Source organism: Pseudomonas syringae group sp. J254-4 (assembly GCF_032586855.1).
Lineage (GTDB): Bacteria > Pseudomonadota > Gammaproteobacteria > Pseudomonadales > Pseudomonadaceae > Aquipseudomonas > Aquipseudomonas amygdali.
Map to the genome: position 1 here is coordinate 1 of NZ_JAWHOO010000028.1, position 57,671 is coordinate 57,671.

47 protein-coding genes and 1 pseudogene (1 of these 48 running past the window's edge) are annotated in these 57,671 nt (G+C 58.9%); 25 read left to right on the top strand and 23 right to left on the bottom strand.

The window, feature by feature from the left end:
- Positions 1-179: 179 nt before the first annotated feature.
- From RYB09_RS24050 to RYB09_RS24085, 8 genes are all read left to right on the top strand, one after another.
- Positions 180-1,688, top strand: coding sequence for a sigma-54-dependent transcriptional regulator (locus tag RYB09_RS24050; RefSeq protein ID WP_058402081.1), 1,509 nt, complete (start codon positions 180-182; stop codon positions 1,686-1,688).
- A 171-nt stretch (positions 1,689-1,859) separates the two neighbouring features.
- A complete protein-coding gene (locus RYB09_RS24055) occupies positions 1,860-3,590 on the top strand; it encodes a PAS domain-containing sensor histidine kinase (protein ID WP_230017665.1) in 1,731 nt (576 codons plus the stop codon).
- Entirely contained in the window at positions 3,575-3,964 is a 390-nt protein-coding gene (locus RYB09_RS24060) for a response regulator (protein ID WP_316890557.1), read from the top strand. The genes RYB09_RS24055 and RYB09_RS24060 overlap by 16 nt, the downstream gene beginning before the upstream one ends.
- 9 nt (positions 3,965-3,973) lie before the next feature.
- A complete protein-coding gene (locus RYB09_RS24065; RefSeq protein ID WP_316890559.1) occupies positions 3,974-6,091 on the top strand; it encodes a putative bifunctional diguanylate cyclase/phosphodiesterase in 2,118 nt (705 codons plus the stop codon).
- Between the two features lie 87 nt (positions 6,092-6,178).
- Entirely contained in the window at positions 6,179-6,928 is a 750-nt protein-coding gene (locus RYB09_RS24070; RefSeq protein ID WP_080395032.1) for an efflux RND transporter periplasmic adaptor subunit, read from the top strand.
- Complete coding sequence (locus RYB09_RS24075) at positions 6,925-8,247, top strand: efflux RND transporter periplasmic adaptor subunit (protein WP_316890561.1); 1,323 nt, start codon at positions 6,925-6,927, stop codon at positions 8,245-8,247. Before RYB09_RS24070 ends, RYB09_RS24075 begins: the two co-directional genes overlap by 4 nt.
- A complete protein-coding gene (locus RYB09_RS24080; protein ID WP_058402075.1) occupies positions 8,247-10,343 on the top strand; it encodes an HlyD family efflux transporter periplasmic adaptor subunit in 2,097 nt (698 codons plus the stop codon). The genes RYB09_RS24075 and RYB09_RS24080 overlap by 1 nt, the downstream gene beginning before the upstream one ends.
- 29 nt (positions 10,344-10,372) lie before the next feature.
- Positions 10,373-10,882, top strand: coding sequence for a GNAT family N-acetyltransferase (locus RYB09_RS24085; protein ID WP_044318610.1), 510 nt, complete (start codon positions 10,373-10,375; stop codon positions 10,880-10,882).
- Here RYB09_RS24085 and RYB09_RS24090 read toward each other — a convergent pair whose 3' ends face one another.
- On the bottom strand, positions 10,883-11,194 hold the full coding sequence (locus RYB09_RS24090; protein ID WP_058402074.1) for a DUF6916 family protein: 312 nt from the start codon (positions 11,192-11,194) through the stop codon (positions 10,883-10,885).
- Positions 11,195-11,248: 54 nt separating this feature from the next.
- The gene (locus RYB09_RS24095) at positions 11,249-11,842 is read right to left on the bottom strand and encodes a phage tail protein (protein ID WP_058402073.1); all 594 of its coding nucleotides are present in this window, start codon (positions 11,840-11,842) and stop codon (positions 11,249-11,251) included.
- Positions 11,843-12,204: 362 nt separating this feature from the next.
- On the opposite strand from RYB09_RS24095, the gene RYB09_RS24100 reads away from it, so the two are divergent.
- From RYB09_RS24100 to RYB09_RS24130, 7 genes are all read left to right on the top strand, one after another.
- Complete coding sequence (locus RYB09_RS24100) at positions 12,205-13,041, top strand: sulfotransferase family protein (protein ID WP_002552296.1); 837 nt, start codon at positions 12,205-12,207, stop codon at positions 13,039-13,041.
- Between the two features lie 139 nt (positions 13,042-13,180).
- Positions 13,181-19,432 (top strand): Ig-like domain-containing protein, encoded by a 6,252-nt coding sequence (locus RYB09_RS24105; RefSeq protein WP_316890588.1) that lies wholly within the window; start codon positions 13,181-13,183, stop codon positions 19,430-19,432.
- 98 nt (positions 19,433-19,530) lie between these two features.
- Positions 19,531-21,024 carry a TolC family protein gene (locus RYB09_RS24110; protein WP_316890590.1) on the top strand — a complete coding sequence of 498 codons (1,494 nt, stop codon included), beginning with the start codon at positions 19,531-19,533 and terminating at the stop codon, positions 21,022-21,024.
- 322 nt (positions 21,025-21,346) lie between these two features.
- The gene (gene gcvH / locus RYB09_RS24115) at positions 21,347-21,730 is read left to right on the top strand and encodes a glycine cleavage system protein GcvH (RefSeq protein WP_002552291.1); all 384 of its coding nucleotides are present in this window, start codon (positions 21,347-21,349) and stop codon (positions 21,728-21,730) included.
- Between the two features lie 10 nt (positions 21,731-21,740).
- Positions 21,741-24,605 (top strand): aminomethyl-transferring glycine dehydrogenase, encoded by a 2,865-nt coding sequence (gene gcvP, locus RYB09_RS24120; RefSeq protein ID WP_058402072.1) that lies wholly within the window; start codon positions 21,741-21,743, stop codon positions 24,603-24,605.
- A 92-nt stretch (positions 24,606-24,697) separates the two neighbouring features.
- The gene (gcvT, locus tag RYB09_RS24125) at positions 24,698-25,822 is read left to right on the top strand and encodes a glycine cleavage system aminomethyltransferase GcvT (protein WP_316890567.1); all 1,125 of its coding nucleotides are present in this window, start codon (positions 24,698-24,700) and stop codon (positions 25,820-25,822) included.
- A gap of 412 nt (positions 25,823-26,234) precedes the next feature.
- A complete protein-coding gene (locus RYB09_RS24130) occupies positions 26,235-26,447 on the top strand; it encodes a cold-shock protein (RefSeq protein ID WP_002552288.1) in 213 nt (70 codons plus the stop codon).
- Between the two features lie 143 nt (positions 26,448-26,590).
- Here RYB09_RS24130 and lptG read toward each other — a convergent pair whose 3' ends face one another.
- Both lptG and lptF read right to left on the bottom strand, forming a co-directional pair.
- Positions 26,591-27,652 (bottom strand): LPS export ABC transporter permease LptG, encoded by a 1,062-nt coding sequence (gene lptG, locus RYB09_RS24135; RefSeq protein ID WP_002552287.1) that lies wholly within the window; start codon positions 27,650-27,652, stop codon positions 26,591-26,593.
- On the bottom strand, positions 27,639-28,766 hold the full coding sequence (gene lptF, locus RYB09_RS24140; protein ID WP_002552286.1) for an LPS export ABC transporter permease LptF: 1,128 nt from the start codon (positions 28,764-28,766) through the stop codon (positions 27,639-27,641). The genes lptG and lptF overlap by 14 nt, the downstream gene beginning before the upstream one ends.
- 319 nt (positions 28,767-29,085) lie before the next feature.
- On the opposite strand from lptF, the gene RYB09_RS24145 reads away from it, so the two are divergent.
- The 3 genes from RYB09_RS24145 to RYB09_RS24155 are packed head-to-tail and all read left to right on the top strand — an operon-like array spanning position 29,086 to position 31,510.
- Entirely contained in the window at positions 29,086-30,576 is a 1,491-nt protein-coding gene (locus tag RYB09_RS24145) for a leucyl aminopeptidase (RefSeq protein WP_002552285.1), read from the top strand.
- 57 nt (positions 30,577-30,633) lie between these two features.
- Positions 30,634-31,062, top strand: coding sequence for a DNA polymerase III subunit chi (locus RYB09_RS24150; RefSeq protein WP_005756882.1), 429 nt, complete (start codon positions 30,634-30,636; stop codon positions 31,060-31,062).
- A 7-nt stretch (positions 31,063-31,069) separates the two neighbouring features.
- Positions 31,070-31,510 (top strand): DNA polymerase III subunit chi, encoded by a 441-nt coding sequence (locus RYB09_RS24155; protein ID WP_122258181.1) that lies wholly within the window; start codon positions 31,070-31,072, stop codon positions 31,508-31,510.
- A gap of 43 nt (positions 31,511-31,553) precedes the next feature.
- Here the strand turns inward: RYB09_RS24155 and RYB09_RS24160 are convergent, their stop codons facing one another.
- Positions 31,554-32,648, bottom strand: a complete 1,095-nt coding sequence (locus RYB09_RS24160; RefSeq protein ID WP_058409396.1) for an RHS repeat-associated core domain-containing protein — start codon at positions 32,646-32,648, stop codon at positions 31,554-31,556.
- Between the two features lie 273 nt (positions 32,649-32,921).
- Between RYB09_RS24160 and RYB09_RS24165 the strand changes: the two are divergent.
- Positions 32,922-33,092: pseudogene (locus RYB09_RS24165) on the top strand (DNA polymerase III subunit chi); the annotation flags it as partial.
- A 44-nt stretch (positions 33,093-33,136) separates the two neighbouring features.
- Here RYB09_RS24165 and RYB09_RS24170 read toward each other — a convergent pair.
- Positions 33,137-34,222, bottom strand: coding sequence for an RHS repeat-associated core domain-containing protein (locus RYB09_RS24170; protein ID WP_058409400.1), 1,086 nt, complete (start codon positions 34,220-34,222; stop codon positions 33,137-33,139).
- Between the two features lie 168 nt (positions 34,223-34,390).
- Here RYB09_RS24170 and RYB09_RS24175 point away from each other — a divergent pair, with 168 nt between their 5' ends.
- The gene (locus tag RYB09_RS24175; protein ID WP_058409397.1) at positions 34,391-37,237 is read left to right on the top strand and encodes a valine--tRNA ligase; all 2,847 of its coding nucleotides are present in this window, start codon (positions 34,391-34,393) and stop codon (positions 37,235-37,237) included.
- An 86-nt stretch (positions 37,238-37,323) separates the two neighbouring features.
- Entirely contained in the window at positions 37,324-38,310 is a 987-nt protein-coding gene (rlmF, locus tag RYB09_RS24180; protein WP_058409398.1) for a 23S rRNA (adenine(1618)-N(6))-methyltransferase RlmF, read from the top strand.
- A 723-nt stretch (positions 38,311-39,033) separates the two neighbouring features.
- Here the strand turns inward: rlmF and RYB09_RS24185 are convergent.
- Complete coding sequence (locus RYB09_RS24185; RefSeq protein WP_002552279.1) at positions 39,034-39,315, bottom strand: HU family DNA-binding protein; 282 nt, start codon at positions 39,313-39,315, stop codon at positions 39,034-39,036.
- Positions 39,316-39,708: 393 nt separating this feature from the next.
- Here RYB09_RS24185 and yejK point away from each other — a divergent pair, with 393 nt between their 5' ends.
- Together yejK and RYB09_RS24195 are read left to right on the top strand one after the other, a co-directional pair.
- A complete protein-coding gene (yejK, locus tag RYB09_RS24190; protein ID WP_122258175.1) occupies positions 39,709-40,710 on the top strand; it encodes a nucleoid-associated protein YejK in 1,002 nt (333 codons plus the stop codon).
- Positions 40,711-40,715: 5 nt separating this feature from the next.
- Complete coding sequence (locus tag RYB09_RS24195; protein ID WP_002552277.1) at positions 40,716-41,066, top strand: glutaredoxin family protein; 351 nt, start codon at positions 40,716-40,718, stop codon at positions 41,064-41,066.
- A gap of 500 nt (positions 41,067-41,566) precedes the next feature.
- Here the strand turns inward: RYB09_RS24195 and RYB09_RS24200 are convergent, their stop codons facing one another.
- The 8 genes from RYB09_RS24200 to RYB09_RS24235 form a co-directional block, all read right to left on the bottom strand.
- Positions 41,567-42,499, bottom strand: a complete 933-nt coding sequence (locus RYB09_RS24200) for a glutathione S-transferase family protein (protein ID WP_058409297.1) — start codon at positions 42,497-42,499, stop codon at positions 41,567-41,569.
- Between the two features lie 103 nt (positions 42,500-42,602).
- Positions 42,603-42,905: a GIY-YIG nuclease family protein gene (locus RYB09_RS24205; RefSeq protein WP_058409298.1), complete on the bottom strand. Its 303-nt coding sequence runs from the start codon at positions 42,903-42,905 to the stop codon at positions 42,603-42,605.
- A complete protein-coding gene (locus RYB09_RS24210) occupies positions 42,898-43,389 on the bottom strand; it encodes a nuclear transport factor 2 family protein (RefSeq protein WP_058409299.1) in 492 nt (163 codons plus the stop codon). Before RYB09_RS24210 ends, RYB09_RS24205 begins: the two co-directional genes overlap by 8 nt.
- Before the next feature lie 73 nt (positions 43,390-43,462).
- A complete protein-coding gene (locus RYB09_RS24215) occupies positions 43,463-44,692 on the bottom strand; it encodes a CynX/NimT family MFS transporter (RefSeq protein ID WP_058409300.1) in 1,230 nt (409 codons plus the stop codon).
- Between the two features lie 167 nt (positions 44,693-44,859).
- Positions 44,860-45,624 (bottom strand): amino acid ABC transporter ATP-binding protein, encoded by a 765-nt coding sequence (locus tag RYB09_RS24220; RefSeq protein WP_003365366.1) that lies wholly within the window; start codon positions 45,622-45,624, stop codon positions 44,860-44,862.
- 10 nt (positions 45,625-45,634) lie between these two features.
- Positions 45,635-46,732, bottom strand: coding sequence for an amino acid ABC transporter permease (locus tag RYB09_RS24225; protein ID WP_058400626.1), 1,098 nt, complete (start codon positions 46,730-46,732; stop codon positions 45,635-45,637).
- Between the two features lie 10 nt (positions 46,733-46,742).
- Positions 46,743-47,924: an amino acid ABC transporter permease gene (locus tag RYB09_RS24230; protein WP_002552269.1), complete on the bottom strand. Its 1,182-nt coding sequence runs from the start codon at positions 47,922-47,924 to the stop codon at positions 46,743-46,745.
- 70 nt (positions 47,925-47,994) lie between these two features.
- Complete coding sequence (locus RYB09_RS24235) at positions 47,995-49,023, bottom strand: amino acid ABC transporter substrate-binding protein (RefSeq protein WP_002552268.1); 1,029 nt, start codon at positions 49,021-49,023, stop codon at positions 47,995-47,997.
- 485 nt (positions 49,024-49,508) lie between these two features.
- Here RYB09_RS24235 and RYB09_RS24240 point away from each other — a divergent pair, with 485 nt between their 5' ends.
- Both RYB09_RS24240 and rhlB read left to right on the top strand, forming a co-directional pair.
- Positions 49,509-50,168 carry an alpha/beta hydrolase gene (locus RYB09_RS24240; protein ID WP_058409301.1) on the top strand — a complete coding sequence of 220 codons (660 nt, stop codon included), beginning with the start codon at positions 49,509-49,511 and terminating at the stop codon, positions 50,166-50,168.
- Between the two features lie 116 nt (positions 50,169-50,284).
- Entirely contained in the window at positions 50,285-51,739 is a 1,455-nt protein-coding gene (gene rhlB / locus RYB09_RS24245) for an ATP-dependent RNA helicase RhlB (RefSeq protein ID WP_316890574.1), read from the top strand.
- A gap of 79 nt (positions 51,740-51,818) precedes the next feature.
- Here the strand turns inward: rhlB and RYB09_RS24250 are convergent, their stop codons facing one another.
- The 8 genes from RYB09_RS24250 to RYB09_RS24285 all read right to left on the bottom strand — a co-directional run.
- Positions 51,819-52,478, bottom strand: coding sequence for a DUF799 domain-containing protein (locus RYB09_RS24250; protein WP_058400623.1), 660 nt, complete (start codon positions 52,476-52,478; stop codon positions 51,819-51,821).
- Positions 52,475-52,846, bottom strand: coding sequence for a DUF4810 domain-containing protein (locus RYB09_RS24255; RefSeq protein ID WP_058409308.1), 372 nt, complete (start codon positions 52,844-52,846; stop codon positions 52,475-52,477). The genes RYB09_RS24250 and RYB09_RS24255 overlap by 4 nt, the downstream gene beginning before the upstream one ends.
- A 27-nt stretch (positions 52,847-52,873) precedes the next feature.
- Entirely contained in the window at positions 52,874-53,524 is a 651-nt protein-coding gene (locus tag RYB09_RS24260; RefSeq protein ID WP_044423792.1) for a CsgG/HfaB family protein, read from the bottom strand.
- 260 nt (positions 53,525-53,784) lie between these two features.
- On the bottom strand, positions 53,785-54,231 hold the full coding sequence (gene moaE, locus RYB09_RS24265) for a molybdopterin synthase catalytic subunit MoaE (RefSeq protein ID WP_044323196.1): 447 nt from the start codon (positions 54,229-54,231) through the stop codon (positions 53,785-53,787).
- Between the two features lie 2 nt (positions 54,232-54,233).
- Complete coding sequence (gene moaD / locus RYB09_RS24270) at positions 54,234-54,479, bottom strand: molybdopterin converting factor subunit 1 (RefSeq protein WP_004658311.1); 246 nt, start codon at positions 54,477-54,479, stop codon at positions 54,234-54,236.
- Complete coding sequence (gene moaC / locus RYB09_RS24275; RefSeq protein ID WP_044320541.1) at positions 54,476-54,961, bottom strand: cyclic pyranopterin monophosphate synthase MoaC; 486 nt, start codon at positions 54,959-54,961, stop codon at positions 54,476-54,478. The genes moaD and moaC overlap by 4 nt, the downstream gene beginning before the upstream one ends.
- 115 nt (positions 54,962-55,076) lie before the next feature.
- Positions 55,077-56,471 (bottom strand): PhoH family protein, encoded by a 1,395-nt coding sequence (locus tag RYB09_RS24280; RefSeq protein WP_002552259.1) that lies wholly within the window; start codon positions 56,469-56,471, stop codon positions 55,077-55,079.
- A gap of 294 nt (positions 56,472-56,765) precedes the next feature.
- Positions 56,766-57,671: the 3' portion of a polysaccharide deacetylase family protein gene (locus tag RYB09_RS24285; RefSeq protein WP_316890579.1), read on the bottom strand. It continues 273 nt past the right edge of the window; the window shows 906 of its 1,179 coding nt (coding positions 274-1,179); its start codon lies beyond the right edge, outside the window; the stop codon is at positions 56,766-56,768.

Here is a 57,671-nt window from a genome sequence, read left to right on the forward strand (position 1 = left end):
AGCGGCGTAGCGTAAATCCATGACGCAGAGCGTCAAGAAGGGCATTCCCACGCTGGAGCGTGCGGAACGATAGGTGTGCGGCAGAACACTATCGTGCTCATGCCCACCGCCGGATTTCACCAAACCTGCCGCTACAAGGCATACTTGCCGCCTTCTCATTCGCGAACCGTCAACGCCTCATGCGCATCCATGTCAGCTTCATCGACCGCGTCGGTATCACCCAGGAAGTGCTGGCGATCCTGGGTGGGCGCAATCTGAACCTGGATGCCGTGGAGATGGTACCGCCCAACGTCTACATCGACGCGCCCACCCTCAGCCACCAGATGCTCGAAGAGCTCAAGGACGCGCTGTTTCGGGTTCGTGGGGTAGAAGCAATCACTGTGGTCGACATCCTGCCGGGTCAGCGCCGCCATCTGCAACTGGACGCGCTGCTCGCCGCCATGACCGACCCAGTACTGGCACTGGACAGCGCCGGGCATGTGCTGCTGGCCAATCCTGCGCTGATCGCACTGATCGGCCGGGAACCTGCGGGCGAACCCATTGCTGAACTGTTCGCCGACCCCGGTTTGCAAGCAGCATTGCTGGAAAACAGCTTTCGACTGCCACTGCGCGAAATCACCCTCAACGGTGAAGCGCTGTTGCTGGATGCCACCCCGATCACCGAGGCGGGTGCGCTGATTACCCTGTACCTGCCCAGCCGTATCGGTGAGCGCCTGTCGGCGCTGCATCACGATCACGCCGAAGGTTTCGATGCGCTGCTCGGCGAGTCAGCCGCAATCCGCACCCTCAAGGCGCGTGCGCAACGTGTGGCGGCGCTGGATGCACCGTTGCTGATTCAAGGTGAGACCGGCACCGGTAAAGAACTGGTGGCCCGGGCTTGCCACGCCAGCAGTGCCCGCCACGGCGAACCATTCCTGGCGCTGAACTGCGCGGCGCTGCCGGAAAATCTCGCTGAAAGCGAACTCTTCGGTTATGCCCCGGGCGCCTTTACCGGCGCCCAGCGCGGCGGCAAGCCAGGGCTGATGGAGTTGGCCAATCAGGGCACCGTGTTTCTCGATGAAATCGGCGAAATGTCGCCTTATCTGCAAGCCAAACTGCTGCGTTTTCTCAACGATGGCAGCTTTCGCCGTGTCGGTGGAGACCGGGAGGTCAGGGTCAATGTGCGTATCCTCAGCGCTACCCACCGCGATCTGGAAAAAATGGTCAGCGAAGGCACTTTCCGTGAAGACCTTTTCTACCGCCTCAACGTTCTCAATCTTGAGGTGCCACCGCTGCGCGAACGTGGGCAGGACATTCTGTTGCTGGCCCGCTACTTCATGGAACAGGCCTGCGCGCAGATTCAGCGTCCGGTGTGCAGGCTTGCGCACAGCACCTACCCTGCCCTGCTGGGCAATCGCTGGCCGGGCAATGTTCGTCAATTGCAGAACGTGATTTTCCGTGCTGCCGCCATCTGCGAACACACTCAAGTGGATATAGGCGATCTGGATATCGCAGGCACCGCAGTTGCGCATCCGCACGACAGTCCCGTGGACAGCCTCGAGCATGCCGTCGAGGCATTTGAGAGAAATCTGCTGGAAAAACTCTACGCAGACTACCCATCTACCCGTCAGTTGGCCGCGCGCCTGCATACTTCGCACACCGCCATCGCTCATCGGCTGCGAAAATATGGAATATCGGGCAAGCGCTAATCTATTGACGCCATTTATCGAAAATATATTCCGAAAAGATTCATTTAATAACTAATCTGCCGATACTGATCTGGTATGGTCCACAAACCTCTTATCATCCATTTGAGTGGATGTCCGTAAGTGTAATTACGGCCGTAATGGCAGAAAGGTCAGGTAGTACCGGGAAGTGATATGTCAACCCCGCCAGCAGACCGCCCGCTTGCCGATCCTCAGTCTCGTGCTGAAAAAATCGTCGAATCTCGCCGTCAGAAAATCCTGCTCAAAACCGGCGCGCTGCAGGACGCGATTTTCAACAGCGCCTACTTCTCCAGCATCGCGACCGACGAACACGGCGTCATCCAGATATTCAACGTGGGTGCCGAACGCATGCTCGGTTACCACTCTGAAGATGTGGTCGACAAAATCACGCCGGCAGATATCTCCGACCCCGCCGAGCTGATCATCCGCGCGGCAGCGCTCAGCCATGAACTGAACACGCCCATCACGCCGGGCTTTGAGGCACTGGTATTCAAGGCTTCGCGTGGCATCGAAGACATCTACGAATTGACCTACATCCGCAAGGACGGCAGCCGCCTGTCGGCCATGGTGTCGGTCACTTCACTGCGAGACAGCGCCGAAACCATCATTGGTTATCTACTGATCGGCACCGACAACACCGCGCGCAAGCAGGAAGAGGAAGCCCAGGCCCTGCTGGATCAGCGGTTGCGCGACCAGCAGTTCTACACCCGCTCGCTGATCGAATCGAACATCGACGCGCTGATGATGACCGACCCGCAAGGCATCATTTCCGACGTCAACAAGCAGATGATGGCGCTGACCGGACGCACTCGCGATGAGTTGATCGGCGCGCCCTGCAAAAACTTCTTCACAGACCCGGCGAGTGCCGATGCCGCGATCAAACGCGTGCTCAGCGAACATAAGGTCAGCGACTACGAACTCACCGTGCGGGCCTACGACGGCACCGAAACCGTGGTGTCCTACAACGCTGCGACTTTTCATGACCGGGACCGCAAGCTCAAGGGTGTCTTCGCTGCCGCCCGGGACGTGACCGAGCGCAAGCGCTTCGAACGCACGCTGGAAGAAAAAAACGTCGAGCTGGAACACGCCAGCCACATGAAGTCCGAGTTCCTTGCCACCATGTCCCACGAGTTGCGCACACCGCTGAACGCCGTCATCGGTTTTTCCGAGGCGCTCAAGGACGGTATGGTCGGCGACATGACCGATGCCCAGCGGCGGTACATCGGCGATATCTTCAACAGCGGCCAGCATCTGCTCTCGCTGATTAACGACATTCTCGATCTGTCCAAGGTCGAAGCCGGAATGATGACGCTGGAGCTTGAACCGGTCGATCTGGAAGAATTGCTGAGCAACAGCCTGCTGATCGTTCGCGAGCAAGCCGCCCTGCAACGCATTCAGTTGAAACTGGAAACAGATGCCGACTTCGGCCTGCTTGAGCTGGATCGGCGCAAGACCAAGCAGATTGTCTACAACTTGCTGGCCAACGCAGTGAAATTCAGCGAACCCGGCGGCTGGGTGACCCTGGCGGTGCGCCAAGTGTCATTTGCTCAGGCAGGCGTCATCGAGGGTGACTGGCCAGCACATACGTTTCCATTACCTTCCAGTGACTACGAGCAGTTTCTGGAACTGAGCGTCAGCGACACAGGAATCGGTATCGCCCAAAGCGATATGAACAAACTGTTCAAAGCCTTCAGTCAGATCGACAGTGGTCTGGCACGTAAATTCGAGGGCACCGGGCTGGGTCTGGCGATGGTCAAGCAGTTGACCGAACTGCATGGCGGCTGCGTTGCGGTCGCAAGCGTCAAGGACCTCGGGGCACGCTTTGTGGTCTGGCTGCCGATTCGCCCGCCTGAATTCGAGGAGGCACGATGGCCCAGATCCTGATCATTGAAGACAATGCGGCGAATATGCGCCTGGCGGAGCTGTTACTGACCAGCGCCGGTCACAGCGTACTGTCGGCAGTCGATGCCGAAAGCGGCCTGAAACTGGCTCGCGAGCGCCAGCCCGACCTGATCCTGATGGACATCCATCTGCCGGAAATGGACGGCCTTACCGCCACGTCGCTATTGAAGAAAGACGCCGGCACAGCCGCGATCCCTGTGATCGCACTGACCGCGATGGCCATGAAGGAAGACAAGGAGAAAATCCGCCTGGCGGGCTGCAACGCTTATGTCATCAAGCCGTTGCGCTACAAGGAGCTGTACCGGGTCATCGACACCCTGCTGGAAAAAAATCTGCCTCAACAGTCCATTACCTGAGCATTCGATATGACCCAGAGCGCCGCGACCATCCTGATTATCGATGACGACGTCCATGTCCGGGACCTGCTGGAGGTGCTCTTGCAGAACCAGGGTTATCGGACACTGACGGCGGAATCAGGCGAGCTGGCGCTGGCCATGGTCAAACAACAGGCACCCGACCTGATCCTGCTCGATATCATGATGCCGGGCATGGACGGCTATGAAGTCGCCACCCAGCTCAAGGCCGAAAAGGGCACCGCCAATATACCGATCATCATGCTCTCGGCACTCGACGAGCAGAGTGCGCGTTTGTCAGGGCTGGAAGCAGGGGCCGAGGAATACCTCAACAAGCCAGTGGACAGCGCCGAACTATGGCTGCGTGTGCGTAACCTGCTGCGCCTCAAGGCGTTTGGCGACTACCTGAAAAGCCACAGCCTGATCCTCGAAGACCAATTGCAGCAGCGCACCATTGATCTCGAGCGCTTTCGCACGGTGATGGACGCTTCCGAAGACGCGATTTTCCTGATCAACCGCAACACCATGAGCCTGATCGAATTCAACCGCCGCGCCTGCCAATTGCTCGGCTACACCGCCGAGGAGCTTTCACACAAGACGCCTGCCGAACTGGGCGAAACGTCCATGGAGCAGCTTGAGGTCGTGTACGACCAGATCATCGCCGGCAAAGGTCCCAGCGAACCACTGGAAACCCAGATTCGCGACAAGAGCGGACGCGATGTCGAGGTCGAAATCCATCGCCAGGCCTACCGTACCGGCGAGGACTGGGTCATCGTCGGCATCGTCCGCGACATCACCCGGCGCAAGGAAAGCGATCAGCGCCTGCTGACCATGGCCCACTACGACACACTCACCGGCCTGCCCAACCGGGACCTGTTTTTTACCAGCCTGCAAATGGGCATGACCCAGGCGGCCATCAGTCGCTGGAAGCTGGCGGCCCTGACGGTCAATATCGACGGTTTCAAGAATATCAACGAAACCTGGGGGCATGTGCTGGGCGACGAGGTGCTGCTGGAGGTCAGCCGCCGACTGTCGAACTGCCTGAATGCCAGCGACACCCTTGGCCGCGTGGACGGCGATCAGTTCGCCCTGATTCTGATGCTTCGTCCCGGCCAGGCGGATACCCGGCAAACGCTCGAGCGCATCCGCAACGCATTGCGAGCGCCCTTCCACATAGAAGGCCAGAGCCTGGTCATGACCGCCAGCATCGGTATTGCGCTGTACCCGGAGGACGGGGAAGACTCACGCGAGCTGATCAGACACGCCTACACCGCCATGAACAGCGCCCGAAAAATCGGCCCGGACAACTACCGGTTCTATACGCCGCAGATGAACGCTGACGTCTCGGCGCGTCTGGACCTCGAAGCGGCATTACGTGAGGCCGTGCAAAAACAGGCGTTCGAGATTGTCTACCAGCCCAAACTGAACCTGGCTGACAACCAGGTATGCGGGCTTGAAGCCTTGCTGCGCTGGCCGCGCCCTGGCCAGGCAGGCATTTCGCCTGCCGTATTCGTTCCGGTGCTGGAAAGCCTGGGGTTGATCGGTGAAGTCGGCAACTGGGTCGTCGACAGCGTTTGCGCGCAGATTGCGCGCTGGCAACGTTCCGGGCTGGGCTCGTTTCAGGTGGCAGTCAACATCTCCGGGCAGCAGATTTCCAGCAGCAGTCTGGTGGCCGACATTCGTCAGGCACTTGAGAAACACAAGGTTGCGCCGCAGTGGCTGGAGGTCGAACTGACGGAAAGCTCGTTGATGGAAAACACCTCTCACACCATCGCTACCCTGGGTGCGCTACGCGCCAATGGCGTGAGTATTTCCATCGACGATTTCGGCACCGGCTATTCAAGTCTGGCTTACTTGCGCCGATTCCCTATCGACAAGCTTAAAATCGATATCGCATTCATTCGCGAAGTGACCAGCAACCCACAGGACGCGGCCATTGCCAGAGCCATCATTGAACTGGCTCACAGCCTCGACCTGAAGGTTATCGCCGAAGGTGTGGAAACACCCGAGCAACTGGCGTTTCTGCGTGAAAACCATTGCGATCAAATCCAGGGTTACCTGATCAGCAAGCCGCTACCGCTTGGAGAGCTCGAAGTCTTTCTTCGATCACCGGCAAGCCGCGTCGGGTAATACAGCATGATCGGCACAGGAGCTGCCGATCATGTCTTTTTTGAAGGAGTTCGCTGCATGCGGTGTTTGCCAGCTGTACTTTTAGGGATGCTAAGTGTGGCGGGACTGGCTCAGGCGCAAACGCCGACCGATGCCGGGCTGATCGAGGACAACGCAGCAGCCAGTACACCCGCCTCGTCCAGCGAGGCCCGGGGCGTATTGCGCGCGACCAATCAGGCGGTCCTCGCCAGCGAGTTGTCCGGCCGTATTACTGACCTGCCTTTCCAGGAAGGCGAGTCGTTCAACAAAGGCGATACCCTCGCCCGCTTCGACTGTTCGGCCTATCAGGCTCAGCTCAATGCCGCACAGGCAGCCAGCCGTGGTGCCAGCGAGGAACTGGCGCACAACCGGCAACTGGCCGCGCTCAACTCAGTGGGCCGCTTCGAGGTGGCACGTGCCGAAGCAAAGCTTTCCGAAACCCAGGCGCAGTCTGGCGTCTATCAGGTGCAGATCAAGCGCTGCAGCGTGGTTGCGCCCTACGACGGGCAAGTCGTCGAGCGCAAGGTGAAGCGTTACGAGAGTGTCGCAGCCGGTACGCCGATGCTCGAAATCGTCGACAACCGCACGCTGGAAATTCACCTGCTGGTGCCCTCGCGCTGGATGAGCAGACTCAAGCCCGGACAAACCTTCAGCTTCGTGCCCGACGAGACCGGTCAGCCACTGACCGCCACCGTCAAGCGCCTCGGTGCGCGTATCGATGAAGGCAGCCAGACATTGCTGCTGATCGCCAGCCTGCCCAAAGCGGAGGGCCTGCTGGGAGGCATGAGCGGTACTGCACATTTTGCGGAGTTCAAGTGAACGCCCCCGCATCCGGCGCGGTTGAACGGGTTTTCGCGCAGTTTCTCGACCTTGAACGATTGACCCGCGCCGCACCTGCGATAGATCAACTGGCCTACAGCCTGGTCAACGACAGCCAGGGGTTGTTCGGCTATCGCCACGCAGCGCTGGTGATCGCCGGCAAGGTGCGCTCAGTGACGGGTGTCAGCGTCATCGAACCCAATGCGCCGTTCGTGGCCTTTGTCGAACATGCCGTCGGCCAGTTGCTGAAACTGGAGCAGGTCAAACCGGCGCGCGTCGTGCACATGGATTCACTCAGTGCATCGGTACGCGATGACTGGAACAGCCTGTCGGCACCGCATGTTTTCTGGCTGCCGCTGCAAGACCGTAAAGGTGAGGTGTTTGGCGGCCTGTGGCTGGCCCGCGACACGCCGTGGACACCCGCAGAGCAAATCCTGCTGGCACAACTGGGCGATACCTGCAGCCATGCCTGGCTCGCCTTGCAGCCCGGAAAACCGTGGCGCTTGCGCTTCAACCGCAAGCGTCAGGCTTTGCTGGTGATGCTGGCACTGCTGTGCCTGATGATTCCGGTACGTCAGTCGGTACTGGCACCCGCCGAAGTCGTACCGCTGGGCGGACGCGTGGTCGCTGCGCCGCTGGATGGCGTGGTGGCCGAGTTTCTGGTCAAGCCCAATCAGGTCGTCAAGACCGGGGACCTGCTGCTGCGTTTCGAGAACACTACCCTCAAGGCTCAGGCTGATGTAGCCGAACGAGCACTGGGCGTTGCCGAAGCGGAACTGAAAGCCAACTCGCAGCGTTCTTTCGCCGATGCCGAATCCAGTTCACGAATCGACCTGCTGGCTGCCCGCGTCGAGCAGAAGCGTGCCGAGCGCGATTATGCCCGTGAACTGCTTAAACGCAGCGAAGTACGCGCCGAACGCGACGGTATCGCGGTATTTGCCGACGCCCAGCGCTGGCTTGGCAAGCCGGTACAGACGGGCGAACGACTGCTGGAAATTGCCGACCCGACCCAGGCCGAACTGCGTATCGAGCTGGCAGTTGGCGACGCCATCGCCCTGCAACCGGATGCCGAAATCGCATTGTTTCTGGACAGCGACCCGCTGCAACGGCACGCCGCCCGCCTTGAGCGAGCAGCCTATGAGGCCCAGCCCACGCCGGGCGGGCAACTGGCCTATCGTCTGGATGCGAGCTTTCTCGATTCTCCGCCACCCAGGATCGGGCTGCGTGGCACAGCCAAGGTATTCGGCGACCGTGCTCCGCTGGCGCTGTACCTGCTGCGTCGTCCTCTTGCCGGCCTGCGTCAAAGTGTAGGCCTGTAATGAACCTGCCCAACCTGCGTGCGGACTTGCAGCTAACACCTGCCGCACCGGCCCTTGACGGTTCGCCACGCTGGACCCTGGCCGACCCGGTGCGCGGTCGCTATTTCAAGCTTGGCAGCCAGGCCATTCGCCTGTTGCGTCATTGGGCGCTGGGTGACGCTTCACAGGTGCTGCAAGCGGCCAATCGCGAGCCGGGCCTGCCGTTGGGCAACACCGAGATTGACGAACTGCTGCGTTTTTTACGCGGCCATGACCTGATCGCAGCGCGCGACCCGGAGCAGCGTGCCAGTTACGCCTACAAGGCATCGGCGGCACGTCATGGGCTGTGGCAGATGCTCTTGCATCAATACCTGTTTTTTCGCATCCCGCTCTGGCGTCCGGATGCATTTCTCAACAAGGCCTGGCCGTGGCTGGCGCGCTACGGTTCAAGGCTGCTGCGCTACGGGCTGCCGCTCACGCTGGGGCTGGGAATTTTTCTGGTAGCCCGGGACTGGCAACGCTTCATCGGGACCTTTCCCCACCTGTTCAGCCTGGGTGGCGCGCTGGCATTCGGTATAGCGCTGTTTTTCGCCAAACTCTGCCATGAGTTTGGCCACGCATTCATGGCCAAGCGTGCCGGATGCCGGGTACAGAGCATGGGCGTGGCGTTCATGGTCCTGTTGCCGTTGTTCTATACCGATGTCAGCGATGCCTGGCGGGTCAATGATCGACGTGCCCGCCTGCTGATCGGCGCAGGCGGCGTGCTGGCGGAAATGCTGCTGGCCTGTATCGCCTTGCTGGCCTGGTCACTGCTGCCCGACGGGCCGGCGCGCACCGCAGCATTCATGCTCGCCAGCGCGACGTGGCTGACCACTGTGGTCGTCAACCTCAACCCGTTCATGCGCTTTGATGGTTACTTTCTGATCAGCGATTTTTGGGAAGTCGACAATCTTCAGGGCCGGGCTTTCGCCCTGTGTCGCTGGCGACTGCGCGAGGCGCTGTTCGGCTACGGCCTTCCCGCACCGGAGCCGTGGTCAGTGGCCATGCAGCGTCGTCTGCTGTGGTGGGGGTATCTGTCCTGGTTGTGGCGTGCAGCACTGTTTTTCGGTATCGCGCTGGCGGTCTACCATCTGTTTTTCAAGTTGCTGGGGATTTTCCTGATGCTGGTGGAGCTGGGCTGGTTCATTTTCCTGCCGATTTTCAAGGAATGTCGCCACTGGTGGTCACACCGCGAACAGGCGTACGCACCCCGTGTGCTGCTCAGTGCGACAGGCTTGCTGGCACTGCTCTTGTTGCTCATCGTGCCGTGGCACAGCAGTGTCGAGTTGCCGGTGATGCTGGAAGCCGAAAGTGTGACGGCCATACATGCCCCGGCCGCTGCCAGAGTCAGGCAGGTCAATGTGCACGACGGCCAGAAGGTCGAACAAGGCGCCGTGCTGATGGAACTGGAATCCCCGGATATCGACTCGCGGCAAAGTATCGTGCGCCGTGAGATCAACATTTTGCAGTTGCAGATGCGTCGTCAGGCGGGCCGCAGCGAGACCGCCGCCGATGCCGGGATTCTCGAACAGCGTCTGGCCGAAGCCGTTGCCGAGTATCGCGGCCTGGCTGCACGACGCGAACGTCTGCTGTTACGCGCTCCCAAGGCCGGGCAGGTGCGCGACCTGCTGCCCCAGTTGAGCGAAGGTCGCTGGGTTTCAACCAGAGACCCGCTGTTGAGGATTGTCGAGGAAGGCACGCGAATTCGCGGTTACGTGGCCGAGAACGCGCTGTGGCGTATCGCACCTGGTGATCGCGGACGCTTTATTGCCGATGATCCGATGCGTGAGTCGCTGCTCGTGGAGCTTCAGGAAGTCGATGCCAACGGCGTGGCGTGGCTGGATCAAGAGGCGTTGAGTTCCGATCACCACGGACCGATTGCCGTGCGGCGTGACGAAAATCAGCGCGCCGAACCGGTACAGGGCCAGTATGGTGTACGCCTGAAACTGGTCGACAACAGCGCTGCACCGTCCCAGCCGTTGCGTGGCGTAGCGGTGCTGGATGGCCGCAGTGAATCCCTGTTGGGCGCAACCTGGCGCAGGCTTGCCGCCCTGGGAGTAAGAGAAAGCGGGTTCTGAAGCTGACACATGGACAGAGGACAGCAGACATGACAAAAAAACCTTTCACCAATATCGATGGGCTGGTGGTGCGGCCATCGAGAGAAACCGACAGCGCCTTTCTGCAGATGCTCTACCACTCGGCGCGTCCCGATCTGCAATTGATCGACGGCGAACGCGATCAGGTTGAAGACGTTATCGCCCAGCAGTTTCGTGTGCAGGATCTGGGACAGGGAGAAAACTTCCCCAACGCCATGCGCTACGTGGTTGAAAAGCTCGGCACGCCCATCGGCGCGCTGGTCACCGATTTCGGCCACAACGAGATACGCGTGCTGTATCTGGCGTTCATTCCGGCAGCGCGCGGCAAGGGCTACGGGCGCAAGGTTTTGCAGGGTGTGCAGCAAGCCGCCGAACAGATCCGCTGTCCGGTGGCAACAGTGGTCTGGGCCAACAACCCGCATGCTCGCCAGCAATATCTGGCGCTGGGGTTTCAGGTTGAAGAGCAGGATGTGGCAGCGGCGAGACTGATCTGGTATCCAGGCCAGACCGCTGCCTTTTGATCAGTTGAAGCTTATGCAGTAGTAGGCCAGGTTGTCGTCGCGGCCCATGGCGGGAACACGAGAGACGAACACATTCTGTAGCAGGCCCAGCTCCGGCAGTTCGATAGCACAGGCCCCATCGACAAACTCGCTGGGCTCAAGTGACTCAAGTGACACGTTGAACGGCATACGCTGTTGCCGGGCGGCTCGTGCCAGTGGTTTTTCGGCCACTGAGGCGACATTCACAGGCAACTGGCTGCCGTCGCTCATTTGCAACTGGCAGGTATTACCCAGCAGGCTCTGGAAGTGTTCAACGGTAACGTCTTGCAACATGACGCATCTCCAGTGAAATGAGTGGGAAGAGCCCGTCCCTGGACTCGTGTCAGATCAGTCCCTGGTAGGGAAAAGACCCTGCAGGGCGATACTGAAGTTCACCACCAGGAACGGGTTCATGCTGTCGATAGGCAGGCTGCCTCCGACGGGCTGCATGGTTCCGGTGATGGCGGTACTGACGCCCTTCTGCACGACAGGTGCGGTGCCTGCATTGGGCGAAAAGATATTGGCGGAGGTCGGTCCGCTAGTGGAAGCGCCTATGAACGCATTGTCTGTGGTGGGCGCGATGGTCGCCCCGCTCACTGCCGGGTTGGCCAATGTGATAGTGGTGTTTGCGGTCAGCGTGCTCATCTGGTGCACGTGTGCAGGCATGTTGGCGATGGCCACAGTGACCTTCTCAACACCCGATACAGAGCCGATCACCCGGTTGGTGAGGTTGACCCCGGTCCCCTGATTTATCGGCACCCGGCCCTGAAGATTGGGCAGCATGAAGTTCTGCTGCGAGGGATTACCTCCATAAATGACGCCCAATAGTGCGTACAAGGCGTTGTACTGACTGATGTTCAATGTTTGTCCATTGCATTGCATCCAGCCAGCAGGCGCAAATGGAAAGCCAAACGTCATGATCGAACCCATAAAAACTTCCATACACCCTCATCCTTCTATGTCATGGGAAACTTCGATCCACCGGGGCACGGTCCACAGGTGGCAGGATAGAAGCGTAGACGCAGTTTTCAGGGTGTAAATGTTTTTGCAAATGACCGTTATCCGTTGTACATCCAGTGACACTCAACAGTCATTGCCGGAAAGTTCACTACCGTTCATCTGATACTCATCATTCTTTCACCGGAAAAACCCTAATAAAACCGGGAGGGAGAACGCCACATCAGTTTTTTTAACGTTCCCATCCCTCAAGACATGCTGACTCCTGTCGAACTACTGGCATATGAATGCACTTTGTTACGTAGTTCACACACTCGTATAAACAGTTGTTTTTCCGGGGCGCATGGATGCAAAAATTCCACTTCATTGCAGGTTTGCCACGATCGGGCTCCACCCTGCTATCAGCCATTCTCCTGCAAAACCCGCGCTTTCATGCGGGTATGAGCAGCCCGGTTGGCTCTCTTTTCTCCAGTATTCTTGGCCAGTGCAGCGCTGGCAGTGAATTCTCCTCAGTGATCAACACCGATGTACGTCGTCGCCTGTTGCGCGGGGTTTTCGAGTCCTACTACGCCGACAAGGCCGCTAAAGACGTGGTATTCGATACAAACCGTGGCTGGTGTTCACGCCTGCCCGCGCTCATGGACCTGTTCCCGCAAAGCAAAGTGATTGCCTGCGTGCGTAACGTCGCCTGGGTCATGGACAGTATCGAACGTTTGTACCGCGCCAACCCTTTTGAAAACACCAAGCTGTTCAACGATGACGTGGAACGCAATACGGTCTACAGCCGGGTCGAGACGCTGGCGCAGCGCAATCGTCTGGTGGGCTTTGCCTGGGCATCGCTCAAGGAAGCCTATTACGGCGAGCATGCCGACTCGATTCTGTTGATCGATTACGAACTGCTGTCCCAGGCCCCGGAACGGGTCATACGGCTGGTCTACGACTTCATCGAAGAACCGTGGTTTGAACACGACTTCAACAACCTCGCCTATGACGCCCCGCAGTTCGACGATGCGCTGGGCGTATCAGGCCTGCACAAGGTCAAGCCGCGCGTTGCGCTGGAGCAAAGGCCCACCATCCTGCCGCCCGACCTGTTCGAGCAGTATTCAAAGTTGTCGTTCTGGAATGACGGGTCTGCCAGCGCAGCCAATGTCATCCGCATGAAATCAGACGCCGCCGTTAACTGACTGCGGTTTTATCACTCGTAACGTTCGATCTCTGGTGAGCAACATGTGGTGGAATAAACAAAAATCGCGGACTGCAAAGCGGGCACCTTCGAGTGCAACCTCACCCGTTTCCCCCATGATCATGTCTCTCGAACCGCGCATGCTGTTCGACGGTGCGGTCGCAGCCACCGTTGCTGAAGCGGCCCAGCCGGACAGCCAGCCCACGCCCGACGCATCGGCCAAAAGCGCCGAGCAGGCCAACAGCGCCAGCAACGACCATCATGCACAAGCGCCAGCCTCTTCGGACGTTGCCGCAACGCCTGCCGCCTTACCCGGCACCACCGTCGTATTTGTCGATTCACGGGTGAAGGATTCGGCCAGCCTGCTGGCGGGCGTTGCGCCCGGTGCGCAAGTGGTCGAACTGGACGCCACCAAGGATGGCCTGCAACAGATTGCCGATTACCTGGAGTCTCATCAGGGCGTCAGCTCAGTGCAGATCATTGCGCACGGCAACTCCGGCGACCTTTGGCTGGGCAACAGCTATGTTTCCGCGGACAACATCGCGCAACGCAGCGCCCTGCTGGCCGAAATCGGCAACGACATGAATGTCGGTGGCGATATTCTGATCTACGCCTGCAACACCGCCGAGGGCGACACCGGCCTGAGCTTTGTCGACTCGCTGGCAACCCTGACTGGCCGCGATGTTGCTGCGTCCACTAACCGCACCGGCGTGGGTGGCGACTGGGATCTGGAGATTGCCACCGGCAGCATTGAAAGCGTCAGCGCCCTTTCGCGACAGTCGATGGACGCTTACCAGTGGGGGCTGGCAACGTTTACGGTCACCTCCACCAGCAACACCGGCGCAGGCAGCTTGCGTGACGCGCTGACCAATGCCCAGAACGGCGATATCGTAACCTTTTCGACCGGCATGACCGTCGCGCTGCAAAGCCAGCTGGTGGTCAGCAAGAACATCACCATCGACGGCGACCTGAACAACGACGGCGTCGCGGACGTCACCCTCGATGGGCAGAACAGAACCAGCGTGATCCGGGTCAATTCCGGGGTCACAGCCACACTTGATGGCGTGATCATTACCCGAGGCGTGGCCAGCACGGCGGGCGCCAGCAGTGGTGCGACCATTGCGGCCTCTGATGCACTGGGCGGCGGAATCAACAACGCCGGCAACCTCACGCTGCGCAATGTCACCGTCACTGCCAACTCGGCAGCGGGTGGTGGCGGTGGCGGTGGCGTCAACTCGCCAAACGTGGGTGGTGGTGGTGGTGGTGGCGGCGGCATCGGCGGGCAGAACGGTGCTGCGGGTGGCAGTGCCGGCACCTATACATCCACCGCCCCGTCAGCCAATACCGGCGGCAACGGGGCATCGTTCAGCACTGCTTACCTGGCCGGCCAAGGCGGTAACTCCTCAGGAGGCGGCGCAGGAGGGTATGGCACGCCTGTCGGTTACACCAACGGCGGCGCAGGCGGCACCGCGACCAGCGGAGGTCGGACCATCGGTGGGGGTGGCGGCGGCTCTGGGTTTGACGCCAATGGGGGCAGAGGCGGCTCGGCAGTTGGCGGCATTTACAACGCCTCGACCGGCACTCTGGCGATCATCGGCACGTCGACCATCAGCAACAACATCGGTGCAGGCGGTGGTGGTGGTGGCGGCGGCACGGTTGGTGGCAACGGTGGCCGTGGCATCGGCGCGATCTGGAACAAAGGCACGGTCAACATCACTTCCAGCAATAACTCGGCGATGACTGGCAACGTGGGTGGCAGCGGATCTGGCGGACAAGCGACCAGCGGCGGCACCAATGGCTCCTCGCCTACCGCCGTCACTAATATCTTCAACGATGGCGGCACGCTCAACGCCACCTACGCCTCAGACACGACGGCACCAACGGGCATCAGCATCGTGATTGCCAATTCGTCGCTGAGCTCGGGTGGCACATCGGCGGTCACCTTCACGTTCAGTGAGCCGGTATTCGGCCTGGAAATCTCCGAAATCACCGTGCCCAACGGTACGTTGAGCAACCTGGTGACCACCAACAACATTACCTGGACAGCCACTCTTACGGCCTCCAGCAATACTTCCGCCAATTCCAATGCAATCAGCCTGCCGTTATCGGCGGTGCAGGACTCAGCCGGCAATATCGGTACCGGGACAGTGACCTCCAACAATTACGCAGTGTCCGATACAGTTCCGCCGACAGTGACTGTCGTGGTAGCAGACACCGCACTGGCGGCAGGTGAAACATCACTGGTCACCTTTACGTTCAGTGAAGCGGTCACCGGCTTCGACAACACCGACATCTCGGTCGCCAATGGCACATTGACCGCTGTGAGCAGCAGTGACGGCGGCAAAACCTGGACCGCGACCCTGACTCCGACCGCCAACCTGACCAGCACCACCAACCAGATCAGCCTCAACCGCGCAGGCGTGCAGGATCTATCCGGAAACGCCGGTTCAGGCACTGCCACGTCCAACAACTACGCCATCGACACGTCGCGCCCGACCGCAACCATCGTGCTGGCCGACAACTCCCTGAGCATTGGTGAAACCTCGCAGGTGACCATCACCTTCAGTGAGGCGGTGTCCGGTTTCACCAACGCGGACCTGACCGTCGTCAACGGCACCCTGAGTGCCGTGACCACCAGCAACAATATTGTCTGGACCGCGACATTCACGCCGGCCAACAACATTACCGACAGCACCAACGTGATCACCCTGGACAACACAGGGGTCACCGATGCGGCGGGCAACACGGGTTCGGGAACCACAACCTCGAACAATTACGCCATCGATACCCAGCGCCCGACTGCAAGCATTCTGGTGGCAGACGCCAGTCTCACGGCCGGTGAAACCTCACTGGTGACGATTACCTTCAGCGAGGCCGTCAGCGGGTTCACCAATGCCGACCTGTCCGTGCCCAACGGCACCTTGAGCACCGTCACCAGCAGCGACGGCGGCATCACCTGGACGGCGACCTACACGCCGAACAACAACGTCAACGACACCACCAACGTGATCACTCTGAGCAACGCAGGTGTAACGGATCTGGCTGGCAATGCCGGGTCCGGCACCAGCAACTCGGGCAACTTCACCATCGACACCGTGCGCCCGAGTGCCACAGTGGTTGTGGCCGACAGCGCCCTTTCCGCGGGTGAAACCTCGCTGGTGACGATTACCTTCAGCGAGGCCGTAACCGGGTTCACCAATGCCGACCTGACCGTCGCCAATGGCACCTTGAGCACAGTGAGCAGCAGCGACGGCGGCGTCACCTGGACCGCGACCCTCACGCCAGCCGCCAACGTGACCGATACCACCAACCTGATCACGCTGGATGCGAGCGGCGTTGCCAATGCTTCCGGCAACGCAGGCACCGGCTCAATCAGTTCCAACAATTACGCCATCGACACCCAGCGCCCGACGGCCAGCATCGTAGTGGCCGACAACGCGCTGGCCATCGGTGAAACTTCGCTGGTGACTATCACCTTCAGCGAGGCGGTGACTGGCTTTACCAACGCCGACCTGAGCATCAGCAATGGCACCCTGAGCACGGTGAGCAGCAGCGATGGCGGTGTTACCTGGACGGCAACCCTGACGCCGACAGCAGGTATCACCAGCAACATCAATTCGGTGACGCTGAACAACGCTGGCGTGGCCGATCAGGCGGGCAACGCCGGCAGCGGGCTGAGCACGTCGAACAATTACGCCATCGACACGGTACGCCCGACTGCGAGTATCACAATGTCGGACAACGCCTTGACCGCGGGTGAAACCTCACTGGTTACCATCACCTTCAGCGAGGCAGTGAGCGGCTTTACCAACGCTGACCTGAGCGTACCGAATGGCACGCTGAGCGCGGTCAGCAGCAGCGACGGCGGTATCACCTGGACGGCGACCTACACGCCGAATGCCAATGTCGCCGATACCACGAACGTGATCACGCTGAACAACACGGGCGTGACCGATCTGGCAGGCAATATCGGCAGCGGCACGACCGATTCCGGCAATTTCACCATTGCCACTCAGCAGCCGACCGCCACCGTCGTGGTCGCCGACAGTGCGTTGTCTGTGGGCGAAACCTCGCTGGTCACCATCACCTTCAGCGAAGCGGTCATCGGCTTCAACAATGCCGACCTGACGGTCGAGAACGGTACGTTGAGCACCATCAGCAGCAGTGACGGCGGTATCACCTGGACCGCGACCTTCACGCCGACCGCAAACGTGACCGACGCAAGCAACCTGATCACTCTGGACAACACCGGCTTCACAAACGGCTCGGGCGTGACCGGCAGTGGCGTCACCTCCTCGAACAACTACGCCATCGACACCCTGCGCCCGACCGCGACCATTGTGGTGGCCGACAATGCGCTGGCGGTCGGTGAAACCTCTCTGGTAACGATTACGTTCAGCGAAGCGGTCAGCGGTTTCACCAATGCGGACCTGAACATTGCCAACGGCACCCTGAGCGCGGTCACCAGCAGCGATGGCGGTATTACCTGGACGGCAACGCTAACCCCAACCTCAGGCATTAGCAGCGCAAGCAACTCGGTGACGCTGAACAATGGCGGCGTGACTGACCTGGCCGGTAACGCTGGCAGCGGCTTGACGCTCTCCAATAACTACGCCATCGACCAGACGCGACCGACCGCCAGCATCGTAATAGCTGACAACGCCCTTTCGGCGGGTGAAACCTCGCTGGTCACTATCACCTTCAGTGAGGCAGTCAGTGGTTTCGATAACAGCGACCTGAACGTACCGAACGGTACGCTGAGCAATGTCAGCAGCAATGACGGCGGCATCACCTGGACTGCCACCTTCACACCAAACGCAAACGTGAATGCCAGCACCGGGCAGATCAGCCTGAACAGCGCAGGTGTCACCGACCTGGCGGGCAACGCGGGCAGCGGCATCATCAGTTCGGCAAGTTTCACCGTCGACACGACCAGACCTTCCGCCACCATCGTGGTGGCCGACAATGCCCTGTCCGCAGGCGAAACGTCTCTGGTCACGTTCACGTTCAGTCAGGCGGTCAGCGGATTCAGCAACGCCGACCTGAGTGTCGCCAATGGCACGCTGAGCGCGGTTTCCAGCAGCGATGGCGGCATCACCTGGACTGCCACCTTCACACCAAACGCAAACGTGACCGATGCAAGCAACCTGATCACGCTGGATAACACTGGCGTGACCAATGCGTCGGGCAGTACCGGCAGCGGCACCACGGCCTCGAACAACTACGCCATCGATACTCAGCGCCCGACTGCGACCATTACCGTCGCCAATCCGAACCTGGCCATCGGTCAAACCTCGCTGGTGACCTTCGCCTTCAGCGAGCGCGTGACCAATTTCGATCTGTCGGACATCAGTGTCGGCAACGGCAGCCTGTCCGGCCTGAGCAGCGGCGACGGCGGCCTCACCTGGACGGCAACGCTGACGCCGGATGCCAATATCACCGCGGCCAACAACTTCATCGTTCTGGACAGCGGCAGGGTCAATGATCTGGCCGGCAACGCGGGCACAACAGTCGCGCTGTCCAGCAACTACAGCATCGATAACCAGCGTCCTACAGCGAACATTTCCATCGCCAATCCAAACCTGGCGACGGGTCAGACATCCCTGGTGACTTTTGCCTTCAGCGAGCCGGTGAATAACTTCACGCTGGCGGATGTCAGCGTGGCCAACGGCACGCTGTCCAACCTGGCCAGCAGCGATGGCGGAGCCACTTGGACCGCAACCCTGACGCCGACGGCGAATGTCACTGACCCGAGCAACTTCATTGTGCTGGACAGCAGCACAGTAACTGACCGGGCAGGCAACGCAGGGACAGGCATCGCGCTGTCTCCCAACTACGCCATCACGACCACGTCGCTGACCGGAGACCCGCAGTTCCGGATAGACGCGCCAGCACCGCTGGTCAACACACGGAATCTGCCACTGCAGCCGGCACTGTTCGGTCCGCCAACCGGCAATCTGGGTTCGCCATTGAGCTTCTCGCCGTTGTTCGAACAGCGCACTACCGGGGGGGGTCTGCCGCCTGTGGGCAATATCTTCATTACCAACCGCGCCCTGGCACCCAGCTTTATTGCCCAGGTGTTCGACTCCAGCAGTGTCGGCGGCCCGGGCTCCGGGTTCACAGGCTTCAACAGCGGCGAAGGCAGTGTGTTCGGCACCAGTACGCTGTCGACGCTTTTTTCCCGCGAATCCGCGACGGACAGCTCGACGGCGGGCGCCTTCAACAGCGCTGGCAGCAACGGCCTGCGAGACTCATCACAAAGCATCCAGGCCGGTTTCGGCGCGCTGACGCTGGGTCAGCAGTTGCAACAGATCACTGATAACGAGCAAGAAAAACTGCGCGCACTGGCATGGGCTTTAGGGGAAGTCGGTGTAAGTGAAGCGCAAGCCTGAAACAGGGTTTGGTAATGCGTCGTAGCTGTACGGCGCTCATAAAAAAGAATGCGGTAGCTAGAGCTAGGGGCGGTCGGAGCATGAAAAGAAGTCAGAAGTTGTTCAGCATCAGCCTGCTGGCGCTGGTAGTGAGTGGTTGCGCTGTTACCAGCCAGCCTATCGACCGAAGCGTCAGCGAGCAGCGCGCCAAAAGCGATCTGCAACTGATGTACAAGGATCAAGAGCCATTGAACGGTGCATTGACCCTGCATCAAGCCATGGCCCGCGCGGTGAAGTACAACCTTGAAGCGCGTCTGAAAATCATGGAAGAAGCCCTGGCCAAACGTCAGTTGGACCTCGCCAGCTTCGACATGCTGCCGCGCATGGCTCTTTCAGCGGGCTATGCCGGACGCAGTAACGTCAGCGCATCGAGCAGTGAAAGCGTAGAGACCGGAACCCAGTCCCTCGAACCGTCAACCTCGCAGGATCGCAGCCGTCGTGTCGCCGACCTGACCATGGTATGGAACGTACTCGACTTCGGTGTCAGCTACATCAGTGCCAAACAGCAAGGCGATCAGCGCCTGATCGTTCAGGAACGCCGCCGCAAGGTGATCAACACCATCGTTCAGGACGTGCGTTCAGCCTATTGGCGCGCCGTCGCCGCCGAACGCATGCTCAAGCAGATCGACAGCTTGATGGCTCGTGTCGAGAAAGCGCAGGACAACAGCCAGCAAATGAGCCAGCAGCGTGTGGGGGACCCGGTACAGGCATTGGGTTATCAGCGCTCGCTGATCCAGGCGACGCGTCAGCTTGAAGAACAGCGCAAGGCGCTTTCACTGGCCAAGACCGAACTGGCGACCCTGATCAACCTGCCGCTGGGCACCGATCTGAAGCTGGCGACGCCGGACGACTACTCGATTCCGCAACTCAAGGTCGACATGGAACGCCTGGAAACCGAAGCGCTGGCCAGTCGTCCCGAGCTGCGCGAACAGGATTACCAAACCCGTATCAGCTCGGCCGAAACCCGCAAGGCCATGCTGCGCATGCTGCCCGGCCTGGAGTTCTCGGCAGGCGGCCATTACGACAGCAACTCGTTTCTGGTCAACGACAAATGGGCTGATCTGGGCGTAAAAGTCACCTGGAACCTGTTCAATGTGCTGTCGGCACCTGCCGCCATTGACGTCGCCAAAGCCGGTGAGGAAGTCGCTACTGCGCGTCGTCAGGCAATGTCCATTGCCGTACTGGCCCAGCTCTACGTGGCCAACGCCAACTACAACGAAGCGTTGCGCCAGTTCAAAACCAGCCAACAACTGTCGAACATCGACAGCCAGATCGTCGGTCAACTGCGTAATCGCTATCAGGCAGCCGGTCTGGGCGAGCTGGATCTGATTCAGGGCGAACTGAACACCCTGCAGGCGGATCTGCGTCGCGATCTGGCGTATGCCGACCTGCGCAACGCTTACGGCCAGATTTTCGCCAGTGCGGGTCTGGACCCGCTGCCGTCGGAGCTTTCATCCACCAAAGTGCAAGCCATTGCTGTTGCACTGGATGCGCGCGAGTCGCAGTGGGAAGCGGGTAATATTTCAGTAGCCGCTACCGCGCCCAAGCCTTAAGCCCGCATCATGAAAGACCACCCGGTCAGCGCTATGCGCTGGCTGGGTGCAGTAACACCCCTCGCCTCGCAACGAAATCGTTCCACTGTAACGATTTCAATCCAAAACACCTCGCTCCGCTTGCATCAAGGCCTTGATCAGGCACGTATTTTCAAATACCTGAACTGTGTAGCGATTTCGCTACGGCTGAAATCGGTCGTACTGATCTAATAATCAGTAACTATTTGATTTATATGAAAAAATAAAACATGGCCGCTAAATTGCTTAGCCATAGCTCATATTGTTCGCGTGCTGCGCGAGCCCTGTTCTCCGAGGAGTTTGTATGAGCGAGTTGCGATTCACCGTTGACCATGAATGGCTGCGTGCCGAAGCCGACGGCAGCATTACGGTCGGCATCACGCCCTATGCGCAAGAGTCGCTGGGCGACGTAGTCTTCGTGCAGCTCCCGGATTTGCAGGCCTACACTCAACACGCTGAAGTGTCAGTGGTGGAATCGGTGAAAGCCGCCAGCAGCATCAACATGCCGCTGGACGGTGAAGTGGTCGAGGTCAATTCAGTCCTCGATGACACGCCGGAGTTGGTCAATGAAGACGCTCTCGGTGCAGGCTGGTTTTTTCGTTTCATTCCACAGGATGCCGACGCCATCCACGGCCTGCTGGATCAGGACGCCTACGACCGCCTGATCAAAGCCAACGCCCAAGCCTGAGGAGCACGCCATGACTGACCGTATTGAACTGACCACTGCCAACGAATTCATCGCCCGTCACATTGGCCCGCGCGCTGCCGACGAACAGGCCATGTTACAGACGCTGGGTTTCGACTCCATTGAAGCGCTGAGCGAAAGCGTTATCCCGGAAAGCATCAAGGGCACCAGCGTGCTGAACCTGCCTGCCGGGCAGAGTGAAGCCGATGCGCTGGCGTCCATCAAGGCCATCGCCGGCAAAAATCAACTGTTCAAGACCTACATCGGCCAGGGTTACTACAACACCCACACGCCGGCCCCGATTCTGCGCAACCTGCTGGAAAACCCGGCCTGGTACACCGCCTACACGCCCTATCAGCCGGAGATTTCCCAAGGTCGTCTGGAGTCGCTGCTCAATTTTCAGACGCTGATCAGCGACCTGACCGGCCTGCCGATTGCCAACGCGTCCTTGCTCGACGAAGCGACCGCTGCTGCCGAAGCAATGACCTTTTGCAAACGTTTGAGCAAGAACAAAGGCAGCCAGCAGTTTTTCGCCTCCAGCCACTGCCACCCGCAGACACTTGATGTGTTGCGTACCCGTGCCGAGCCATTGGGCATTACCGTTGTGGTGGCGGACGAAGCCGAGTTGGGCGACGTCAGCGATTACTTTGGCGCGTTGCTGCAATACCCGGCCAGCAACGGCGACGTGTTCGATTACCGCGAGCTGGTCGAACGTTTCCATGCTGCCAACGCGCTGGTCGCCGTGGCTGCCGACTTACTGGCACTGACGTTGCTGACCCCGCCAGGCGAATTTGGCGCCGACGTGGCCATCGGCAGCGCACAACGCTTCGGTGTACCGCTGGGCTTCGGCGGCCCGCATGCGGCTTACTTCTCAACCCGCGATGCCTTCAAGCGCGACATGCCGGGCCGCCTGGTCGGCGTATCGGTGGACCGTCACGGCAAGCAGGCCCTGCGTCTTGCCATGCAGACCCGCGAACAGCATATTCGTCGCGAGAAGGCCACCAGCAACATTTGCACTGCGCAGGTGCTGCTGGCCAACATCGCCAGCATGTACGCCGTCTACCATGGCCCGCGCGGCCTGACACAGATCGCCAAACGCGTTCACCAGTTGACCGCGATCCTTGCCGAAGGCTTGAGTACGCTGGGTCTGAAGGCCGAGCAGGCATTCTTCTTCGACAGCCTGACCCTGAACACCGGCAGCAGGACCGCGGCGCTGCACGCAGCGGCTCGCGCCAGGCACATCAACCTGCGTGAAATCGACGACCAGCACCTGGGTCTGTCACTGGACGAAACCACCTCGCAGTCGGCAGTTGAAACGCTGTGGGAAATCTTCGCCAGCGACGGTCAGAACCTGCCCGACTTCACCGCACTGGCAGCCAGCGTCCCGTCGCGCCTGCCCGCTGCACTGCTGCGCAAGTCGGCAATCCTCAGCCACCCGGTGTTCAACCGCTACCACTCTGAAACCGAACTGATGCGCTACCTGCGCAAGCTGGCTGACAAGGATCTGGCGCTGGACCGCACCATGATTCCACTGGGCTCGTGCACCATGAAGCTCAACGCCGCCAGTGAAATGATCCCGGTGACCTGGGCCGAATTCGGCAACCTGCACCCGCTCGCCCCGGCCGAGCAGAGCGCCGGGTATCAACAATTGACCGACGAGCTAGAGGCCATGCTCTGTGCGGCCACCGGCTATGACGCAATCTCGCTGCAACCGAACGCCGGCTCCCAGGGTGAATATGCCGGCCTGCTGGCCATCCGTGCTTATCATCAGAGCCGTGGCGATGAGCATCGCGATATCTGCCTGATCCCTTCATCGGCACACGGCACCAACCCGGCCACTGCCAACATGGCCGGTATGCGTGTCGTGGTCACCGCCTGCGATGCACGTGGCAACGTCGATATCGAAGACCTGCGCGCCAAGGCCGTTCAACACCGCGACCAGCTTGCGGCGATCATGATCACCTACCCGTCCACCCACGGTGTATTCGAAGAAGGCATCCGCGAAATCTGCGGTATCGTTCACGACAACGGTGGCCAGGTCTACATTGACGGCGCCAACATGAACGCCATGGTCGGCCTGTGCGCTCCGGGCAAATTCGGTGGCGATGTATCGCACCTCAACCTGCACAAGACCTTCTGCATTCCGCACGGCGGCGGTGGCCCAGGCGTTGGTCCTATCGGCGTCAAATCCCATCTCGCACCGTTCATGCCGGGCCATGCACGCATGGAGCGCAAGGAAGGCGCAGTCTGCGCAGCCCCGTTCGGCAGCGCCAGCATCCTGCCAATCACCTGGATGTACATCCGCATGATGGGCGGCGAAGGCCTGAAACGCGCTTCGCAGCTGGCGATCCTCAACGCCAACTACATTTCGCGCCGCCTGGAAGAGCACTACCCGGTGCTGTACACCGGCACCAACGGGCTGGTTGCCCACGAATGCATCCTTGACCTGCGCCCTATCAAGGACAGCAGCGGCATCAGCGTCGATGACGTGGCCAAGCGTCTGATCGACTTTGGCTTCCATGCCCCGACCATGTCGTTCCCGGTTGCCGGGACCTTGATGATCGAGCCGACCGAGAGCGAGTCCAGAGAAGAGCTGGACCGTTTCTGCGACGCCATGATCAAGATCCGTGAAGAAATACGCGCAGTTGAAAACGGCACACTGGACAAAGACGACAACCCGTTGAAAAACGCCCCGCACACCGCTGCGGAAATCGTCGGCCAATGGAGCCATCCTTACAGCCGCGAACAGGCGGTGTATCCGGTTGATTCGTTGATCGAGAACAAGTACTGGCCTCCGGTCGGCCGTGTCGACAACGTCTTCGGCGACCGCAATCTGGTCTGTGCCTGCCCGTCCATCGAGAGCTATCAGGAAGCCTGATAGCCCGTGCCCTGGCATGCCTGTGCGCAGCTCGATAGTGAGCGCGCACAGGCAATGCCGTTCTGCATGGCCCGCTCAACAAGGAATTGAACATGTCCACAGAAACCCTGCTGACCACTCCCCTGCACGCCCTTCACCGAGAACTCGGCGCGAAGATGGTGCCCTTCGCCGGTTACGACATGCCCGTGCAATACCCGGCTGGCGTAATGAAAGAACATTTGCACACTCGCGCACAGGCCGGCCTGTTCGATGTCTCGCACATGGGCCAGATTCGTCTTACCGGTACAGATGCTGCCAAGGCCCTTGAGGCCCTGGTGCCGGTGGACATCATTGACCTGCCGGTCGGCATGCAACGCTATGCGATGTTCACCAACGATGCTGGCGGCATTCTCGATGACCTGATGGTTGCCAATCTCGGCAATGATCAACTGATGCTGGTGGTCAACGCGGCCTGCAAGCATCAGGACCTGGCGCACTTGCGCAAGCACCTGGCGGGGCAATGCACTATCGAACCGCTGTTCGAAGAACGCGCCCTGCTCGCCCTGCAAGGTCCGGCCGCTGTCACGGTGCTGGCGCGCCTTGCGCCGGAAGTGGCGAAGATGACCTTCATGCAGTTCGCCAGCGTCAAGCTGCTGGACGTTCAATGTTATGTCAGCCGCTCGGGCTATACCGGCGAAGACGGCTATGAAATTTCAGTACCGGCCGAACAGGCTGAAGCCCTGGCGCGCCGCCTGCTGGAAGAGCCGGAAGTTGCCCCGATCGGTTTGGGCGCACGTGATTCGCTGCGACTGGAAGCAGGTTTGTGCCTGTACGGTCATGACATGGACACCGACACCTCACCGGTGGAGGCCAGCCTGTTATGGGCTATTTCCAAAGTGCGTCGCGCCGACGGTGCACGTGCAGGCGGCTTCCCGGGAGCAGAGCAGGTCTTTGCCCAGCAACAGAACGGTGTCGCCAAAAAACGTGTCGGCCTGCTTCCCGAAGAGCGTACGCCAGTGCGTGAGGGCACAGAAATCGTCGATGAACAGGGCACTGTCATCGGCACTGTCTGCAGCGGCGGTTTTGGCCCGAGCCTGGCTGGCCCGCTGGCCATGGGTTATTTGAACAACGCTTACACCACGCTGGATACACAGGTCTGGGCAATGGTGCGCGGCAAGAAAGTGCCCATGCGTGTTGCAAAAATGCCTTTCGTTGCACAACGTTACTTTCGCGGCTAAACAACGGCGTCAAAAAAACAGCAACACTTCGCTGTTGCGCAGGTGCTGTTACACACCACTGTTTCGGCCGTGTTTCAACCGAGTGAACAGTCTGTTGTATATGCCAAAAATGCACCTATAAAGTGCAAAATGTTATGACAGACCAAACACCGTGCACAGCAGGCAAACACGCCGGGCATAAGGCTCTACCCCCCGGAAACAGGGTACAAGGCAGGGGGGTTGTATTTGTAACGAGAGTTGGCGTAGAGTTTCCGGACTGTGTTTGCATGGGTCGCCGAATCTGGACCTGGGCAGTAGCTCTAGGTTTGCTACAACCCGTTCTACGTTTCTTACTTCCTGCAACCAGCCCCAGTGCTCTTTCGTGTGAAAGAGGCTGTAACCAATTCAAGTCAAGCGTCAAGGAAATAAGAAAATGGCTGATCGTCAGAGCGGTACCGTCAAGTGGTTCAACGATGAAAAAGGTTTTGGTTTTATCACTCCTGAGAGCGGGCCGGATCTGTTCGTACACTTCCGCGCCATCCAGGGTAACGGCTTCAAAAGCCTGAAAGAAGGCCAGAAAGTTACCTTCGTTGCCGTACAGGGCCAGAAAGGCATGCAGGCTGACGAAGTTCAAGCCGAAGCCTGATACGACACACTCTCGTATGCACAAAAAGCCTCTGACAGCGATGTCAGAGGCTTTTTTGCATGTGCGATTCGCTCAGCAGGCGCATGAGTACGCCCATGAAAAAGCCGACTCGAGGTCGGCTTTTTCACTGCGGCTACACGACGCTATCCGGCGCGGCGCAGTAGATACACCCCGGCCAGCGCACAGGCTGCAGCAGGCATCAGCACGGCCAGCAACGGCGGGAAACCGAACAGCAGGCTGGACGGGCCGAGCAGGTCCTGAATGATGCGGAAGGTAAAGCCGACCACCACCCCCGTGAACACACGCTGCCCCAGCGTAACCGAGCGAAGCGGGCCGAAGATGAACGAGATTGCCATCAGCACCAGCGCCACTGTGACGGCCGGTTGCAATACCTTGGTCCAGAACGCCAGCCAGTAGCGGCCATTGCTCAAGCCCTGATCAGCCAGATAATGCGCGTAGTTCCAGAGACCGCTGATCGAAAGCGACTCGGGCGGCATGATCACCGTGCTCAGCAATTGCGGGCTCAACGCTACATCCCAGCGCTCTACCGGCGTATTGATGACCTCGGTACGGCCGTCATTGAAATGCGTGGTACTGACGTCCTTCAACTCCCAGTAATCGGTCTTGAAGTTGGCCTCTTTGGCAAAGCTGGACGTCAGCATGTGGCGTTGATCGTCGAAACGATAACGTGTCACGCCGAGCATCAGGCCATTGGGCTGGACGGTGTTGATGTGGATGAATTCGTCACCCTGACGGTGCCACAGACCATGCCTGGCGCTCTGCGCATCACCCGAGCCCTGAGCCAGCGAGCGAGCGGCCTGAGCCTGGTTCTCGGCGTAGGGAGCCACGTACTCGCCGACCAGTACACCAGCGACCATCAATAGCAGCATCGGCTTCATGACCGCCCAGACGATGCGCCCGATGGACACACCTGCTGCACGCATGATGGTCAGTTCGCTGCTGCTGGCCAGCGTACCCAGACCAATGAGGCAACCGATCAGGGCAGCCATTGGCAGCGTGTCGTAGACACGCCGCGGCGCGGTCAGCATGACGTAGCTGAGGGCATCCGCCAGTGTGTAGGTGTCACTGATATCACCCATCTCGTCGATGAACGCGAACAATGAAACCAGCCCCAGAATGATTCCCAGAACCGCAAGAATCGCCAGCAATACGCTTTTACCGATGTATCGATCAAGCTTGACCACGAGTCACCTCCGTGACGCTGCGACGACTCGCCATCTTCAGACGCAGAGGCTCCCAATAGAACAACAGCAGGCCAATGGACAGGTAGATGCCATGCACCCACCACATGCCAAGGCTTAGCGGCAGCTTGCCCTTCTCCAGCGAACTGCGCACCGAGATCAGAATGGCCAGATAAGACATGTACAGAAGGATCGCCGGCAAAAGTTTCAGGTAACGGCCCTGACGCGGATTGACGCGCGACAACGGAATAGCCATCAACGTCACGATGAACACCGACAGCGGCAGCGAAATACGCCATTGCAGCTCGGCGACAGAGCGCGGTGCGGGGTTGCCGATCAGTTCGCTGGTCGGAATGGCCTCACGGTCGGTGATTTCTTCACTGATTTCCGGCTTGGGCAGCATCGCCCCGTAGGTGTCGTACTTGATCACACGGTAATCAGCCGCACCAGGATTGCCATCGTAGCGGTAGCCGTTTTCGAGGATCAGGAAGCGACTGCCATTGGGCCTTACCTCCTGATGGCCCTTCTCTGCCACCAGCACGGTAATACCGTTGTCCTTGCTCTTGTCGCCGGACATGCGTTTTTCAGAGATGAACACACCAGCCAGTTGCGAGCGGTCTTCCGACAGTTCCTTGGTGTAAGTGATACGCGTACCGTCACGCAGCGCCTGAAAACGACCCGGCACCAGCGTATCGAACTCGGTCATGGCGTCCTGCTTGTTGATCAGCAGCGAAAACTGGGTAGCGCCTTGCGGGGCCAGACTGAAACTCAGCCAGGCGACCAGCAGCCCGACCAGCGTGGCAGGCCCCATGGTGATGGCAAGCAGCCGCTGCTGACTCATGCCGGTGGCGGCCAGCACGGTCATTTCACTTTCCAGGTACAGGCGCCCGTAAGCCATGAGGATGCCGAGGAACAGGCCCAGCGGCAGGATTACCTGCAGAAAGCCTGGCAGGCGGAAGCCCATGATCAGGAACAGCACGCCCGGATCGAGCGCACCGGACGCGGCCTGCGCCAGGTACTTGATGAAGCGTCCGCTCATGATGAACACCAGCAGCACGGCGCTGACCGCGCTCAGGGTAAGCAGCACTTCTCGGGACAGATAACGGAAGACAATCAAACCAGACACTCCAGAGTTGTCAGGCTCAGGCAGCCAAACAGGGAAAAATTGTGAGCCACGGCAACCAGAGATTCACGCCGGCAAAAGGCGTGGGCATCAAAAAATATGCAGCATTATCCTGTGATTGTGTGTTTCTGTCACTGCGCACCGGGGATAGTTCGCACATACACGCAAAGCAGGCGGCTCTACGGGGTTGTCAGCAGTCGTGCAGCGGGGTCAAACTGCAAGGCTTACCGCGGGCATCCTCCTTGAAAACACTCAGGCCATCCCGCGTACATCATTCATATTGCGACTCTCATCGTCTACTCGGGGACCCCACATGGAATTGGTTGTTAAAAGCGTAAGCCCAGAAACCTTGAAAACCGCAACGCTGGTGGTCACCGTCGGCGAAAGCCGTGTACTGGTTGGTGCTGCCCAGGCTGTCGATATCCTCAGCGGAGGAGCCATCTCCCTCATTCTCAAACGCGGTGATCTGGCGGGCAAGGTCGGTCAGAGCCTGCTGCTGCACAACCTGCCCAACATCAAGGCCGAGCGCGTTCTGCTGATCGGTACCGGCAAGGAAGGCGAACTGTCGGACCGCCAGCTGAAAAAAATCGTCGGCGCAACACTGACCTGCCTCAAAGGCCTGGGCGGCAGCGACGCTGCGATTGCGCTCGATGACCTGTCAGTGAAAAACCGCGACACCTACGGCACAGCTCGCCTGCTGGTCGAGGCTCTGGCGGATGGTGAATACGTCTTCGACCGCTTCAAGACCCAGAAAGCCGAAGTTCGCGCCCTGAAAAAAATCACCCTGCTGACCGACAAGGTCCGCATAGCTGACATCGAGCGCGCTTCCACTCACGCCAAGGCTATCGCCACCGGCATGGCACTGACCCGCGACCTGGGCAATCTGCCACCTAACATCTGCCACCCGACCTACCTGGGCGAAGAAGCCAAGGCGCTGGGCAAGGCACACAAGAATCTGAAAGTGGAAGTTCACGACGAGAAGAAACTGGCCGAACTGGGCATGGGCTCTTTCCTCGCGGTGGCTCAGGGCAGCGCCCAGCCACCTCGCCTGATCGTCATGAACTATCAGGGTGCCAAAAAAGGTGATCAGCCCTTCGTGCTGGTCGGTAAAGGCATCACGTTCGACACCGGCGGCATCAGTATCAAGCCTGCCTCGGGCATGGACGAGATGAAGTTCGACATGTGCGGCGCTGCCAGCGTATTCGGTACCCTGCGCGCCGTACTGGAACTGAAACTGCCGATCAATCTGGTGTGTATTCTGGCCTGCGCCGAAAACATGCCGAGCGGCACCGCGACACGTCCCGGCGACATCGTCACTACCATGAGTGGCCAGACGGTCGAAATTCTCAACACCGACGCTGAAGGCCGTCTGGTGCTGTGCGATGCACTGACCTACGCCGAACGCTTCAAGCCACAGGCAGTCATCGACATCGCCACTCTCACCGGCGCGTGCGTGGTTGCGCTGGGCGGCCACACTTCCGGCCTGCTGGGCAACAACGACGCGCTGATCAATCAGTTGCTCGACGCGGGCAAACAGGCGGATGACCGTGCCTGGCAGTTGCCGTTGTTCGATGAGTACCAGGAGCAGCTCGACAGCCCGTTCGCCGACATCGCCAATATCGGTGGCCCGAAAGGCGGCACCATCACGGCGGCCTGCTTCCTGTCGCGCTTCACCAAGGCCTATGACTGGGCTCACCTGGACATCGCTGGCACTGCGTGGCTGAGCGGCGGCAAGGAAAAAGGCGCCACCGGACGTCCGGTTCCGCTGCTGACCCAGTACCTGCTCGACCGCGCTGGCGTATAAAAAGACACCCTGGCGTGTCGGCTTCACGGTCGATACGCCACTGGTTCTGGAACCTGTATGACCCAAGTCGATTTTTACATCCTGCCCAGCGCCGATCCTGCCGCGCGCCTGGACTTTGCCTGCAAACTCACGGAAAAAGCCTGGCGTCTGGGTCACAAGGTCTATCTGCATTGCAGCGATGCAGCGCAGCGTGAAGACCTTGATGCCCGGCTCTGGCGCTTCAGGGGCGAAGTGTTTCTGCCCCACGGCGACGCCGAGAGCGACTCCGATGCCCCCGTGGTGCTGGGTCTGGGTGACGACTCGGGCGCTCACGAGGACCTGTTGGTCAACCTCGACCTGAGCATTCCGGCCTTCTTCAAACGCTTCGCCCGCGTGGCGGAAGTGGTTGTCGAAGACCCGGCCATACGTCTTGCCGCACGCGAGAGTTTCCGTTCATACCGTGAACAGGGCTATCCTCCGCAAGATCACCGACTGCAGCGCCTTTGAGGACACGATGGATACTTCAAAAAAAGCTGAATCCGCGCATTTGCTGAACGATCTGGAATCGATCCGCCAATTGCTCGGCGATGACCCCGCACACTCCCCGCTGCCGAACGACCCGGCTCGTCCGGAAGGCCAGATTCCTCTGTTATTCGATGTGGTCGGCGCTCGCCCCGACGCGACTTATCAACAGGACTTCGACGAAGACGACATCCCGACGCTGACGCCTGATGTGCAAGCTGCACCAGTCGAGCAGCTTCAGACCGTTCAACAGCCTGCCCAGCCTCAAGCACTGTCGAACCCGGATGCCCTGCTGCATCTGGACAACGAATTGCGTGCCGCCGCGCAGTTGATCCTGCAGGACGTGATCGCCGACTTCGCCCCGCACATCGAGACTGAAATCAAGCGTCGGCTGGAAGCGAGGCTGGAGCGGTTATTGGCGCAGCAGAAGTGAGCGTGTGATCAGGAGTCCGGAGCACACACGCATGCAGACGCTGTCAGGGAGAATTCAATAGGGAGCGAATCTCTGCTACTTGCCGCTCCATTTTCCCCTTGAGACTAACTTGGGCATACCAGGCTCCCATGAGCGTTTTGCGTTTAGCCACATCTCTTTTTATATTTAGCAGCATTTCGGGAGACCCTTCGTGCTCCTTGAGCTTAATAGCCGATGCCTTCTTGAAATCGTCGTAACCGGTATTGGGTTTACCCGTGAATTTGTCAGAGAATGAGTGCTCTACACGCCAGGCCTCCTTGATTCGATCGCTCATTTTTTGACTGGCGTTCGCCGTGACTTTTTCAAACCGTACTTTGAAGTCTGCACTCTTGAATACACTCGGCAGAAAACCCGGTTCGTTTTCTATAGCGCTGCGAAGGTCCAACAGTACGTCTGGGTTACTGGCATCTACAAAACGCTTATTTAACTGCACGGCTATCAGCCCGGCTCCTCTCTCATTCAACGTATTAGACGCTCCACTCACTGCGGCCATATTTTTGAAAGACAGGTGCCTGAATATTCTGTCAAGCGCCAGGTCTGGTAACGTGTCGAGAAAGAGTCTGTGGACCCCGACATGTCCACCCGGATCACTTCGATTAACCGGATCCCCCTGACAGTAAACATACGCATTCAGGCCTCCCCGCCCAAATGGACTTAACGAGTCTGGCCGGTTGAAACGCATCAGCACCGGATTGAAAGCCCGATAGCCGTTACCCAGCAAGTAATGCCCGGTCACAGGGTCCGCGCGCTCGCCGTTGAAACCGGAAAAGGGACCGCCCTGCGCGCGATGTCCGTAAGGGCTATAAGCAAGCGGCTGCCGTTCCTCTGAACTCAGGGCATGCAGCACGCTGATTTGCCTGTCGGTGCCCAGCAGATCGGTCCGAGTGATGGAGCCGTCCGTTTCATACTCAGCCAACAAGCGATCATCGCCGTGAAATACACGACGGCGCGTTGCACCCTGTATCTCGACCGTCAAACGGTTCTTTTGATAAAAACGCGACACTGCACTCTTTGCTCCGGGGTCGACGACGGCAATACGGTCCAGCGCGTCATAGCGATATCGACACAGTACGCGCCTGCTTTCCGAAGTCTTGTTCATGGCCACATCCGTCCTGTGATCAATGCTTAAACACCGGATCATGCCCCTCTCCCCCCTCGCCGCCTACTGACATATCTGCCAGTTGTGGCCCGGCACATATGTGCTTGTCGCTTGCCGTCAGGTCTATGCTTACCGGTTTCCGAATCAATGCCACAGGTTCCCGCCGCGCATGGACAAGACTTACCAGCCGTACGCCATCGAAACTTCCTGGTATCAGACCTGGGAGCCCGAAAATTTATTTCGCTCCGCAAGGCGTAGCAGACAGCTCCACCGCAAGCGCAGCCCAACCCTGATGCACTGCTTCATCTGAACAGCGAACTGCGCGCAGCCGCGCAATTGATCATGCAGGACGTGGTCGACGGCTTCGCCCTACCTATAGAAAACGAGATCAAGCGTCGGCTGAAGGCAAGGCTGGAGCGGTTATTGGCGCAGCAGAAGAAGTGAAGCGCGCGGTTTGGAAACTGGCTCACATGCGTGTGGATACGTTATTAGCGAGGATTGAATGTGGAGCGGATATCAGCTGTACGCCGGCCCGTGTCTGCTTCACGATTGATAAGTTCATTCCATTCCTTGTGCAACTTCCTGTAGTTTTCCATGAGCCCAGTGATTCTTGTCAGGCTCTCTGACTGATAGCGCTGGGCACGCTCTAGCGCGCGCGTAGCCTGCAACTCACTGCTTCCACTCACGCCAGCCACGTGATCAAGAATCGATTGCGTTTGACGATCAACGCTATTTATCTTTCTACTGAATCCTTGCTCGATGCTCGTCGCTACATACTTGAACTGCGCGCTGTAGAAAGCGTCATGGCTTAGCGCCCCGGTCGTACTTAAATGCCCTTCAATTGTCGACAGTGCGCTGGGATCATTTATGTCAACCCAAGGCTTGTTTAGTATTTTTGATACTCTCTTACCTATTTGAGGGGTCGTTGCACTCAGCGCGGCCGCGTCTTCTAGAGAAACGCGCTTGAGTATATTCTCAAGGAGCTCATCAGGCAGCACTTCAAAAGCGAAACTCCTGGCCGCGCGCGTGACCGCCGCAAACCCTGGAATATGCCCATCAGGATCACTCCGGTTAACCGGGTCGCCCTGACAATAAGCATACGCATTCAGACCTCCCCGTCCAAATGGACTCAGAGTGTCCGGACTATTGAATCGCATCAGCACCGGGTTGAAAGCGCGATAGCCGTTACCCAGCAGGTAATGCCCGGTCACAGGGTCCGCACGCTCGCCGTTGAAACCGGAAAAGGGGCCGCCCGGCAAGCGATGTCCGTAAGGGCTATAGGCCAGCGGCTGGTGCCCTTCCGAACTCAAAGCATGCAATACACTGCTTTGCAGGTCGGTGGCCAGAAGGTCCGTCCGGGCAACAGAGCCTTCAGTCTCATACTCTGCTAACAAACGATTTTCACCGTGAAATACACGGCGACGCGTTGCGCCCTGTATCTCGACCGTCAAACAGTTCTTTTGATAAAAACGCGACACTGCTCCCTGTGCTCCGGGATCGACGACGGCAATACGATCCAGCGCGTCATAGCGATATCGGCACAGTACGCGCCTGCTTTCCGAAGTTTTGTTCATGGCCGCATTCGCCCTGCGATCGATGCTTGAACACCGGATCATGCCCCTCGCCCCACTCGCCGCCAACTGACAGATCTGCCAGTTGTGGCCCGGCGCTTATGGCTTGTCGCTGGCCGTCAGGTCTATACTTACCGGTTTCCGAATCAATGCCACAGGTTCCCGCCGCGCATGGACAAGACTTACCAGCCGCACGCCATCGAAACTTCCTGGTATCAGACCTGGGAGTCCGAAAATTATTTCGCTCCGCAAGGCGTGGGTGACTCGTACACCATCATGATCCCGCCGCCGAACGTCACCGGCAGCCTGCACATGGGCCACGGCTTCAATAACGCGATCATGGACGCCCTGATCCGTTTCCGTCGCATGCAGGGTCGCAACACGCTGTGGCAACCGGGCACCGACCACGCCGGTATCGCCACGCAGATGCTGGTGGAGCGTCGTCTTGAAGCGCAAGGCGTGAGCCGTCATGAGCTGGGCCGCGAGAAGTTTCTGGACAAGATCTGGGAATGGAAAGCCGAGTCCGGCGGCAACATCAGCCGTCAGATCCGCCGTCTGGGCTCGTCCGTCGACTGGAGCCGCGAGCGCTTCACCATGGACGACGGCCTGTCCGACGCCGTGAAGGAAGCCTTCGTGCGCCTGCATGAAGACGGCCTCATTTACCGTGGCAAACGCCTGGTCAACTGGGACACCAAGCTGCACACCGCGATTTCCGACCTTGAAGTGGAGAACCACGACGAGAAAGGCCATCTGTGGAACCTGCGCTATCCGCTGGCCGACGGTGCAAAAACCGCCGAAGGTCTGGATTACCTGATCGTTGCCACCACTCGCCCGGAAACCATGCTCGGTGACGCCGCCGTTGCGGTGAACCCACAGGACGAGCGCTACAAGGCATTGATCGGCAAGTTCGTCGAACTGCCACTGGTAGGCCGCCGCATCCCGATCATCGCGGATGATTACTGCGACCCTGAATTCGGCACAGGCTGCGTGAAAATCACCCCGGCGCATGACTTCAACGACTATGAAGTCGGCAAACGTCACAACCTGCCGCTGCTGAACATCTTCGACAAGAATGCCAACGTTCTCGCTGCTGCTCAGGTTTTCAACCTTGATGGCACGCTGAACGAAAGCGTCGACGGCAGCCTGCCTGCGGCCTACGCCGGGCTGGACCGTTTTGAAGCGCGCAAGCAAATCGTTGCTGCGTTCGACGCCGCCGGCCTGCTGGTCAGCGTCGACGATCACGCCCTGAAGGTGCCGAAAGGCGATCGTTCCGGCACCATCATCGAGCCGTGGCTGACCGATCAATGGTACGTCTCCACCAAACCGCTGGCCGAGCCCGCGATTGCCGCTGTCGAAGACGGCCGTATCGCGTTCGTGCCCAAGCAATACGAAAACATGTACTTCTCTTGGATGCGCGACATCCAGGACTGGTGCATCAGCCGTCAGCTCTGGTGGGGCCACCGCATTCCAGCCTGGTACGACGAATCCGGCAAGGTCTACGTCGGCCGCGACGAAGCCGAGGTTCGGGCGAAGAACAACCTGGGGCCGGAAGTCGCGCTGCAGCAGGACAATGACGTACTGGACACCTGGTTCAGCTCGGGCCTGTGGACCTTCTCCACGCTCGGCTGGCCGGAAAAGACCAAGGCACTGGAGACCTTCCACTCCACCGACGTACTGGTCACTGGCTTCGACATCATTTTCTTCTGGGTCGCCCGGATGATCATGCTCACCATGCACCTGGTGAAGAACGAGGACGGTACGCCGCAAGTCCCGTTCAAGACCGTCTATGTGCATGGTCTGGTGCGCGACGGCCAAGGCCAGAAGATGTCCAAGTCCAAGGGCAACGTCCTTGACCCGCTGGACATCGTCGACGGTATCGACCTCGAAACGCTGGTAGAGAAACGCACCAGTGGCCTGATGCAGCCGCAGCTGGCGAAGAAGATCGAGAAGCAGACCCGCCAGGAGTTCGCCGACGGCATCGCCAGCTACGGCACCGACGCCCTGCGCTTTACCTTCTGCTCGCTGGCATCCACCGGTCGCGACATCAAGTTCGACATGGGCCGCGTCGAAGGCTATCGCAACTTCTGCAACAAGATCTGGAACGCTGCGCGCTACGTGCTGGACAAAGGCGAAGACTGCGGCCAGAACGGCGAAGCTGTCGAACTGTCGCTGGCTGATCGCTGGATCATCTCGCAATTGCAGCGCACCGAAGCCGAAGTGACCCGCCAACTGGATCAGTTCCGCTTCGACCTCGCCGCCCAGGCGCTGTACGAGTTCATCTGGAACCAGTATTGCGACTGGTATCTGGAGCTGTCCAAGCCTGTGCTGTGGGACGAAACCGCACCGGTCGAACGTCAGCGTGGCACACGCCGTACACTGGTACGCGTGCTCGAAGTCGCGCTGCGCCTTGCGCACCCGTTCATGCCGTTCATCACCGAAGAAATCTGGCAGCGCCTTGCGCCGCTGGCGGGCGCAGAAGGCAAGACCATCATGCTGCAGCCGTGGCCAGTGGCCAATGAAGCACGCATTGATCAGGCTGCCGAAGACGATATCGAATGGCTCAAGGGCCTGATGCTTGCCGTGCGCAACATCCGTGGCGAAATGAACATCGGCCCGGGCAAGCCTCTGCAACTGTTCCTCAAGAATGTGAGTGCCGAGGATCAGCGTCGTTTGAGCGAAAACGATTACCTGCTCAAGAAGCTCGCCAAGCTGGAATCGATGACTGTATTGACCGAGGGTGCAGAAGCGCCACTGTCGGCCACTGCGCTGGTCGGTGACATGGAAGTGCTGGTGCCGATGGCCGGGCTGATCGACAAAGGGGCCGAACTGGCGCGCCTGGACAAGGAAATCCAGCGCCTGCAAGGCGAAGTGCAACGCGTCGGCGGCAAGCTGTCCAACGCCGCCTTCGTCGACAAGGCACCGCCTGAAGTCATCGCCAAGGAACGCGCCAAGCTGACCGAAGCCGAACAGGCGCTGGGCAAGCTGGCCGAGCAACACGCCCGCATCGCCAGCCTGTAAGGTGGCCAGAAAAGCCAGCCCGATTATGGGCTGGCTTTTTGTTATCTGAATTTCTGTACTCGACATCACGGCTGACCATCGACCCCATGACCGATACCCGCAAACCTCCGCGCAAAAAGCCTCAGCGGCCAGCCAAACCTGCTGCGCCGCGTGAAAAGGCCACCTTGCACCCGCGCAATCGTCATCAGGGTCATTACGATTTTCCGAAGCTGATCAAATCCAGCCCCGAGCTGGCAGCGTTCGTGATCCTCAATCCGTATGGCAAGCAAAGCATCGACTTTGCCGATCCGCAGGCGGTGCGGGTGTTCAATCGCGCGCTGCTCAAAGCGTTCTATGGCATCGCCCATTGGGACATTCCTGCCGATTACCTGTGCCCGCCCATTCCAGGGCGTGCGGACTACCTGCACTTCCTCGCCGACTTGCTGGCCGAGGACAATGAAGGCGTGATCCCACGCGGCGCGTCCATCAAGGCGCTGGATATCGGCACCGGAGCCAATTGCATCTACCCGCTGCTGGGGCATAGCGACTATGGCTGGCAGTTCGTTGGCTCGGACATCGACAGCACGGCCATCGCGGCGGCTACCACGATCATCAAAGCCAATGGCCTCAGCAAGGCCATCAGCGTGCGCCAGCAGGGCAATCGCAAGCAGATCCTGCTCGGGTTGCTCGACAGCAGCGAACGCTTCCACGTGAGCCTCTGCAACCCTCCCTTCCATGCTTCGCTGGATGAGGCGCAGCGTGGCAGCCAACGAAAATGGCGCGCACTGGGCAAGGCTGATCCCAAGCGCAAGCTGCCGGTTCTCAACTTCGGCGGGCAATCTCAGGAGCTGTGGTGCGAAGGCGGCGAGATCGGCTTCGTGACCCAATTGATCCAGGAAAGCGCCACATTGCCGGGCCAGGTGGTGTGGTTCAGCACCCTGGTGTCCAAGGCATCCAACCTGCCACCGATCCAGAGCGCCCTGAAAAAAGCCGGCGCGCTTGAAGTGAAGGTAGTCGAGATGGGCCAAGGCCAGAAACAAAGCCGCTTCGTGGCCTGGACCTTCCTTGACAAGGCACAACGCACACCCCACTGATAGGGCTATCGTGCGACGCCGCGTCGGCAGGCCGTAAACTCGACTATCGTGCGACGCTCCGCGTCGCATGCCGTTCTGGACGCTCTGCGTCCTCTCTTGAGTACGCAGTGCGGCACAGATCTGTGACGCGGAGCGTCACGCAAGGCATTCCCACGCTGGAGCGTGAGGAACGATAATCTCAACTATCGTACGACGCTCCGCCGACATGCCTTAATCTCGATTATCGTGCGACGCTCTGCGTCGCATGCCGTTCTGGACGCTCTGCGTCCTCTCTTGAGTATGCAGTGCGGCACAGATCTGTGACGCGGAGCGTCACGCAAGGCGTTCCCACGCTGGAGCGTGAGGAACGATAATCTCAACATCGTACGACGCTCCGCCGACATGCCTTAATCTCGATTATCGTGCGACGCTCTGCGTCGGCAGGCCGTTCTGGACGCTCTGCGTCCTCTCTTGGATGTGCAGTGCGGCACAGATCTGTGACGCGGAGCGTCACGCAAGGCATTCCCACGCTGGAGCGTGAGGAACGATAATCTTAACTACCGTACGACGCTCCGCCGACATGCCTTAACCTCGATTATCGTGCGACGCTCTGCGTCGCATGCCGTTCTGGACGCTCTGCGTCCTCTCTTGAGTGTGCCGTGCGGCACAGATCTGTGATCAGACGCCCACAAAAAAGCCGTGCCCGGTTAACCGGTGCACGGCTTTTTCACAGCAAGCGGTTGCTTACTTGTTGATCGAGTCGGTCAGCACTTTGGCTGGAACGAACTTGATAACTTTCTTGGCAGCGATTTCGATGGCAGCGCCAGTCGAAGGGTTGCGGCCAGTGCGAGCCGGACGCTCTGCAACTTTCAGTTTGCCGATACCTGGCAAAGTGATTTCCACGCCGTTTTCCAATTGGTCGGCAACAATTTGGCCCAATTGCTCAAGAGCATTACGCGCGGTAGTTTTTGGCGCGTCGATAGCTTCAGCGATATCGGCGATCAATTGGTCTTTAGTAAGAGCCATGGTGGTGTTCCTTCCCTATCAAATTCATTTGGATTGCAGAGTGCAACGTCGGCCCGTGGCCAGGCAATGAACCTGGCCACCCGCTAGCAGCCACGATTAATCGCGAAAGTGTAGATACTGAAACCGGGCAATGGTTCGACCTACGTGTGCGCTAACTGCATGCTTGACGCGCTAAGTGCGCAAGACCGCGCAAAACTAGCACAGAGCCGGACAAATATCCGCCTCTACCTATCCTTTTGGTCAGGTTTTAATGCCAATTGCACAAAAAACATCCAGCAAACACGCCCTGCTGGCGAAAACCAGCCTGCCCGGGGCCAAGTGGCGCACGCGTGCGTTACACTTGCCGTCTTGCGCCGAGCTGCACGCTCTTCACCTTTTTCAGCCGAGAAGCCCATGCCGATCCGTCATTGCATCGTCCACCTGATCGATAAAAAACCCGACGGTACGCCCGCTGTTCTCCATGCACGCGACTCCGAACTCGCTGAGTCCCAGGCCATCGAGAACATGCTGGCCGACCTCAACGAGAGCTACAACGCCAAACAAGGCAAGGCATGGGGCCTGTTCCATCCAGAATCCGGCGCACACCCGTTCAGCGGCTGGCTGAAAGAGTATCTGGACGGTGGCAACGACTTCACCGCGTTCTCGCGCACGGCGGTCGAGCATCTGCAGAAGCTGATGGAAGAATCCAATCTTTCCGTCGGTGGCCACGTGCTGTTTGCCCATTATCAGCAAGGCATGACCGACTACCTGGCCATCGCCCTGCTGCACCACAGTGAAGGCGTGGCAGTGAATGCCGAGCTGGACGTCACCCCTTCACGCCACCTGGACCTGGGCCAGTTGCACCTTGCTGCGCGAATCAACCTGTCGGAATGGCAGAACAACAAACAGTCCAAGCAATACATTTCGTTCATCAAGGGCAAGAACGGCAAGAAGGTTTCCGAGTACTTTCGCGACTTCATCGGCTGCCAGGAAGGCGTTGATGGCCCTGGTGAAACACGCACCCTGCTCAAGGCCTTCAGTGACTTTGTCGAAAGTGAAGACCTGCCGGAGGAGTCAGCCCGCGAGAAGACCAAGACCCTGGTCGATTACGCCAGCAGCCAGAGCAAGATGGGCGAGCCGATGGGCCTGGAAGAACTGTCCGAACTGATCGACGAAGATCGTCCGCGCGCGTTTTACGATCACATCCGCAACAAGGATTACGGCCTGTCCCCGGAAATACCGGCGGATAAGCGCACCCTCAACCAGTTCCGCCGTTTCACGGGACGCGCCGAAGGACTGTCGATCAGCTTCGAAGCTCACCTTCTGGGCGACAAGATCGAGTATGACGAAAGCGCAGGCACCCTGATCATCAAGGGGCTGCCGACCCAACTGACCGATCAGTTGAAGCGACGGTAACCGACATGCTGATACGCACTCTCAAGAAGTTCGCGCTGATCATGCTGGTTGTGGTGGTTTATCAGAACTGGGGCAAGATCGAGAACTTCGTCAACCCGCCGCCAGCAAGCGTTGCGCAGAGCTACAGCCAGGCGAAAGTGGTGATGTACGCCACTGACTGGTGTGGCTACTGCAAACAGACGCGGCGCTTTCTCGACAGCAAAGGGATTGCGTATCAGGAGTTCGACATCGAGAAGTCCGAAGAAGGCCGCAAGGCCTACGAAGCACTGGGTGGCAGAGGCATACCGCTGATCGACGTCAACGGCACCTTGATCCGGGGATTCGACCCGGATCAGATACTGGCAGCATTGAAATAGCCTGGAATACCGTGCCAAAGCTCCGCTTCCCAGATCTGTGCCGCATTACACACTCAAGAGAGGACGCAGAGCGTCCAGAACGGCATGCGACGCAGAGCGTCGCACGATAATCGAGATTACGGCATGTCGGCGTGGCTCCGCACGATAGTCGAGATTATCGTTCCTCACGCTCCAGCGTGGGAATGCCTCGGGTGACGCTCCGCGTCACAGATCTTTGCCGCACTGCACACTCAAGAGAGGACGCAGAGCGTCCAGAACGGCGTGCAACGCAGAGCGTCGCACGATAATCGAGATTACGGCATGTCGGCGTGGCGCCGCACGATAGTCGAGATTATGTTCCTCACGCTCCGGCGTGGGAATGCCTTGCGTGACGCTCCGCGTCACAGATCTGTGCCGCATTGCACACTCAAGAGAGGACGCAGAGCGTCCAGAACGGCATGCGACGCAGAGCGTCGCACGATAATCGAGATTACGGCATGCAACACAGAGCTTCGTAACCTTCAGCGCTTCTCGACCCGGAATCCCATTCTCGGGAAGTGCACATGCACGACGCCAGCGCGTTCATCTTCGCGGCGCAGGATCAACTCTTCGCGCCCGGTAAAGATCAGTTCACCCTCAACCGCCTCGACGCCATAGTCGACTGCCGAGACAGCGACCTCGTCGCCCGCCTTGAAGCCATTCGGATCAACAAAGACTTCGTCGGGCAGTGGCGCAGGCGTTGCATTTCTGGCGACTTCAATGGCATCAGCCGAACTCAGGTCGCTGAACGTGCCATGCCCAAACCCCAGAACGCGATCAAGCCAGGCACTGACACCCGGATAATCATCGACAAAGGGCGCAGTCACTGGCGTTTGCTTGAGAAACCACAGCGTATGGGCAACCGAAAAATCGGCAATCGAAGGTACGCCAAACAGAAAATCACCACCGCGCGACAGCTGCAACTCCAGGCGTGACATCAGCGTGGGCCATTGATGCTTGACCTGCTCGACAGGCGGGCGTGAAGCCGTACCACCGTTGAACAGCGTGGAACGGTCAGCAATGAACGCCTTGGCAGCGTCTGGCGGCACTTTGGCAAATCGTACAGCCATAGATTCAGGCTGAAACACCAGGCTCACGGCATGCAGGAACAGCACCGAATCCGCCCAGGCGGCCAGACCGGCAACCGAAAACTCCTGACCTTGCGGATAAAACGCTGGCGAAGCCTTTTCCTGCTCAAGGCGGCGTGCCATCAATGCCGTGTCACAGTAGATATCTGCGCCAGCCTGCAACACGGGCGTCCTGCGATAACCGCCTGTCAGCGCGGTCAGGTCGGGCTTGGGCATGATCGACGGGATAGTCACCGAGCGCCATGTGAGGCCTTTGAAACCCAGCATCAGGCGGGCTTTTTCGGCAAACAGTGACGTGGGGTAATGGTGAAGAATCAACTCGGACATGTTCAGCCTCTGCGCACTCGGGAAGCACACAGCTTAACCCGCAGTACCCTGCCCGCCCACAGACTCAAGCTGATGGCACGACATCACGCTCATGGATCGGGGGTCAGGCGTAACTGGCTGCCAGTGCCTCTTTGGCGCTTTTTCTGAGTTTCTTGATCAGCCGCTCCTGACGCAACGCCTCACCCTTGCTGGGCCACTGTTCGACGTAGACCAGCGCCATTGCCGGGCTGGAAGAGAAAAAGCGCGCGCCCTTGCCGCTCTTGTGCATAGCGAATCGGCGCTGCGGATCATCACTGATGCCACAGTACAGCGAGCCGTTGGCAGCGCGCACCAGATAGACAAACCAGGGTTTGCCGACCGCCTGTTCGGAAGTCGGCGCACTCGCGGTGCTGGCAACCTCAGGCACGGCGATTCTCTGAAAAGGTCTTCAGGCCCTTGAGCGCCTGAGCCCTGACGGCATTGCGTACCAAAGGCGTCCAGCCCAGCAGCAGGCCTTTCAAACCCAGTGCCTGACGCGACCAGCGCCACATATCGAAGTGATCGTGATGCTCGCAGATCTTCCCATCACGAAACATGAAACGGGCCTGAATATCGTTGACCACCGTGCGCCCGGTCTGACTGAACAGATAGGTCGCCACCCAATGCGCAGTGCCCGCGCGGTCATCGGCACGCACCTGATCGAAGACCACCGAGAAATTTTTCGCCCGGGAAGTCAGCATGCGCCACATGTCACCTACCTGAGGCCCACGCAACTCACCAAATGCCGGGTCGCTGAACAGCACGTCCTCGGTGTAACAAGCGCTCATCGCCTCTGCATCGAGTTGCGCGAACGCTTCGTAAAAGCGAGTGATCAGTGCGCTGTTGGCCTGACTTTGTTCCTCGTAGTTCATGCGTGCACATCCCTTGGCGAATTATGCGTGCACGATAAGCGGCGCGGAGAAAAATGGCGAGAGATTGATGGCCTTATACCTTCTCGCTGTTCACCTGCACCTGCAGCGCCCGACCGGCACCCATGCCCGCGATGATGGCACCCAGCCCCAGCACTGCGAAGATCCAGCCAATCGCGTTCCAGCTACCGGTCATGTCGTGAACCACGCCCACGGCAAATGGCCCGGTCGAGGCGATGGTGTAGCCAAAGCCTTGCGCCATGCTCGACAGGTTGGCGGCGACATGTGAGTCGCGCGAGCGCAGGACGATCAAGGCCAGCGCCAGGCTGAACGTGCCGCCCTGCCCGATCCCCAGCAGGATGGCCCAGCCCCACAGTCCGCCGAGCGGAGCGTACAGGCAGCCGAACAGCCCGGTCAGTGTGAGCGACATGACCAGCATGATCGCCAGACGCTGATCCTTGCCGCGTGTGGCCAGATAGGGCACCGCCAGGGCGCTGATGACTTGCGCGATGATCGAGCCGGACAGCAGCAGACCGGCCTGGGTCGGCGTCAGGCCGCGACCGATGAGAATCGAGGGCAGCCAGCCGAAGACAATGTACGACAGCGACGATTGCAGGCCCATATACAGCGTGACCTGCCACGCCAGCGGGTCACGCAACAGACCGCGAACTCGATAGACATCGCGATGTGAGCCATGCATTTCACGTGCTTGTGGAAACCAGAACAGCGCCGCAATCAACGCCGGAATCAGCCAGAAACCCAGACCTATTTGCCAGCTGTCGCCGACGTACTGGCTCAGCGGCACCGTCGAACCGGCTGCAATCGCAGCGCCCAGGCACAGCGCCATGGTGTAGACACCGGTCATGGCCCCGGCCTTGTGCGGGAAATCGCGCTTGACGATACCGGGCAACAATACGCCGATGATCCCGATGCTCGCGCCCGCCAGCAGGCTGCCGGTAAACAGGCCGACTTCGCCGAACAGGCTGCGTACTGCCAGACCCGACGCCAGTGTCAGGAGCACCACCAAAACCACCCGTTCACTGCCAAAACGCCGGGCAAGAATCGGTGCCAATGGCGCGAACAGGCCCAGACACAAAACCGGCAAGGTGGTCAGCAAACCCGCTTCGGCAGCCGACATCCCAAGGCTTGCGGACACCTCGTTAAGCAACGGCGCAACGCTGGATAACGCGGGGCGCAGGTTGAGGGCGACCAGCACCAGCCCCAGCAGCAACAGCCAGGGGCGCTTCAGAACAGGATGGGCTTGATCGGTAATCGGTTGGGGGCTGGATTGAGCCTTGGCAGTCATCGGTTTCTCGGTAATCAGGTATGTCGACCCTTTTCAGGGGGGCGGTATCCTGTTGGAGAATCATCGCGAATACAAGGTTCAGCCAGAATTGCATACAAGATGCATGGCAAATGCAGGCGAAAAAAAACCGGGCGCTTGGCCCGGTTTTCCGTGGAGCAGCTACTGACTCAGTGAATGATCTGACTGAGGAACAGCTTGGTACGATCGCTTTGCGGGTTGTCGAAGAAGTCGTTCGGCGCGGCCTGTTCGACGATTTCGCCTTTGTCCATGAAGATCACCCGGTTCGCCACGGTGCGGGCAAAGCCCATCTCGTGAGTCACGCACAGCATGGTCATGCCTTCTTCTGCCAGGCCAACCATGGTGTCGAGCACTTCCTTGACCATTTCCGGGTCAAGCGCCGAAGTCGGCTCATCGAACAGCATGATTTTCGGCTTCATGCACAAGGCACGGGCAATCGCTACACGCTGCTGCTGACCACCGGAAAGCTGACCCGGAAACTTGTGGGCCTGCTCCGGAATACGCACACGCTCCAGATAATGCATGGCGATTTCTTCGGCTTTCTTTTTCGGCATGTTGCGTACCCACATCGGTGCCAGCGTGCAGTTCTGCAGGATGGTCAGGTGCGGGAACAGGTTGAAATGCTGAAACACCATGCCGACTTCACGGCGGATGGTCTCGATCTGCTTCAGGTCGGAAGTCAGTTCGGTGCCATCAACGATGATACGACCCTGCTGGTGCTCTTCCAGACGGTTGAGGCAACGAATGGTGGTCGATTTGCCCGAGCCCGATGGGCCGCACAGTACGATACGTTCGCCCTGACGCACGTTCAGGTTGATGTCCTTGAGTACATGGAACTGGCCGTACCACTTGTGGACGCCCTCCATGCGGATCATGCCTTCAGCGCCCAGAGGCTTATTGATAACTTCACTCATCACAAAACTCCTAACGCTTGTGGCCTGTGTCCAGCTTACGTTCCAAATGCATGGAATAGCGGGACATACCGAAACAGAAGATCCAGAACACCAGGGCCGCGAAGACATAGCCTTCAGTGGCCATACCCAGCCATGCCGGGTCGGCGGTGGCTTGCTTGACGCTGTTGAGCAGGTCGAACAGGCCGATAATGATCACCAGACTGGTGTCTTTGAACAAGGCAATGAAGGTGTTGACGATGCCGGGAATGACCATCTTCAACGCCTGCGGCAAAATCACCAGCCCCATGCTGCGCCAGTAACCCAGGCCCATGGCCGCGGATGCTTCGTACTGGCCCTTGGGGATGGCCTGCATGCCGCCGCGTACCACTTCGGCGATGTACGCCGACTGGAACAGAATCACGCCGATCAGCGCCCGTAGCAGTTTGTCGAAGTTCATCCCTTCGGGCATGAACAGCGGCAGCATCACCGACGACATGAACAGCACGGTGATCAGCGGCACGCCGCGCCAGAACTCGATGAACGTGACGCACACCACACGCACAGCCGGCATGTTGGAGCGACGGCCGAGCGCCAGCAAAATACCCAGCGGCAAGGCACCGACGATACCCACGGTGGCAATCACCAGGGTCAGCATCAGGCCGCCCCACTGGCTGGTCGGTACGTTGGTCAGACCAAAAGCACCGCCGTGCAGCAGGTAGAAGGCGACAATCGGGTAAATCACCAGAAAGGCAATACCGTAGACAGCCTTGCGCTGAAACTTCGAAATGAACAGCGGCGCAGCACCGACAATCGCCAGGACGGCGGTCAGGTCGACCCGCCAGCGCAGCTCATTGGGGAAGTAGCCGTACATGAACTGGCCGAAGCGCTGCTCGATGAACACCCAGCAGGCGCCCGCCTTGGTGCAGTCTTCCTTGGTCGTGCCGACCCAGTTGGCGTCCAGCAGAGCCCAACTGATGATCGGCGGAACGACCAGATAGATCAGGTAGAGCGAGAACAGGGTCAGCAGGGTGTTGATCCAGCTGGAGAACAGGTTCTGCCGCATCCACGCCATCGGGCCGAACACTTTGCCCGGTGGTGGCATATCAGGTTTGAAAGTATGAGTCGTCATGCGCGTTTCCTCACCGCTCGATCAGCGCAATGCGCTTGTTGTACCAGTTCATCAGCAGGGAAATGCTGATACTGATCGCCAGGTACACACTCATGGTGATGGCAATGACTTCAATGGCCTGTCCGGTCTGGTTGAGCACCGTACCGGCGAACAGGGAAACCATTTCCGGATAACCGATGGCTGCTGCCAGCGAAGAGTTCTTCGCCAGGTTCAGGAACTGACTGGTCAACGGTGGAATGATCACTCGCAGCGCCTGCGGAATGATGACCTTGCGCAGCGTCGGCCCGGGGCGCAGCCCCAGCGAGCGGGCAGCTTCGGTCTGACCGTGACTGACCGACTTGATGCCCGAACGCACGATTTCAGCGATGAACGCCGCCGTGTAGATGGTCAGTGCCAGGGTCAGGGAGATCAGTTCCGGGATCAGCACCCAGCCACCGGTGAAGTTGAAGCCCTTCAGTTGCGGCAGTTCCCAATGCACCGGGCTGCCGAAGACCAGCATGCTCAGGCCCGGGATCACCAGCAATAACGCCAGACCGACCCAGAACTTGTGAAACGGCTGACCAGTGGCTTCGAAGCGCTTGTTGGCCCAGCGCACCATCATCACGATCGCAATCACGGCAACCACGATGCTGATCAGGAACGCCCATGCACCTTCGGCCGGCAACGCTCTGGGCATATTGAGCCCGCGGCTGCTGACGAAGAACATGTCCAGATAACCATGCGCCTGACGCGGACCAGGCAGCGTGAGGAATACGGCGGTGTACCAGAAGAGGATCTGCAGCAGTGGCGGAATGTTGCGGAAGACTTCGACATAAACAGTTGCCAGCTTGCTGATCATCCAGTTCGGAGACAAGCGAGCGACACCAATGACAAAGCCCAGCAAGGTCGCCAGGACAATACCGATGACCGACACCAGCAAGGTATTCAGCAAGCCGATGACGAATACGCGGGCATAACTGTCCGCTTCGCTGTAGTCGATCAGGTGTTGAGCAATACCGAAACCGGCACTGTTCTCAAGAAAACCGAAACCCGAGGTAATACCACGGTGTTGCAAGTTGGTCTGGGTATTGTCGAAGATGAACCAGCCCAACGCGATCACCGCCACGACAGTGATGATCTGAAATAACCACGCGCGCACTTTCGGATCGCTCAGAGAGAGCTTTTGCTTGGGTGCGACGATTTGCTTTTCCATGAAATGCCCCAGGAAAAATCCAACAGAACAACGCCCGACAGGCTGGGAAGCCTGTCGGGCGCCGGGTCAATCAACGAATAGGTGGAGCGTACTGAATGCCGCCGGCATTCCACAGAGCGTTCTGGCCGCGCTTGATTTTCAGCGGGGTACCTTCGCCCAGGTTGCGTTCGAACACTTCGCCGTAGTTACCGACCTGCTTGACGATCTGCACGACCCAGTCTTTCGGCAGCTTGAGGTCCTTGCCGTAAGTACCGTCGGCACCCAGCATACGGGCTACGTCAGGGTTCTTGGTCGACTTGGCTTCAGCTTCAACGTTCTTGGAAGTGATTTTGGCTTCCTCGGCGTTGAGCATGGCGAACAGGGTCCAGCGAACGATCGAGAACCAGTCTTCGTCGCCTTTACGCACGACAGGACCCAGCGGCTCCTTGGAGATCACTTCAGGCAGAACGATGTAATCGTCCGGCTTGGCCAGCTTGCTGCGCTGTGCGTAGAGTTGCGACTGGTCGGAAGTCAGTACGTCGCAACGACCGCCTTCCAGCGACTTGGCGCTTTCGTCGGAGGTGTCGAAGGTGATCGGGGTGTATTTCAGGCCGTTCGAACGGAAGTAGTCGGAGACGTTCAGCTCGGTAGTGGTACCGGCCTGGATGCAGATGGTTGCACCGTCCAGTTCCTTGGCGCTTTTGACGCCCAGCTTGTTGTTTACCAGGAAGCCGATACCGTCGTAGTAAGTTACGCCGGTGAACACCAGGCCCATGCCCGCATCACGGGAGCTGGTCCAGGTGGTGTTACGCGAAAGGATGTCGATCTCGCCGGATTGCAGTGCAGTGAAGCGCTCCTTGGCGTTCAACTGGCTGAACTTGACCTTGGTGGCGTCGCCGAATACTGCGGCGGCTACTGCGCGGCAGACATCAGCGTCAATACCGGTGATCTTGCCGGTGGAGTCCGGAACGGAGAACCCTGGCAGGCCATCGCTGACGCCGCACTGAACAAAACCTTTCTTCTGAATAGCGTCAAGGGTGGCACCGGCGTTGGCAGCCCCGGTTACACCAAATGCGGCCAGGGCGGTGACGACAGCCAGGGTGGATTTCAACATCTTCATTCAAAAACCTCCAGTTTGCTCTTTGTTGTGTAGGTGTTTAAGTCGCGTCGCACCTTTGTGAGGCGCTAATGACCCGTGCTGGCTTATTTTTGGGTCATGCAACGCTGGGCCTGAATCACGAATCGTCTGCGGGATCATCCCGTCATTCGTCTTCATCATTCAGAATCGGCCCCGTGGACTGAAACCCCATGATTTTCCCGGACCAGAGCGGTACAGGTTGAATCGTGCCGCGAATCCTGACGCATGGACTCCCGAGCTGCTTTTCGATCGCTATAAGTAATAGCCTTATAGTGTTACCGAACGATGAGAGCGCCTCGACTCCAGTCCTGCTGTAGCAAAGCCCGTACCAGCATGCTGGCTATGTCGAATTAGCGACAGGTCAAGACAAAAACTTGTAATCTTGCGACATCTTCTTTCATTTTTAATCTAACCGCGCACCCTATTAATGCGCTCTAAATGAGCCAGCGCACACAAATGGAGCAGACATGAGCGAACCTTTGATCATCCAACCTTCAGGCACAGCGGATGCCTGCGTTATCTGGCTGCACGGGTTGGGCGCCGACCGCTATGATTTTCTTCCGGTCGCCGAGATGCTGCAGGAGTCGCTGACGACCACACGTTTCGTCCTGCCTCAGGCACCGACACGCGCCGTAACGGTCAATGGCGGCTATGAAATGCCAAGCTGGTACGACATCAAGGCCATGAGTTCCGAGGCCCGCGCCATTGATCACGATCAGATGGAAGCCTCGGCACAGAAGGTGCTGGACCTGATCGAGCAACAACGCGACAGCGGCATCGACCCGTCACGGATATTTCTGGCAGGCTTTTCCCAGGGCGGCGCGGTGGTGTTACACGCAGGCTATAGACGCTGGCAGGGTCCGCTGGGCGGTGTACTCGCGCTGTCCACTTATGCCCCGACATTCAGCAATGAGATGACACTTTCAGCCAGCCAACAGCGCATTCCTGCCTACTGCCTGCATGGCCAGCATGACGAAGTGGTACACAACCCCATGGGCCGGACGGTGTACGAGCACCTCAAGGCTCAGGGTGTAACCGCGCAATGGCAAGAGTACCCAATGGGGCATCAAGTGTTACCGGAGGAAATCCGTGACATCGGCGTCTGGCTGGCTGACAAGCTGCGCTGAAGCGCCCTGGGCCCGCCTGCAACTGACCGCTTTTGTAGCTCGCCACGGATGGCACTACGCCGAGCACGGTTCTTGCTTTACACTGCTCGGCGTACATTCCTTAACCAATTGATGAGATGACCGTGCTCAAAGCACTTAAAAAGATGTTCGGTAAAAGTGAGGCTGAGCAGCGCGCGCCTGGTCCGACAGCCTTTATTCCCGCCTCCCCCGCTGCCGCAGGCGACACACCGGATCATGCCCAGACTCAGCTTTCGGACACCGTCAACGAGCCCTCCAAAGCCAGAGCACCGCGCACCGACAAGCCAAGAGCCGAGCGCCCGCGTCGTGAGCGCGTGGCAAAACCGCCTGCGCCAGCATGGAAACTCGAAGATTTCATCGTCGAACCGCAGGAAGGCAAGACCCGCTTCCACGATTTCAACCTTGCGCCTGAACTGATGCACGCGATTCAGGACCTTGGTTTCCCCTACTGCACACCGATTCAAGCGGGCGTGCTGGGCTTCACGCTCAAAGGCAAGGACGCGATCGGTCGCGCCCAGACCGGTACCGGCAAGACCGCTGCGTTCCTGATCTCGATCATCGAGCAACTGACCCAGACGCCACCGCCAGCCGAACGCTACATGGGTGAGCCCCGCGCGCTGATCATTGCGCCCACTCGCGAACTGGTGGTGCAGATCGCCAAGGACGCCGCCGACCTGACCAAATACACCAACCTGAACGTCATGACGTTCGTCGGTGGCATGGATTTCGACAAGCAGCTCAAACAACTTGAAGCACGGCACTGCGATATTCTGGTGGCCACGCCTGGCCGCCTGCTGGACTTCAACCAGCGAGGCGAAGTGCATCTGGACATGGTCGAAGTGATGGTTCTGGACGAAGCCGACCGCATGCTCGATATGGGTTTCATCCCGCAGGTGCGTCAGATCATTCGCCAAACCCCGCACAAGGGTGAACGCCAGACGCTGCTGTTCTCCGCGACCTTCACCGAAGACGTGATGAACCTCGCCAAACAGTGGACGACGGACCCTTCCATCGTCGAAATCGAATCGTTGAACGTCGCCAGTGACAACGTCGACCAGCATATCTATGCCGTTGCCGGTGCCGACAAGTACAAGCTGCTCTACAACCTGGTCACCGACAACGGTTGGGAACGGGTGATGGTCTTTGCCAACCGCAAGGACGAGGTGCGACGCATCGAAGAGCGCTTGGTACGCGACGGTGTCAATGCCGCGCAACTGTCGGGCGATGTGCCGCAGCACAAGCGCATCAAGACCCTTGAAGGCTTCCGCGAAGGCAAGATCCGCGTACTGGTCGCCACCGATGTGGCCGGTCGTGGTATCCACATTGACGGCATCAGCCACGTGATCAACTTCACCCTGCCAGAGGTACCGGACGACTACGTGCACCGCATCGGCCGTACCGGTCGCGCAGGTGCCGATGGCGTCTCCATCAGCTTCGCTGGCGAAGACGACTCCTACCAGTTGCCCGCCATCGAAGAGAAGCTGGGTCGCAAGATCAGCTGTGAAACACCACCGACTCACCTGCTCAGAGCAGTAGTGCGGCAAACGACCTGATACATGTGGCCAACAAAAAAGCGCAGCCCTTACGGGGCTGCGCTTTTTTTGTGCCTGCCGGAAATCAGCAGCGTGAGAATCAGTCAGTACCGTACTTCGGCGAACGTGGACCATAAAGCAGGCCCGCCGGCCGACCAGCAGTGAGCAGTCGGTTGCTGGCTATCCCGGCGATGGGATGACCGGCATCGGTCGAACTGTTGATGATCTGCTTGACCGCCGCGGTAATCAGCATACCCACCAGACCGCCACCGCTATTGTTGCCGCCCTCTTCACTGGACGCCGACGCGGTACCCGTCCACAGCGCAGTACCGGTGCGCAGATCAACCAGCTTTGCCGTGACCGTCACGACGGTCTGGCTATTGATGACCACGTAACTGGTGCCGTATTGCTTGACCGTGATGTACATCGCGGCGTCGGCTCCGAAGATCTCACGCAGCTTGGCGGGCGATGTCGCCTGAATATCATTGGCGTTGGTCAGGCCGTTATTGCGAAACGTCTCGTCAACCAGCGCCACTGGCAACACGTAGTAGCCCGACTCGGCCAGCGGGTAGGTCACCTGCGAGAAGGTGCTGTACGTCGCCTTGACGTCAGGCGATTCGTTGACCGGCGGCAGTACCAGAATCGAACGCGGTTTGCTTTCCTTGAAGGCCGAGTAGTCCACCGTCGGCGGGGTAACACAACCCGACAGCAGGGCAACGGCAAACAGGCTTACAGCAACTTTCAGATGAGCGAGGTTCATTTGACGACTCCTGCGTGGGCGTTCTTGAGCAGGAAGTCCATATAAGTGGCCGACTCGGGAAACAGTGCCTTTTCCGTGCGCAACTCCTGAACCATCTGGTCATCCTTGCCAATGCTGCCGTATAGCATGCCCAACTGAGCATGGTAGCCCGGTGGCGGCGTCGCGTTGGTAGAGCGGATTTTCTGCAGGTCTTCTTCGAGCTTGGCGACCTGGGCTTCCTTGGACTCGCCTTTGAAATACTCGTACACCTCAGGCTGGTAACTGCCCCACTGGTACAAGGTTTTCGGCTGTTGGACACAGCCCGTCAGGCACGCGCCGGCGACTAAAAGCATTGCGACACTGCGCAACGAAACATTAAAACGATTCATGAACACCACAAATTCCCTTTTGAAATATCAGTTGGCAGTCGGTTTCCAGGCACCGCTGTCGAGCGCACGCACCATGTTGTTGACGGCTTCGCGCATGGCCAGGTCCAGAACCTTGCCGTTGAGTGTCGAGTCATAACTGGCGGTGCCGCCAAAGCCGACGACTTCACGGTTGGAAAGCTCGAACTCGCCTGCGCCCTGAGTCGAGTACACCACTTCCGAGGTGCTGATATTGACGATGTTCAACGCGACTTTCGCGTAGGCAATCTGGGATTTGCCGCGGCCCAGCAGGCCGAACAGTTGCTGATCGCCGACTTCCTTGCGACCGAACTCCGTCACGTCACCGGTCACTACGTAGTCAGCACCTTTCAAGCGCTGAGCGGTAGATTTAATAGCGGCTTCCTGCTTGATCTCCTCCATGTTGTCGCGATCCAGCACATTGAACCGGTTGGTTTGCTGCATGTGGGTGATCAGGATGGTCTTGGCTTGACCGCCAAGACGATCGACGCCATCGGAAAAGATCCCGCGCATATAGCTGGAGCGGTTATCGAACTTGCCGACCGCAACCGGATAGCGCACACCGGCATAGGCAACTCCAGCACTTTCAACCTTTGTCACAGGCAGCGCCCGCGAGCTTTCCGTTGCACAACCAGCAACCAGCAATAAAGCCGCTGTCGTCATCCCTGAAACCAAAAACTGCTGAAGTTTCTTCACATTCTGCTCCGAGCGTTTACGAAAAACTGTCCGCAACGTGGCTCGCAAAACGCGATCACGTTCGGACAGTTATTGAATAGGATTGGGCAAAGCCAATAGGCCGCTTCTTCGCGGCCGCGCATGATAGCCCGAAGCCATCTTTCTGTACCGAGAAAGATGCAAATAGACGATATAAAAAGCGGAAGGTCAGACGTTCAGGCAAAAAAGATGGGCACAACGACCAACGACTACCAGCGCCGGGCTGCTGCCTGATCGCTATCGCGGCCTTCAACCCACTGCGGTCCCTCGGAAGTCTTTTCCTTCTTCCAGAACGGCGCGCGGGTCTTGAGGTAGTCCATGACGAAATCGCAGGCTTCGAACGCTGCCTGCCGGTGAGCGCTGGCAACGCCCACGAATACTATCGGCTCGCCGGGCTCCAGCGCTCCCACCCGATGCAGCACATCGACACGCAGCAACGGCCAGCGCTGTTCGGCCTCGGCAACGATTTTTGCCAGTGCCTTTTCGGTCATGCCCGGGTAGTGCTCCAGAAACATGCCGGACACTTCACGCCCTTCGTTGAAATCCCGCACATAGCCGACAAAACTGACCACCGCGCCGATGCCGAGGTTGGCAGCATGCAGCGCGTTGACTTCAGTGCCGGGGTCGAACGCCGCAGCCTGAACACGAATGGTCATGTTCAGCCTCCGGTCACGGGCGGAAAGAACGCGACTTCATCACCATCAGACAGCGGCTCGGTCGGCTTGCAAAGCTCCTGGTTGCGGGCACACATCAGGTTCTGCTCGGCAAGGACCTGCCAGGCCTCGCCACGCTGCAACAGCGTTTGGCGCAGTGCGTCCAGCGTGTCGAACGTGCCTTCGACAGACTCGCTGTCCAGGCCAAGGACTTCACGGTAACGGGCAAAATACTGAACCTGTACCTTCATGACGAGACCTGTGCCTGATCGGCAATGAAGTGACCGCTCTTGCCGCCGAGCTTTTCCAGCAGCCGAACCGACTCGATGACCATGCCGCGATCAACCGCCTTGCACATATCGTAAATAGTCAGCGCCGCAACGCTGGCGGCAGTCAGGGCTTCCATTTCCACACCGGTCTGCCCGGCCAGCTTGCAGCTCGCAGTAATACGCACCGCATCATCGCCGTCAGCGGCGAGGTGAACCTTGATGCTGGTGAGCATCAATGGATGGCAGAGCGGGATCAGATCACTGGTTTTCTTTGCCGCCTGAATACCGGCGATACGCGCGACAGCAAATACATCCCCCTTGGGATGACCGCCGCTGACAATCATTTGCAGCGTGGTGGGCAGCATGCGTACCACTGCTTCGGCCACCGCCTCACGGGACGTCACGGCTTTATCCGTGACATCGACCATATTGGCGCGACCCTGGGAATCGAGATGAGTGAGCACAACGTTACTCCTTGGCAGAAGCAAGAAGTGTAGAGGGAGTGGCAGTTACACGCTACAAGCCGTGAGCTGCAAGCAAGGAACCCACTCACACATGGGCTCCCCGCATGCATCTGATTTACAAATGACTCTCCGCGTATTCGGCCAGTATCGAGCGTGGCACGCCTTGCAGGGTGATGTGCACGCCGTTCGGGAAGTCCTTGAAGCGCTCCGTCAGGTAGGTCAGCCCGGAACTGGTGGCTGACAGGTAAGGGGTGTCGATCTGCGCCAGGTTGCCCAGGCAGACCACTTTGGAACCGGCACCGGCACGGGTGATGATGGTCTTCATCTGGTGCGGGGTCAGGTTCTGGCATTCATCGATCAGGATCAGGCTTTGCTGGAAGCTGCGACCTCGAATGTAGTTGAGGGATTTGAACTGCAACGGCACCTTGCTGAGGATGTAGTCGACACTGCCATGAGTGTTTTCATCATCCATGTGCAGGGCTTCAAGGTTGTCGGTGATCGCGCCGAGCCAAGGCTCCATCTTTTCCGCCTCGGTGCCGGGCAGGAAGCCAATCTCCTGATCCAGGCCCTGAACACTGCGGGTAGCGATGATGCGCCGGTAGCGCTTGGTGACCATGGTCTGCTCGATGGCAGCGGCCAACGCCAGAATGGTTTTACCCGAACCCGCGGCACCGGACAGGTTGACCAGGTGAATATCCGGGTCAAGCAGTGCGAACAACGCCAGCCCCTGATAGATATCACGCGGTTTCAGGCCCCAGGCTTCCTGATGCAGCAGTGGCTCCTGATGCATGTCCAGAATCAGCAGTTCGTCGTTCTTGACGCCCTTGATCCAGCCTACGAAGCCCTGTTCATCGACAATAAACTCGTTGATATGAACCGCAGGCAGCATTTCATTGAGCTGTACGCGGTGCCAGGTACGGCCACGCTCCTGACGGGTGTCGACCTTGTTGACGCGGTCCCAGAACGAACCGGTCATGTCGTGGTAGCCACGCGATAACAGCGAAACGTCGTCGACCAGCTGGTCGGTGCTGTAATCCTCGGCCGCAATGCCACAGGCGCGGGCCTTGAGGCGCATGTTGATGTCTTTGGTCACCAGCACAACGCTCAAGTCCTTGTTGCGCGCATGCAGGTCGATCAATTGGTTGATGATGATGTTGTCGTTGAGGTGTTCGGGGAGCAGGCTGTTGGGTTCCTCGCGTTTGCTCATCAAAATCGACAGAAAACCTTTGAAAACACCGGTCCCGCGGTCGATCGGCACGCCCTTTTCAACTTCTTCAGGGTTAGCCTCGCCGAGGGTCTTGTCGATCAGGCGGATGGCCTGGCGGCACTCGGCAGCAACCGAATGTTTACCGGCCTTGAGTTTGTCCAGTTCCTCCAGAACCGTCATGGGGATGGCGACGTGGTGTTCTTCGAAATTCAGCAGTGCGTTTGGGTCATGAATCAATACGTTGGTATCGAGCACGTAAAGGATTGGCTGGTTAGTGGAAGGGGTGCGTCCGTGGTCATCCATACTCGCTCACCTTTGTAGAAGCCGGGCGACGCAGAACCACGACAGTACTGCGCCACGAAAAGGCCGCCGGATTCTTCCCTTCAGGCAGGGGAGAAATGTCGCTCAAGGTGGGTCTTGGAAGACGCCACCTGTGTTGCAGGTTTCGGCGGTCTGTATTCGTAATACAGCAAAAGGGATGACAGAAAAAAGCTCTTTGACAGTTTTTTGAAGTTTATTTCACAGCCTGACGAATAGAGCTTGGCGGACGTACACAGCACGTTTAAAGTCGGAAGTCCACCCACGCCGAATCTGCCTTCATTCCCCCTCGGGCGCAGCCTCTTCACTGCTCTGCGGCCCTTGTTCTACGGGGCTTTCAGAGATATTCCGGCAATCGTCCCAGATCAACTCGCTTTGCGCGGTATTGGCCAGCAGCAACGGCAGTGCGGACTGCGCCTTGTTGGCCACGTCGTGGAAGACCACCGTGCCCTTGCGCCAGAGCAGCATGAGGGTCAGCACGCGGTCGCCCACCTGCTCTGCCGAAAGCCGCCCGGTGTTGTCATCGGCGTCGATGTTCCACAATGACACGCGTAAATGCTCGGCGCGGAAGAAGTCTCCGCTATCGGCCCGCCGATGGCCGTAAGGCGGGCGAAACAGCGGCACGAAATTATCCGGCAGCACACGCTGAACCAGTGCCGCACTGCGTTGCACTGAATCCTGCCAGTCCAGCCACTGGCTATGCGAACGATACTCCCACCCTTGAATGCCCACGCACTGCTGGCGATACAGCGCCTGCAAGCTTGTGGTCGATGTGCTGTCGAGGCGCTCCTGAAGGCTCTTGCCCAGCACAAAGAAGGTGGCGGTCATCTTCTGCTGACGCATGAAGTCGGCCAACCAGTCGGTTCCGCCATCGACCGGGCTCGGGCCGCTTTCGAAATTGAGCATGAAGGTGCGGTCCGGCATCTCGTCGCCACTCATCTCATCAGAGTTGTAGCGCTCGATCTCGCTGCTGGTCTGCGGGAACAAGGCAGCCATGAATAGCAGCTCGTTCAAATAACGCTGATGGAACACGGCGCCGGGTCTGGCCCAGTTGGCGTAGAACGAGTCGTTCGACACCTGAAACTCTTCAGCGCGCTGACGTAACTGGTCCATGTCCTCGACCAGCACGCAAAAGTTGGCATCCTGCTCGCAGCTCTTTTGGGCATTCTGATAGTTTTCCAGCAA

Coding starts and splice junctions, on each gene's coding strand:
- RYB09_RS24055 (WP_230017665.1), top strand. CDS start 1,860: ATGTCAACCCCGCCAGCAGACCGCCCGCTTGCCGATCCTCAGTCTCGT.
- RYB09_RS24095 (WP_058402073.1), bottom strand. CDS start 11,842: ATGGAAGTTTTTATGGGTTCGATCATGACGTTTGGCTTTCCATTTGCG.
- moaE (WP_044323196.1), bottom strand. CDS start 54,231: ATGACCATTCGTGTTCAGGCTGCGGCGTTCGACCCCGGCACTGAAGTC.
- RYB09_RS24235 (WP_002552268.1), bottom strand. CDS start 49,023: ATGAAGATGTTGAAATCCACCCTGGCTGTCGTCACCGCCCTGGCCGCA.
- RYB09_RS24060 (WP_316890557.1), top strand. CDS start 3,575: ATGGCCCAGATCCTGATCATTGAAGACAATGCGGCGAATATGCGCCTG.
- rhlB (WP_316890574.1), top strand. CDS start 50,285: ATGACCGTGCTCAAAGCACTTAAAAAGATGTTCGGTAAAAGTGAGGCT.
- gcvH (WP_002552291.1), top strand. CDS start 21,347: ATGAGCGAGTTGCGATTCACCGTTGACCATGAATGGCTGCGTGCCGAA.
- rlmF (WP_058409398.1), top strand. CDS start 37,324: ATGACCGATACCCGCAAACCTCCGCGCAAAAAGCCTCAGCGGCCAGCC.
- RYB09_RS24255 (WP_058409308.1), bottom strand. CDS start 52,846: ATGAATCGTTTTAATGTTTCGTTGCGCAGTGTCGCAATGCTTTTAGTC.
- RYB09_RS24080 (WP_058402075.1), top strand. CDS start 8,247: ATGAACCTGCCCAACCTGCGTGCGGACTTGCAGCTAACACCTGCCGCA.
- RYB09_RS24155 (WP_122258181.1), top strand. CDS start 31,070: ATGGATACTTCAAAAAAAGCTGAATCCGCGCATTTGCTGAACGATCTG.
- RYB09_RS24085 (WP_044318610.1), top strand. CDS start 10,373: ATGACAAAAAAACCTTTCACCAATATCGATGGGCTGGTGGTGCGGCCA.
- RYB09_RS24150 (WP_005756882.1), top strand. CDS start 30,634: ATGACCCAAGTCGATTTTTACATCCTGCCCAGCGCCGATCCTGCCGCG.
- yejK (WP_122258175.1), top strand. CDS start 39,709: ATGCCGATCCGTCATTGCATCGTCCACCTGATCGATAAAAAACCCGAC.
- gcvT (WP_316890567.1), top strand. CDS start 24,698: ATGTCCACAGAAACCCTGCTGACCACTCCCCTGCACGCCCTTCACCGA.
- RYB09_RS24105 (WP_316890588.1), top strand. CDS start 13,181: ATGCTGTTCGACGGTGCGGTCGCAGCCACCGTTGCTGAAGCGGCCCAG.
- RYB09_RS24225 (WP_058400626.1), bottom strand. CDS start 46,732: ATGACGACTCATACTTTCAAACCTGATATGCCACCACCGGGCAAAGTG.
- RYB09_RS24065 (WP_316890559.1), top strand. CDS start 3,974: ATGACCCAGAGCGCCGCGACCATCCTGATTATCGATGACGACGTCCAT.
- RYB09_RS24220 (WP_003365366.1), bottom strand. CDS start 45,624: ATGAGTGAAGTTATCAATAAGCCTCTGGGCGCTGAAGGCATGATCCGC.
- RYB09_RS24185 (WP_002552279.1), bottom strand. CDS start 39,315: ATGGCTCTTACTAAAGACCAATTGATCGCCGATATCGCTGAAGCTATC.
- RYB09_RS24100 (WP_002552296.1), top strand. CDS start 12,205: ATGCAAAAATTCCACTTCATTGCAGGTTTGCCACGATCGGGCTCCACC.
- RYB09_RS24090 (WP_058402074.1), bottom strand. CDS start 11,194: ATGTTGCAAGACGTTACCGTTGAACACTTCCAGAGCCTGCTGGGTAAT.
- RYB09_RS24280 (WP_002552259.1), bottom strand. CDS start 56,471: ATGGATGACCACGGACGCACCCCTTCCACTAACCAGCCAATCCTTTAC.
- RYB09_RS24200 (WP_058409297.1), bottom strand. CDS start 42,499: ATGTCCGAGTTGATTCTTCACCATTACCCCACGTCACTGTTTGCCGAA.
- RYB09_RS24050 (WP_058402081.1), top strand. CDS start 180: ATGCGCATCCATGTCAGCTTCATCGACCGCGTCGGTATCACCCAGGAA.
- RYB09_RS24250 (WP_058400623.1), bottom strand. CDS start 52,478: ATGAACCTCGCTCATCTGAAAGTTGCTGTAAGCCTGTTTGCCGTTGCC.
- RYB09_RS24215 (WP_058409300.1), bottom strand. CDS start 44,692: ATGACTGCCAAGGCTCAATCCAGCCCCCAACCGATTACCGATCAAGCC.
- RYB09_RS24175 (WP_058409397.1), top strand. CDS start 34,391: ATGGACAAGACTTACCAGCCGCACGCCATCGAAACTTCCTGGTATCAG.
- moaD (WP_004658311.1), bottom strand. CDS start 54,479: ATGAAGGTACAGGTTCAGTATTTTGCCCGTTACCGTGAAGTCCTTGGC.
- RYB09_RS24145 (WP_002552285.1), top strand. CDS start 29,086: ATGGAATTGGTTGTTAAAAGCGTAAGCCCAGAAACCTTGAAAACCGCA.
- RYB09_RS24230 (WP_002552269.1), bottom strand. CDS start 47,924: ATGGAAAAGCAAATCGTCGCACCCAAGCAAAAGCTCTCTCTGAGCGAT.
- RYB09_RS24260 (WP_044423792.1), bottom strand. CDS start 53,524: ATGACGACAGCGGCTTTATTGCTGGTTGCTGGTTGTGCAACGGAAAGC.
- RYB09_RS24070 (WP_080395032.1), top strand. CDS start 6,179: ATGCTAAGTGTGGCGGGACTGGCTCAGGCGCAAACGCCGACCGATGCC.
- RYB09_RS24195 (WP_002552277.1), top strand. CDS start 40,716: ATGCTGATACGCACTCTCAAGAAGTTCGCGCTGATCATGCTGGTTGTG.
- RYB09_RS24160 (WP_058409396.1), bottom strand. CDS start 32,648: ATGAACAAGACTTCGGAAAGCAGGCGCGTACTGTGTCGATATCGCTAT.
- RYB09_RS24130 (WP_002552288.1), top strand. CDS start 26,235: ATGGCTGATCGTCAGAGCGGTACCGTCAAGTGGTTCAACGATGAAAAA.
- RYB09_RS24240 (WP_058409301.1), top strand. CDS start 49,509: ATGAGCGAACCTTTGATCATCCAACCTTCAGGCACAGCGGATGCCTGC.
- RYB09_RS24210 (WP_058409299.1), bottom strand. CDS start 43,389: ATGAACTACGAGGAACAAAGTCAGGCCAACAGCGCACTGATCACTCGC.
- RYB09_RS24170 (WP_058409400.1), bottom strand. CDS start 34,222: ATGAACAAAACTTCGGAAAGCAGGCGCGTACTGTGCCGATATCGCTAT.
- gcvP (WP_058402072.1), top strand. CDS start 21,741: ATGACTGACCGTATTGAACTGACCACTGCCAACGAATTCATCGCCCGT.